Raw genomic sequence first — 55,568 nt, 5'->3', positions numbered from 1 at the left:
TGTGGTCTTGCCAGTGCCGGAAAGGCCAAAGAACACAGCGGTCTTGCCGTCTGGACCAACGTTTGCCGAGCAATGCATCGGCATCACGCCCTTGACCGGCAGCAAGTAGTTGAGGATGCCGAATACCGACTTCTTCATTTCACCGGCATATGCCGTGCCGCCGATCAGGATCAGCTTTTCGGTGAAGTTCACCGCCACCACGGTTTCGCTGCGGCAGCCATGGCGCGCAGGATCCGCGCGGAAGCTGGGCAGATCGATGATCGTGTATTCAGGGGCAATCGTTGCCAATTCAGCATCAGTCGGGCGGACCAGCAACGTGCGCACAAACAGGTTGTGCCATGCAAATTCATTGATCACGCGCACATTCACGCGGTGTTCGGGCTGGCTGCCGCCAAACAGGTCGGCAACATAAAGCCGGTCTTTTTCGCCCAGTGCCTTGATGAAATCAGCTTTGAGTGCGGCAAAGTGCTCTGGCGTCATCGAAACGTTGGTCTTGCCCCACCATACGGTGTTTTCCGTTTCTGCGTCGCGGACAATGAACTTGTCCTTCGCGCTGCGGCCCGTGTGCTTGCCGGTTTCGACCACCAGCGGCCCATCCACTGAAAGCAGGCCTTCGCCGTTGCGCACGGCATGTTCAACCAACGACGCTGTGCCGAGATTGGCGAACAGTTCGGCCGGTTCAGGAAAGCCTTGGCTGGCGAGGGATACATTCAGGCTGTTAGCGGACACTTGTGGCCTCCCGGTGGCGGCGCGGACGCGAGGGAGCCCCGCTCTACGCACAATTGCGAATACGAATGCGCTGATTCTCGTTCGGCGCATAGTGTCTGCGCCTTGCTGCGTCAAATGCCAGACTTCAACGAAGTTTTTTGCGCAGCAGATTGCGCGTTGTGCAACTAACATTGCAATCGCATGTCGGCATAAAGTTGCGCCCCGTCCGTGGTGCCGGTATTCACCCTGTCATGGGCAGTCATCCACCTGAGCGCAGCGAACCTTCGGCTGACCCAAGAACCATCGCGCTGGTCGATGATGACCGCAATATCCTGACCACGGTTTCCATCGCTTTGCAGACCGAGGGCTTCGTGACCCGGCTTTACAACGATGGTGACACCGCGTTGAAGGCCATGCTGGACAACCCTCCAGACCTTGCCGTTTGCGATATCAAAATGCCGCGTATGGACGGCATCGAACTGTTGCGCCGCCTGCGCGAAAAAAGTGACCTGCCGCTGATCTTCCTCACCAGCAAAGACGATGAAGCCGATGAAGCGCTTGGCCTGTCGATGGGGGCTGATGATTACATCGCCAAGCCGTTCAGCCAGCGGCTGCTGGTGGCGCGGATCAAGGCGATCTTGCGCCGGAGTGACATTGTGAGGCGTGAGGCGGAAGAAAAAGAACCCAGCGGCGAACCATTGCCCGATCCCATCCGGAGGGGGCGCCTCGTTATGGACCCCGCGCGGCACGCCGTAACGTGGAGCGATGTGGCGGTTTCGCTCACCGTCACCGAATTCATGATCCTTGAAGCATTGGCCATGCGCCCCGGTGTGGTCAAAACGCGCAACCAATTGATGGACGCAGCCTATCACGACGATGTCTTCGTCGATGACCGGACCATCGATAGTCATATCAAACGTCTGCGCCGCAAATTCCGCGTGGCAGATCCTGAATTTGGCGCCATCGAAACGCTTTATGGCGCAGGATACAGCTTTGCCGAAGAATGACGACGCGACGCCAGTGCGCCGTCGGCCACGCCTTGGGCGGCGTTGGCGCATTCGCGGCGTATCGCTCACCACGCGCATCCTGTTCTTCAATGTCATCGCGCTGGCCTTGTTGGCGGGCGGTTTCTTCTATCTCGACAGCTACCGCACGCAGCTTGTCGAAGAGCGTTTCAAACTGGCCCGTGCCGAAGCTGACATTGCCGCCGATGCATTGGACGGCAGCCCGATGGCGCAGCGCCGCAAGCTGCTGGCCCGTATTGGCACCGAACAAACCTTGCGCTTGCGGCTTTATGACAATCAGGGCCATCTGCTGGCCGACAGTTTTACTTTGGCCCCGCCATCCTTCGCGCTGATCGATCCTGAAACCGAACCGTGGTATCAACAAGCGGCACGCCTGCTTGATCGCGGTGTAGACTTCATCGTCAACGCACCATCGGTTGAACGCTATAGCGATACCGCCGAGCAGCCTGCCGGAAGCTGGCCTGAAATTGCCGCCGCGCGCAAATCGGGCAAGACAGAAGTGTTCCTGCGTTACGCACCAGACCGCACGCCCGTAATCACCGCCGCCGCACCTGTGGGCAACAATGGCGAAGTGCTGCTCAGTTTGCGCAATGCCTTGGACGTTACCCAATCGGTGCGCGATGCGCGCCAGACGCTGGTAATCATCATCGGCTTTGCGCTGCTGCTTTCGATCCAGCTTTCGCTGTTCCTTGCCCGCACCATCGTCCAGCCTTTGCGCGCGCTTGTCCGTGCCGCGGTGCGCGTGCGGTTGGGCCGTGAACGCGAAGTTGTGGTGCCCCGCCTGCCTGATCGCGGCGATGAAATCGGCCTGCTCGCGCGCGCCGTATCCGATATGACCACCGCGCTGCGCCAACGCATTGACGCGGTGGAAATGTTCGCCGCCGACGTTGCGCACGAACTCAAGAACCCGCTCGCCTCGCTGTCCAGCGCGCTGGAAACGATGGAGCGCGTCGAAGACCCGGCGCTTCGCCGCCAACTGGCGGCCATTGCGGCGCATGACGTGCAGCGGATCGACCGGCTGATCACCGAAATTGCCGACGCCAGCCGCATTGACGCCGAACTCAGTCGAGCCACTTTCATGCCGCTTGATCTGGCCGCGCTGGCCTCGCAAATCGTTGGCGCGCGCGATGTCCGCACCAACGCATCAACGCCCATTCGCTTCAAACATGCAGGCGGGGACACTCTGATCCCTGGTGATGCCGCGCGGCTTGAACGCGTGCTTGAGAACCTCCTCGACAACGCCGTGTCCTTTACGCCAACAGGCGGCGTGGTTGAAGTTGTCGCTTGGGGTGACGAAGAAATGGCGCATTTGTCCGTATCGGACGAAGGCCCCGGCATTCCCGCGCCTGAACGCCAGAAAGTTTTCGAACGGTTCCATTCGGTCCGCCCCACCGAAGAAGCGTTTGGCGCGCACAGCGGCCTTGGCCTTGCCATAGCCCGCACCATTGCCGAAGCACACGATGGTACGCTGGCTGTGGATGACAGGCCCGACGGCAAACCCGGCGCCTATCTGGTGCTCAGCCTGCCCTTGCTGGCCGAAGAGGAGGCAGAATGACCATCGCGCGGCAAGCAACCTGTGTTGCCATCTGTGGACGAGGGGTGCTGATTGAAGGTGCACCCGGTTCTGGCAAGTCCAGCTTGGCGCTTGCCCTGATAGATCGCGGCGCGGTGCTGGTGGGCGATGATGGCATTATGATCAACAACAGCGATGGGCGTTTGATCGCAAGCCCCCATCCCAACATCATCGGCAAACTGGAAGTGCGCAATGTCGGATTGGTGGATATGCCAGTGTCCCCGCCTGTTGCCGCAGGGCTGGTGATCCATCTCGATCCGGACGCCCCACGCTTTATTGATAAGGCAGAGGCAGTCACTATCGCAGGCGTCGCGCTACCATTGGTCCGGCTCTTTCCTGATAGTCCGGTCCTCGCTTTGCGTGCTGAAATTGCCCTACAGACTTTTGGGCTGATGATTTCCTGATACGGGACAACTCCGCTTCCGGACTTTTCATTGCCTGCGCAAAAGCGCAAAGCATTGGATGATGGCCAAAGAGTCGAACCCGCAACGTATCTTACTCGTCACTGGTCTGCTGGGTGCAGGCAAGACGACAGCCTTGCGCACCCTGGAAGACTTGGGCTGGGAGGCAATCGACAACTTCCCGATCCGCCTGCTTGACCGTTTGCTGGAAACCGGACCCGGTTCGGCGCGCGTCGAATCAGGCGCGCCCATGGCGATTGGTTTTGACACGCGGACGCGCGGTTTCGATCCGGCGCGTACCATCGGGATCGTCAAAAAGCTGGCGCAGCGGAAAGATTTGCAGGTCACGACCCTGTTTCTTGATTGCGCGGGAAGCGAATTGGAGCGGCGCTATAACGAAACCCGCCGTCGCCATCCGATGAGCGAGGATAAGCCTGCTGCAGCCGGTATCTCGGCAGAGCGTGAATTGCTTGAACCTTTGCGCCGCTGGGCCGACGTGGTGATCAGCACCACCGCTTTTACCACGAATGACTTGCAACAGGCGATTCGCGCCCAATTTTCAGCTGAAACGCCTGCACCCACCACTTTGACGATCAGCAGCTTCGGTTTTTCACGCGGCACGCCGCCGCTTGCTGATCTAGTGTTTGATATGCGCTTTCTGGCCAATCCGCACTGGGTGGATGACTTGCGCCCGCAGACCGGGCGCGATGCCCCCGTCGGCGCATTTATCCAGCAAGATCCCGCCTTTGCCGAAGCCTTCGCCCGCATTCATGATCTGCTTTTACTACTGCTGCCACGCTACCAGGAACAGGGCAAAGCCTATGTCCACGTTGCCTTTGGCTGCACCGGTGGGCGGCATCGTTCGGTATTCATGGCTGAACAGATAGCTTCTGGCTTGCGCACTGCGGGATTTTCACCCACATTGCTGCATCGCAACCTGTCGTCACGGGCGGCTGACATGCTGGAAGGCGTGCAGGCCCCGAACGGCAAGGGATAATGATAACGATGATGGGCGGGGCAGTACTGGAAGTCATGCATTTCGATTCCCAGTCGTCTTGTGTCCCCCGCATCCATGCCAAGCTTGCGTTCATGCACGGTTTGGCAAGATGTTTGGCCGCACTTCGGAGCCTGCCCTGTTCATGATTGGTCTGATCCTCGTTACCCACGGCGCACTTGCCGAAGAATTTATCCATGCGATGGAGCATGTCGTTGGCCGACAAACGGACGTGATCGGCGTCTGCATCGGCCCCAACGATGATATGGAAAAACGCCGCAAGGAAATCGCTGATGCCATCAAACGCGTCGATAGCGGCGAAGGTGTGATCATCCTGACCGATCTGTTCGGTGGCACTCCATCCAACCTGGCCATTTCATTAATGCAAGCCGGCAAAGTCGAAGTCATTGCCGGGATCAATCTGCCCATGCTGATCCGTCTGGCCAAGGCGCGCAATTGCATGGGCGTAAAAGAAGCGACATCGGCAGCGCGCGACGCTGGCCGGAATTACATAACGATCGCTTCCGAATTTCTAGGGCAGGATGCGTGAGATGTCAGATCAGGGGTACGTCACCCGCGAAACGGTGACGATAGTAAACCAGCGCGGCCTTCATGCCCGTGCCAGTGCCAAATTCGTCAACGCTGTGGCCAAGCTGCCCGAAGGCATTGACGTGATAGTTGCCAAGGACGGTACTGACGCCAATGGCGCGTCCATTCTCGGGTTGATGATGCTGGGTGCGGCCAAAGGTGACACGGTTGATGTATCCGTTTCCGGCCCGGAAGGCGATGCCGACGCGATCCTGATGAAGCTGACCGGATTGATTAAGGACGGCTTCGGCGAAGATTGATCTACTTGCCGCCCGACGTTTGCTGACGCATGGGGGCGCAATGACGCGCAAGATCATCACCGGCTATTCCAACCCCACGGTCAAATTCGTGCGATCTTTGCGCGAAAAGAAGTACCGGCGGCTGGAACGCAAATTCCTCGCCGAAGGGCTTCGCCTGCTAACTGACGCCCGCGAAGGTGGCCGCATCCCTGAAATTTTGCTGATGGCGCAAGGACGTGAGGGGCATCCTCTGCTTGATGAACTTGAAGCATTGGTCGATGCTGCGGGCGGCGAAGTGATTGAACTGCCGGTCGATATTCTGGCCAAAGTGACCGGCAAGGAAAACCCCCAAGCCGTCGCCGGAGTTTTCGCCGAATGGGATACGTCGATCCAACGGATTGACCGCAAGGCCGCGCCAATCTGGCTGGTGGCGCATGCCATGCGTGATCCGGGCAACCTTGGTACGATGCTGCGGACAGCCGATGCGGTGGGTGCTGGCGGGTTGATCCTGATCGACGATTGCGTGGATCCGTTCTCGGTTGAAGCGGTGCGCGCCAGCATGGGCGCGATCTTCACCCAGCAACTGGCGCAAGCGCGCTGGGAAGATTTCGCAGCGTGGTTGCGGGCAGGGCTGGGGCAACTTGTCGCCGCCAGCTTGCGCGAAGCCGTGCCCTATCGCGGCGCACCATATACCGCGCCTTGTTTCGTCATGGTCGGAAACGAATCGCGTGGCCTGCCAGAAGACTACGAAATGGCCTGTGATTTGCGTGTGACCATGCCGATGAAGGGCCGCGCCGACAGTCTTAACGCTGCGGTTGCTGGCGCTGTCCTGGCTTATGAAGTTCTTGCCACGCTTGATGAGTGATCGCTGACAGGCCGGTTAATCAAATGGTCAGCCGTTCTGTGCATTATCAACGCCATGCGCAACGCTCTCGCCATGATCGTCGTTTCGGCTACTCTGCTTGGCAGTTGCGCCACGGCGCCGTCTGCCACCAGCGCGCTGTCTGATACGCGCTGGAAGATCATGCGGATTGATGGCGCTGCGCCGGTGATGCCTGACAAGGCCTCCATGCGTTTTGACCAAAACCGGCTTGGCGCCAATGTCGGTTGCAACGGCATTGGCGGCGAATATCGCATCGAAGGCAACCGGTTGATTGCTGGCCCGCTGATGGCCACGCGGATGTTCTGCGAAGGCCCCGTCTGGCAACAGGAAGAAGCGGTCAACGCCCTGCTTTCTGCTGCGCCCGAACTGTTGCGCAGTGGTAAAACGCTGCGGCTCACCTCGGGCGGCCACACCGTGGAAATGGAATTGAGCGAAAGCTGATCAATCACCTGCAATGAATGCAGTGATTTGCCAGCCATCATCCTTGGGTTCGGCAATTAACCGATAGTCCAGCAGGCTGCGCAATTTGGCTGTTTCGACCCAGCCCTTGTCACCATTATCCAGTGTAACGCGGGTGGTCTTGGCATCCGGCTTATACGCCATCGGATCAATCTTGACGATAAACCAGCCAACATTGCCAAGTTCCTTGCCCCTTGGCCCATCCCGAAGCGGCACATTCGCGTCCGTGACGACCATGGCGGTGTAACTGTCTGCGTCCTCGGGTACGTTCCAGAATACCCACGGCATTGCCGCCAATCCGCCTTCAACCGCACAGCCAAGTGGCAAGAGCGCGTCAAGTTCGCCCCATAACTGGCGGTCAGGGTCGGCCAGCCGCTTTTGCAGTTCGCCCACACCGCTGCCACCGCCATAGTCCAGTGTCACATCAGGGGATGCAAGTGCGGCAAGCGCGGCTCCATCACGCGCGCGTACCGCTGAAACAAGCGACTTGCGAAACGCAGGCCAGCCCGGCGCCGTGGCGCAATCGTCTTGTGGGGCATAAGCTATGCCAGCAATGCCCTGGGGTTCTACGCTGGCCGAAGGCGAAGGACTTTCAACGGGTTCGGGCAAAGGTAAGGCGCTGGGTTCAACGACAGGCGCTGCACTGGATGACGCTGTGGAAACGGGCGTCGCCTCACGCTCACACCCGGCCAGCGTCAACCAGAATGCCGCGATCAGCGCTGATCCTGCCCGTCTGTTCATTCCGTAACCGCATCTCCTTCAAAGGCTGCAGGCTCTGCATCGGCATAGCGTGGCGCGGCTTCAACCAGCGGCACCTCTTCTACCTCACGTTTGCCGATTTCGATATGCTTGTCTTTCAAGCGTCGACCCGCTGACAAGACGTTGCGTTCAAAGCTGCCGACAAATTTGTTGTAATTCGTCACCGCGCTATCAAGACCATTGCCGACGCGCTTCAAATGTTCGGCGGCCACGGCAAGGCGGTCATACAATTCACCGCCCATGCGCCCGATTTCACGTGCCTCGCGCGCCAAGCCGTCCTGCCGCCACACTTGCGCCACAGTGCGGGCAATCGCGACCAGATTGGTCGGGCTGGCCAGCAGCACCCGCCGTTCAAACGCATAGTCCCACAAGGCGGGATCACGTTCGAGCGCGGCGGCTATGAAATGCTCACCCGGAACGAACATCAATACATAATCCGGCGCTTCTTCAAACTGGCTTTGATAGGATTTCGCTCCCAGCGTCTGGATGTGGTTGCGCATCGATTGGACATGGGCGTTAAGCGCGATCTTGCGGGCGTCGTCATCAGTCGCCTCGAACGCATCCTGATAGGCGTTGAGCGACACTTTGGCATCGATCACCAGCAGCTTGTTTCCGGGCACGCGCACGATTGCATCGGGCCGCAACCGTCCTTCATCGGTCTCGATCGATTGTTCAGTGACAAAATCGGTATGCTCGGCAAGGCCGCACTGTTCCAGCACGTTGCGCAATTGCAATTCGCCCCAGCGCCCGCGCGTTTTGGGGCCATTGCGCAAGGAATTGCCCAATTGCGCCGCCGCCGCGCGCACAGCTTCCTGCCCGTCGCGCATTGATTGGATCAGGCCGGTGAGGTTGCCGAACGCATCGACGCGTTCCTTCTCCAACTTGCCGACTTGCTCTTCATAGCTTTTTAGCCGCTGATCGACCGGCGATAACAGGGCCTTGAGCCGTTCCCCGCTCGACTTTTCGCTCTCTTCAAAGCGGGCCTGCGCGCGCGCAAGGAAGGTTTCCTGCGCTTTTTCCAGCACTTTGTTGCCCGCGTTTTCAAATTCCTTGCGCAGCGCCTCTTGCGCCTCGATCAGCATGCGCTTTTGTTCGGCAAAGTTTTCGGCATCAGCCTTCAACCGCTCAATCGCGGTGCTCAAAGCTTCGCGATCCGCCCGCACTTGCACCAGTTCAGCGCGCACCATTTGCGCATCGGCGGCCTGCTGCCGCGCAGTAGCAAGCGCCGGGGCCAATTCATCGCGATCACGGCGCACATCAGCCAGTTCAGCCGACAGCGCATCCATCGCCCGCAACCGCTCGCTCATCGCGGCAATATCCACGGTCATCGCCTTGACCGTGCCTTCCAGCGCCTTGGCCTCAACATCGCGCGAATCCGCCCGCGCCCGCCATTCGGCGACAGGCCGTGACCCAAGGAACCAGCCAAATGCGATTCCAGCCAGCAAAGCAATGATAACGAAAAGAATTAGACCAGTATCCACGCTTGTTCCTAAAAAGAACGAAGCATGAACCTAACGGCTATTCATGTTCGTGGCAACCAGCCTTCGCGGGTTATCCTCAAGCCACCTTGCGCAGTTTTTCCAGTTTGCGCAGTGCCATCTGGCGTTTGAGGCGCGAGAGGTGGTCGATGAACAGAATGCCTTCAAGGTGGTCCATTTCGTGCTGCAAACACGTGGCCATCAACCCGTCCATGTCCTGTTCGTGGTGGTTGCCATCAAGGTCCTGCCAGCGCGCGCGGATGCGTGAGGGGCGTTCCACATCGGCGTAAATTTCAGGCACCGAAAGGCACCCTTCCTGATAGAGCGTCTGCTCTTCGGAAGGATCAAGAATCTCCGGATTGATAAAGACTTGCGGTTCGCGCTTGGTGGGCTGGTGATGATGGGCATGGCCATCGTGCGCACAAGCCACCGGCTCTGCATCCGGATCATCGGGCTGAAGATCGATCACCAGTACGCGCAGCGGCACACCGACCTGGATTGCGGCAAGGCCGATGCCGGGCGCATCGTACATCGTCTCGAACATATCGGACACGAGCGTGCGAAGTTCGTCATCGAACTTTTCAACGGGAACCGAAACCTGCTTCAAACGCGGATCGGGAACTTCAAGGATTTCGAGAATGGCCATAAGCGCCAGATAAGGAAGATGACGCCGACTCGCAAGAGTGTGACTTGGTGGCAGTTAGCCCACCGGCCTTCTTGCCCGCAGCGCCTGTGCCAAAGTGCCTTCGTCCAAGTAATCCAGTTCACCGCCCACCGGCAGCCCGTGCGCCAGTTGCGTCACACGAACGGGGCTGCCCTCCAGCCGTTCTGCAATGTAGTGCGCAGTGGTCTGGCCTTCGAGCGTGGCATTCATCGCCAGCACCACTTCATCAACGCCGCCCTGGCCTATGCGGTCCAGCAACATACCGATGGTCAGGTCTTCGGGGCGCACGCCTTCCAGCGCGGATAGCCGCCCTCCCAACACATGGTATTTGCCGGTAAACAGCCGTGCGCGATCAAGCGCCCACAAATCGGCCACTTCCTCGACCACACAGATCGATCGCGCATCGCGGCGGGGGTCGGCGCAAATGCCGCAAGGGTTGGTGGTATCGACATTGCCGCACGTGTCGCATTCCACCAGCAGTTCCTGCACCTGCCGCAGGGCGTTCAGCAATTGCTCCAGCGCGGTTTCGCGCCGCTTGATCAGCCATAGCACCGCACGCCGTGCCGAACGCGGCCCAAGCCCCGGTAGCCGCGCCAACGCGCCTGAAAGTGCCTCGATCTCTTGCGATGCCATGCAGGGGGGGATAGGGACTGCGGCGGTTGCAGGAAAGTGTCTTTTCGTCATTGCGAGCGTAGCGAAGCAATCCAGTGGGCTGCGCGTGTGGCTCTGGATTGCTTCGCTACGCTCGCAATGACGATAACGGGGAACATACGCAGGTGCGCATCATCTTCATGGGAACCCCCGATTTCGCGGTGCCGACGCTGAACGCGCTGGTTGCTGCAGGGCATCAGGTTGTCGCCGCCTATAGCCAGCCGCCACGCCCCGCAGGCCGGGGCAAAAAGCTGCAGCCGTCGCCGGTGCAGTTTGCGGCAGAGGGGCACGGCATTGAAGTGCGCACCCCGGTTTCGCTGAAAGGTGCGGACGAACAGGCCGCATTGGCGGCGCTGGTGGCCGATATCGCGGTGGTGGCGGCTTATGGCCTGATCCTGCCGCAAGCCGTGCTGGATACGCCGAAGCTGGGCTGCCTCAACGTCCACGGCTCAATCCTGCCGCGCTGGCGCGGGGCGGCTCCGGTGCAGCGCGCAATTCTGGCGGGTGATGAGCAGACGGGCGTTACTATCATGCAAATGGAGCGCGGGCTTGATACCGGGCCGATGCTGGCGAAAATCGCAACGCCGGTTGCGTGCAAGACGGCGGGCGAATTGACCAGCGAACTGGCCGAAGCAGGCGCGGGCCTGATGGTGCAAGTGCTGGCCGATCTTGCGGCCTATCCGCCAGTCGTCCAGCCCGAGGAGGGCGTGACGTATGCCCACAAGATCGATAAGGCCGAAAGCCGCATCGATTTTACGCGTGCGGCGGTGGAGGTGGAGCGCCAGATCCGCGCGTTCGCCCCCGCACCGGGAGCCTTCTTCGAACTGGAGGGTGAGCGCTATCGCGTGCTGGCGGCAGATGTTGTCGAGGGTGTCGGCGCTGCGAGTGTGACGTTGGATGACGCGCTGACGATTGCCTGTGGTTCTGGCGCGATCCGTCCGACAATGATCCAGCGCGCAGGCAGGCCTGCAATGGATGCTGCTTCATTGTTGCGCGGGCGGGGGATTGGTGTGGGGACCATGCTGGGGTGATGACCCGCTTCGCCCTCACGCTCGAATGGAATGGCGCTGCTTACCAAGGCTTCCAGCGCCAATCGCATGGGCCATCGATACAGCAAGCGCTGGAAGAAGCGGCCTCTGGCGTCACCGGCGAGGATGTGCGCGTCCACGCATCCGGGCGTACCGATACGGGCGTTCATGCGCTTGGCATGCGCGCGCATTTCGATCTTTCGCGCAGCTTTGATCCGTTCCGTATGGCTGGCGCGCTCAATGCGCATCTCGGCATAGCCAAGCATGCCATTGCGGTGCTGGATTGCGTGGAAGTGCCAGAGGATTGGCATGCGCGGTTTTCCTGCATCGGTCGCGCTTATGAATACCGCATCATCAACCGCCGCGCGCAATTGACGCTGGATGCAGGCAAGGCATGGCGCATCACCCGCCCGCTGGACGCCGATGCGATGCACGATGCCGCGCAATGCCTGATCGGGCTGCATGATTTCACCACGTTCCGTTCGGTCCATTGCCAATCGGCCAGCCCTGTCAAAACGCTGGACCGGCTTGATGTGCGGCGCGAGGGTGAGCGCGTGATCATCGAGGCCGCCGCGCGCAGTTTCCTGCATCATCAGGTGCGTTCGATGGTCGGCTGTCTGGCGATGGTCGGGCAGGGGCAGTGGACGCGCGATGATCTGATCGATGCCTTGGAGGCAAAAGACCGTTGCAAATTGGGACTTAACGCCCCACCTGATGGACTGTATTTCGTTAAAGCAATCTATCCCGGAGAGTAAGATGACCCAGCTTCACGGCCAGCAAATCGTATCAAGGCTTGATGCAGATGGCACTCTTACCGTGGAGCTTGCCGATCACGATGTGCCTGCGCCTACAGGCACCCAAGTGGTGGTGCAGGTGGAAGCCGCGCCGATCAACCCTTCAGACCTTGGCTTGCTGTTCGGCCCGGCAGACATCGAAAACGCCACGTTCACTCGCGGTAAGATCGTGGCAAAGATGCCTGATCCGGCAGTGCGGGCGATGGCTGCGCGCCACGGTATGGCAATGCCTGTTGGCAATGAAGGCGCAGGCACGGTTGTTGCCGCCGGTGAAGCGCCAGAAGCGCAGGCGCTGCTGGGCAAGCTGGTCACCTGCTTCCCCGGCGCGATGTATGCGACTTATGCGGTGGCCGATGCGCGCATGTGCCTGCCGCTGGGCGATGGCATTACGGCAGAGCAAGGCGCTTCGGCATTCGTCAACCCGTTGACCGCATTGAGCTTTACCGAAACCATGCGCCATTATGGCCATAAGGCGCTGGTGCATACGGCGGCGGCATCGAATCTGGGCCAGATGCTGGTCAAGATTTGTCAGGCCGATGGCATTCCCTTGGTCAATGTCGTGCGCAGTGAAGCGCAAGTGGTGATCCTTAAGGGCATTGGCGCGGAACACGTGGTCGATAGTTCGAAGGACAGCTTCATCGAAGACCTGACAGCGGCGGTGCAGGCCACGCAAGCCACGATGGTGTTTGATGCGATTGGTGGTGGCAAGCTGGTCAGCCAGATCCTGACGGTGATCGAACAAGTCGCCAATTCCGGCGCTGCTTATAGCCGCTATGGCTCGAACAGCCCGAAACACGCGTTCATTTACGGCGCGCTTGACCTGTCGCCCACGATCCTCAATCGCAATTACGGCTTCGTCTGGGATGTGTCAGGCTGGCTGCTTACCCCGTGGATGGCCAAATTGGGGCCACAAATCGTTGAGAAAATGCGCAACCGCGTCGTGGCCGAACTGACCACCACCTTCGCCAGCAATTACAAAGCGCGCGTCAGTCTGGAACAGGCGTTGAGCCGCGTGGCCGCGACAGATTACAACAAGCGCCGCACCGGCGAAAAGTATCTGATCGTTCCGGGCGCGTAATGATTAAAAGCCCTCTCCCCTTCAGGGGAGAGGGTGGGGAGAGGGGGTGCCAAAAGCATCCCCAAACCAAAAGGCCCCTGGCAAACGCCAAGGGCCTTTTTCAATTCCGGCACAGCGCCAAGGAATTACCCCCGGTGCGCAACGCTTTCAGGCAGTTCCTTGCCGAACACGCGCTGGTAGTATTCTGCCACCAGTACCCGCTCGGTCTCGTCGCATTTGTTCAGGAATGACAGGCGGAAGGCAAAGCCGACGTCATTGAAAATCTTGCTGTTCTGCGCCCAGCTAATCACCGTGCGCGGGCTCATCACGGTTGAAATGTCGCCGTTGATGAAGCCTTGGCGCGAGAAGTTGGCCACGCGCACCATGTCGGTCACGATCTTGCGGTCCAGTTCGGGCATCTTCTTGGTGACGATTTCGACCTCGGTCGCCTCGGTCAGATAGTTCAACGCAACAACCAGATTCCAGCGGTCCATCTGGCCCTGGTTGATCGCCTGCGTACCGTGATAGAGCCCCGACGTATCGCCAAGGCCGACGGTGTTGGCAGTGGCAAACAAGCGGAAGTACGGGTTCGGGCGGATCACGCGGTTCTGGTCGAGCAGTGTGAGTTTGCCCTCGGTTTCCAGAACGCGCTGGATCACGAACATCACGTCCGGACGGCCCGCGTCGTATTCGTCAAACACCAGCGCGGTCGGCGTTTGCAGCGCCCAAGGCAACAGGCCTTCGCGGAATTCGGTCACTTGCAGGCCATCGCGCAGCACGATGGCATCACGCCCGACCAGGTCGATACGGCTGATGTGCGCATCAAGGTTGATGCGGATGCACGGCCAGTTCAACCGCGCCGCAACCTGTTCGATGTGAGTCGATTTGCCAGTGCCATGGAAGCCCTGCACCATCACGCGGCGGTTGTAGGCAAAGCCTGCAAGGATCGCTAATGTCGTGTCCGGATCAAACACATATGTGGCGTCAGTATCGGGCACGCGTTCATCCGCGCGAGAAAACGCGGGAACTTTCATGTCGATATCGATGCCGAAAGTTTCGCGGACATCAATTTGCGTGTCGGGCGCGCCAAGCAGGGTCGTCGCGTGGTTGTGGGGTATGTCGCTCATCGCTCAACCGCCTATACGGGCACGCGCGGCGCTGCAATAAGGTTTCAAGAAACCTGACCGTTCGAATGGGAGAAAATCGATGAAGCTTTATGGTGCATTGCTTTCACCATACGTGCGCAAGGTTGCGGTAATCTGCGAAGAAAAGGGCATTTCATGGGATTTGGCGCGCGGCGGCCCCGGCAGCACCGATCCCGAATTCCTCGCTGCCAGCCCTTTAGGGAAGATCCCCGCAATTGATGATGATGGCTTCACGTTGGCTGATTCGTCGGCCATCGCGTTTTACCTTGAAGCCAAGTACCCCGATCCGTGCCTGCTGCCTGCCGATCCGCAAGCGCGCGGCAAGACGGTGTTCTGGGATGAATTTGCCGATACCGTGCTGGGCACATCGGGCCTCAAGATCCTGTTCAATCGTCTGGTAGGGCCAAAACTGCTGAAAGTTGGCGGGGATGAGGCAATTGCACTCCAGGGTGAGGCAGAACTTCCGCGCTGGCTCGATTGGCTCGAAACACAAGTCCCTGCGCAAGGCTGGCTGTTGGGCGATGCGTTCACCTTGGCCGATATCGCGGTTGCCTCCACCATGCGCACGCTGGCCTATGTCGGCCACGGTGTTGATGCGGCGCAGCGCCCCCAGATCGCAGCCTGGTACGGCCGGGTCGTTGCACGTCCGGCATGGGCAGCGGTCGCCGAACGCGAAGACGTTGTCGCGAAGCGCATCATGGCCATGTAAAGTCGCTCCTGTCTCTGCACTGAAGGGTCCATCAAAGCAGGCAGCTGTTCGTCGGTAGGAATGGATGCTGAAACGAGTTCAGCATGACGGGTTTTGGACTATACCTTGCCGAAAGGAATGACTGCATGGTAAAATCAGCTATCGCCAAGAGAGGGTGCTCTAGCGGTCCGGCAGGGCGCTGCTAATATGCGTATTCTCTAAGGGGGATATACTATGAGCATGCTTGATTCGATTATCGGCCAAGTCACGGGTAACGTTGATTTAAAGGATCTCGCCGCAAAAGTCGGGCTTGATCCTGCGATGGCGGCAACCGCTATCGGCGCATTGACTGCCGGTCATCAGGCAGAGGGCGATACCATCACAACGGCTGCTGCCACGTCAGTTCTTGATGCTTCAAAACTTCAAGAAATCGTCGGCCAGCTTGGCGGCGAAGGCGGCCTCGGCAATCTGGCAGCCATGCTTGGCCAGGGTGATCCGATGAAGACCATCACCGGCATGCTCGACAAGGACGGCGACGGCAATCCCATCAATGACATCGCCGGTATGGCCAAGGGCCTGTTCGGCGGCTAACGCAACCGCATGTTAGACGCTGCGCTCTCTCTGCTTATGCTTGCTGCCATCGCGCTTGTCGGTGGGGCAGTGTTCCTTTTCCGGCGGGGAGAGCGCCAGCGTCCGGTGCTTATGCTGACACTGGCAGGGGTGATGATCATGAATCTGGTCATCTGGACCCTGCCCGACAAAACCGGCGATACGCTGGTCGGTGCGGCCCAATCAGGGCCACCCCAATAATTCAACCCAGTTCGATGCACCCGCCATCGACGCACAAATCCACGCCGTTGATGAAACTGGCCTCCTTGCTTGCCAAAAACAGCACGGCCCGCGCCACTTCTTCTGCCGTACCCATCCGGCCAATCGGCACAACCGATGATAGCATCTCGCGCATTCCGGCGATTTCTTCGGCGCTGGCATCGCGCTTGAAAATTTCGGTATTGGTGGGGCCGGGGCTGACCATGTTCACGCGGATGCCGCGCGGCAGCAATTCTTTACCCACGATCCGCGCCATGGCCCGCAAGCCCGCTTTGGCTGCGGCATAGACAACGTTGCCCGGCACCGCTGCCATCGATCCGATCGATCCGGTGATCACAATCGCCCCGCCATCGCGCATCAGCGGCAGGGCTTTCTGGATCGCAAAGAATGCGCCGCGCAAATTGATGCTGTGAAGCTCGTCCCAGAATAAAGGGGTCACTTCTGGAACCAGCGCAAAACCGCCGACGCCTGCGTTGACGAACAGGACGTCAATCCCGCCCAGCGCATCGGCAATTTCGGCCAGTGCGGCGTCAGTCTGGTCCAGATCGCCGATATCTGACCGGATGCACAGCGCGTCCAGTTCTTCGGCGACTGCGCGCAGGCTTTCGGCATTGCGGCCAGTGATCGCCAGTTTGGCACCCTCGTGGGCAAACATCCGTGCGGCGGCAAGGCCGATCCCGGCGTTGCCGCCAAGGATCGCCACGCATTTATCGGTGAAACGCATCGCCGGTCAGAACATCGTGTTCGTATTGGCGGCGGCTTCCGGCACGGGCGAAAGTACGTCCCAATGCTCCATCACCCGGCAGCCTTCCACGCGGAAGATATCGACGACAGCAAAACCGCGCTTGGCCGCAGCGTCACCGGTTTCATTCCAGCCGTGGCTGTGCACGGCAACCATGTTCCCATCGGCAATGATGCGGTGGATTTTGGTCTTCTGGCTGGGATTGTTCGCGACGAATGGCTCCAGAAAAGCAATCGCGGCATCCCGCCCCGTCGCGGCAAAAGGATTGTGCTGGATATAGCCGGGATCAACCCACTTCTCGAACGATGACCGGACTTTCTTCTGCATATAGAATTCGTCCATGAACTTGGTGACCACCTGCTTTGGAGTCATTTTGCAAGGCTTGGCCTGTGCGGCAGTCGTGGTGAGTGCGAGGGCAATAGCGAAAGAAACAAGGCGCATTGTCATCTCTCCTGTCAAAACATGCTGTTGGGGTTTACCGGATTGTCCGGCACCGGCTGGATCACGTCCCAGTGTTCCACGATCATGCCGCCCTCCACCCGGAAAATGTCGACTAAGGCCAGCCCTGGATCCCCCGGCCAGCGCACTACATGGGTATGTGTGATCACATGATCATCGTCCACAAAGCTGCGATACATGGTTTGCTGCGCATCGGGTGATTCGATGCGAACGCGGTCGAGAAAGCCTTTCAGCGCCTGCACAGATGGTTCTGCCAACGATGAATGCTGGACATATGCCGACGAAATATATCGATCGACAGCGCTGCTATCCATCGCGATCAAAACCTTGTGATACATCTCCAGAACAAGGTCATGATTGGCCTGTTCCGCAGCCGTGCGGGCCATTGTCGCTCTCCCCTTTATTTATAACATTTGGTAAGGTATGCCGTGAACGAAGAAGGCCGTCAAAGCCTCAATTTGAACCATGGGAGATTCGATGATCCGCGCTGAGCTGTATGCCGTGCTTGACCGCTTTCTGGCGGCATTGAACGCGCGCGATCCCCATGCGCTCGATTGGGCACCGGGCGCATATCACAGTGAAAACAACGTGATGCTCGAAATCGGCGATGGCGTGTGGGGCACGATTGACCGGCTGGGCGAATACCAATTGCGCTTTGCCGATGAGCAAACGGGGCAAGTCGGTTATTTCGGCACGATTATCGAACCCATCGAGGAATCGGCGTTCACGCTGCGTCTGGCGGTAAATCCCGCAGGCCAGATTGCCGAATGCGAAATGCTGATCGTCCGCCAGTCCGACAGCGGCATCAAGTTTGAAAACTGCCGTTATTGGGACAAGCCCATCCTGCACCGTGAAGTGGAAGCACCGGTCAGTCGCGCCGACATGATCCGCCTTTCTGACGGCTATTTCGATACGCTGCAACGCAATGAAGGCACCATCCACACCGTGTTCCACCCTGATTGCAACCGCGTGGAAAACGGCGTCCAGACCACCCGCAATCCTGATTTTGCCAAGATCGTGCCGGTTTCAGCTCTGGGCTGCGAAGCGCAGTTTCGCATGGGCAATTACCGCTATGATGATGATCTGCGCGCGCGCCGATTTCCCTTGGTCGATGAACAGCGCGGCCTTGTCCTTGCATTCGGTTTTATCGATCATTCGGGCCGCTTGCGTGAATTCCAGCTTACCGATGGCCGCACCGTCAAAAGCCCGGTTCTGCGCCCGCACAGCTTCTATATCTCGGAACTGTTCAAGATTGATCACGGCATGATCGAACAGATCGAAGCCAATTTCATCACCGTACCCTATCGCATGCCCAGCCCATGGGATTCCCTGTGATGCGCCACCTTTTTGCCAGCCTTTTGCTTGGCCTTGCCGCCTTTTCGCTCGGCGGTGCTACCGCGCTACAGCAAGGCGCAGGCTCGCAATGGACCAGCCCCGGCGGCGATGCGGGCAAAACCCATCACTCGCGCCTTACGCAGATCACGGCAGAAAACGCGGGCCAACTCGGCCTTGCATGGGCGGCTGATCTTGGCACCACACGCGGGCAAGAGGCTACACCGGTGGTCATTGATGGCGTGCTTTACACATCGGGCACCACAGGCCGCGCTTATGCTTTCGATGCCGCTACCGGCAAGGAACTGTGGCGCTTCGAACCCGAAGTCGACATGCAGGTGAACCGCACGGTCTGTTGCGATATGGTCAATCGCGGCCTCGCGGTGGCACGCGGCAAAGTCTATGTCGCGGCCCTCGATGGCTGGATGTACGCGCTTGACGCTAAAACCGGCGGTGTCGTGTGGAAGGCCGATTTTATCGAAGATCGCCGCCGTGGGGATAACTCCACCGGAGCGCCCGAAATTGCAGGTGATGTCGTCGTCGTCGGCATGTCCGGCGCGGAATACGATGTGCGTGGTTATGTCACCGCGCTCGATCTTGAAACCGGCAAGCTGCGCTGGCGCTGGCATGTGGTCCCGCACGATCCCAAGCTCGGCCCGCAGGAAACCCCCGAACTCGAAGCTGCGCTGAAAACGTGGGACCCGAACAGCCGCTGGGATATAGGCGGCGGCGGTTCCCCTTGGGATGCGATTAACTTCGATCCCGAAACCGGTCTTGTCCTCGTCGGCACCGGCAACGGCGGGCCATATGCCACATCCAAACGCTCACCCAGCGGCGGCGATAACCTCTACCTCGCCAGCCTTGTCGCGCTTGATCCCAAGACGGGGCGGATGAAGTGGCACTATCAGGAAACGCCGGGCGATAACTGGGACTTCACGGCCACTCAGCCAATGATCTTCACGCGCATGGATATTGACGGGCAAAATCGCCCCGTCGTCCTCCACGCACCCAAGAACGGCTATCTCTATATTCTGGACCGGTGCGATGGAAAGCTGCTGCGCGCCAATCCCATCGTCCGTACCAACTGGGCCAAGGGCATTGATCCCGCAACCGGCCGCCCGATCCTTGACCCGGAAGCTGCGGATTACACCACTGGACCCAAGATCGTATTCCCCGCCACCACCGGCGCGCGCAACTGGCACCCTGCCAGTTATGATCCCGCCACCGGCCTCTATATCGGCGCGGTGCTCGATATGGGCAATCTCATCTTCATGACGCCGGGCGCCAAGCCCTTCAAGGCGCGCGGGCTTAACAACGATGCCGCGCTGATCTTCACCCCCGATGTGAAAGAGGCGCTGGCTGCATTCCCGCCCGAATTCGGCGATGCGGTGCGCAAATTGCCCGCTTATCAGGAAGCCTTGCGCCAACCTGCCACGGCGCAAGTGCGCGCCATTGATCCGCTCACCGGCAAGACCGTATGGGCGGCTGATACCGCTGGCTGGCAGGACCGGGGCGGGGTGCTCACCACCGCCAGCGGCCTGACGATCTATGGCGGTGTCACCGGCAAGCTGTTCGTGCGCGAAACCGCCACCGGCAAGCTGCTCAAAGAAATCGACACCGGCACCGCAATCATGGCCGCGCCAATGACCTACGCGGTGAACGGCGTTCAATACATCGCAGTCATGGCGGGCTGGGGCGGGGGCGGCTATCCCTTCGTGCCGCGCTATTCGGCGGCCTATAGGCGCGAAAACACCAACCGCCTGCTGGTATTCAGGATCGGTGGCGCTCCCGTGCCCAAGCCCGATCTGCGCGCCCCCCTTGAGGTTGCACCCGAACCGCCTGCCCAGGCCGCAGGCGTTACCGCCCAAACTATCGTGCGCGGGCAGAGCCTGTTCTTCAGCAATTGCGCCATCTGCCACGCCAACCAGCCGCGCTCTATCACCCCCGATTTGCGCCGGATGCAGCCCGCCACGCATGATGCCTTCCGCCAGATCGTGCGCGCAGGCCTGCTCGTGCCCAATGGCATGCCACGCTGGGACGATCTCCTGTCAGTGGATGATACCGATGCGATCCACGCCTATCTCATTGATCTGCAAGCCACCACCCGCAAGGATGAACTGGCCAAACAGAAGGCCGGCAAGCCGCTTGACGGCCCCAGCCTGACGATCTTGTCGAATTATTGATGCCGCTCAACCCATCCCCACCCACCCTCGTCATTGCGAGGGGCGATGCCGCCGAAGCAATCCAGAGCCAGCGCAAACCGCTCTAGATTGCTTCACCCGGCTAACGCCGGGCTCGCAATGACGAAGGCGCGGTTAGATAGGCCCGATTAAGGAACACCTCATGGATTTCTCCACGCTCGACAATCCCCGCCTCGAATTTGCCTTCGCTTGCCGCTTGCGCTTCACGCGCGTGCAGATGGTACCTGATCTGCCCTCGGGCGGAATGCGCAGTGCGGTTTATGTGGATGAGGGCGAATTCGAAGGCCCGCGGCTGAAGGGCAAAGCAGTCCCCAATTCCGGCGGCGATTACGCTTTCTTCCGCCCCGATGACACCGCCTCGTTCGATGCGCGCTACATGCTCGAAGTCGATGACGGCACGCTGATCTACATGCAGAACAAGGGCTTCCTGTGGGGCCGTGAAGCCGGCACGATGGACCGGCTGCGGGCGTGGGCCTTTGCTGGAGGCGAACCTGTCCCTCACGCCGAATACTATCTGCGCGCCCAGCCCAGCTTCGAAGTGAGCAAAGGCAAGCACGATTGGCTCACCCGTCATGTGTTTGTAGGCATTGGCGAACGCAAACCTGACGGCAATTACGTGAAGTACTATGCGCTGACGTGATCAAAATACACTTCGTCATTGCGAGCGAAGCGAAGCAATCCAGAGCGTCCGCACAACTCTCTGGATTGCTTCGTCAGCTTCGCCTCCGCCCAATGACGATGCCTTTCAATGCGCTTGACGAAACCCGACCTGCCACGCATAACAGTAACAATTGATATAAAAACAAACGGGAGAATCTGACCGGTGAAGCTCCATCTGCCCCCGCGCGTCAGTCCAAAGCAGTTCCAGTCCGCTATGACAGCCTTTGCCGGTGTCGTCGGCAAATCTTGGGTTATGGATACCGACGCTGATCGTGACGCTTATGCGGACACATACGCTCCCGGATCGACCGAGGAATGGCCCGCATCCGCTGCCGTTGCGCCTGCCAGTGTTGATGAAGTGCGCGCTGTTGTGCGCCTTGCCAATGAGCACAAGGTCCCGCTTTGGCCGGTCGCGCGCGGCAAGAACCTTGGTTACGGCACCGCTGCTCCGCGCATGGAAGGCACCGTGGTGATGGACCTCGGGCGCATGAACAAGATACTCGAACTTGATCACAAGCTGGCCTATTGCGTGGTTGAACCCGGCGTTGGCTTCTTTGATCTACATGACCAGATCCAGCGCGAAAAGGCACCGTTGTGGCTGTCTGTCCCTGGCAATGCTTGGGGGTCTGTGTTGGGCAACGCGCTCGAACACGGCATTGGTTATACATCTTATGGCCTGCACGCGCGCAACTTGTGCGGGGTCGAAGCTGTGCTGCCCGATGGCGATCTGCTGCGCACCGGGATGGGGGCGATGAACAACAATCCCGCCTTCCACCTTTTCCCGATGAGCTATGGCCCCACTTGGGATCTGGCATTTTCGCAATCGAACTTGGGGATCGTAACAAAAGCAGGCGTCTGGCTTCAGCCCGCGCCCGAAACATCGCTGGAAATCGTTTGGGATATTCCCAATGCCGACGATATCGGCTGGGTGATAGATACAATCACGCCGCTCAAGATTTCAGGCCTCATTGATCAAAACGTGTTCATCCCGTCATGGCTCGGCAAAATGGTACTCAAAGGCCAGCGTCAGGATTTTTGGGATAAACCCTCGGCCATTCCTGAATGGCGCGTCGAAGAACTGCTGAAGCAATACAAGCTTGGCTACTGGCAGGTTGCGCTGCGCCTCTACGGCGAAGAGCCGGTGGTGAAAGCGCGCGCCGAAGTGGTCAAGGCCGCGATGAAGCGCAATCTCGCCGCAGCGCCGCAGGAACATTGGTGGCGACAGGGTGAACCGATCGGGCAATACGAAATCACCATGGGCGTGCCCTCGGCGGTGCCGCTGCAAATGTCCGACTGGGTTGGCGGACGCGGCGCGCATATGGGCTTTTCGCCCGTCGTCCCTGCCACCGGCAAACACGTGCTTGACCAGATGCATCGCAGCCGCAAAATCATCGCCGATTTCGATGTCGATTTCTACGCCAGCTTCACCATTGGCGGCCGCTTTGCCAACAACGTGAACATGCTGATGTATGATCGCGACAACGCAACCGAAGTGGCCAAGATGCGCAAGCTGTTCGACGCGCTGATCGTTGAAACCGCCAAGGCAGGCTATGCCGAATACCGCACGCATCTCGGCTGGATGGACCCGGTCATGGAGACGTTCGATTTCAATAATCACGCGCTGCGTCGCTTTGATGAAAAGGTCAAATCCGCGCTAGATCCCAATGGCGTGATCGCACCGGGCAAGCAGGGCGTATGGCCTGCCAACTACGCCAACATGCGCGGATCGGCCTACAAGGGAGGGCAATGACATGAAGCGCGTGATCCTTGTCGCTGGCGCTCTTGCTTTGAGTGCAGCTGCCTTTGCCCAAGCCCCTTCAGGCCCACCACCCATGCCACCTTACATGATGCGTGCAGCAGCGCCCGCAGGGGACCGCCTGGCCCCGGGACGCGATGGCCAATCGCTGTTCGAAGCACAGTGTGGTTATTGCCACCTGGCTGGCGGCATGGGCACGAATTTGTTGACCAAACAGCAGATGATGGCGGGCAATCCGCCACAAAAGGGTTTGCTGACAAACCGTGAAGACCTCACCGGCGATTACATCAAAACCGTGGTCCGCATGGGCAAGGGTGCGATGCCGCAACAGACCAAAGTCGACATTACCGATGCCGAACTTGACGCTGTTGCAAAGTATCTTGGAAAGGCCGGTTGATGCAGGTTTCACGGCGCGCGCTTCTTAAAGGCGGGGCATTGGCTACTTCGGCCATCGCCATGCCCGCCGTCGCAGCGGAAATGCAGGCCCGGCCGTTGGTCATATTTGACAGTCGCATCCCTGAATCTGTGGCGTTTTCTGCCACGCAAACGGGCCTTCGTACGCTCGATCTTGCCCATGGTACCGAAGCCATATGGCGCGCACTGGGCGCGCCAACACGCGTCACAGGCCTTACGCGCTGGAGCGATTGGACCGCCCTGCGCGGCGCTTTGGAAGAGCAAGGCTTGCGCGCGGCGCAGGAAGTGCGGACGAACGCACCGATCTCTGGTCGCGATCATTTGTTCCGTTGGACTATGACAAGTCGCTGAACACATTTGCGTAAACTTACGTCCTGCGTCGTTTCACGCGGTGAAATGCGGCAAATCCCGCAATGCGCAGACACGTGCATTGCCGCTACCCCAAAGGGTATGAATTAATCGGCCTCGCGGGCTTGACCCGCGCTCTCGCTGAATTAGTATGTGTTACTAACAATTCTGGCATGACTGGAATCGCGAGAGAGGCAAGCGGTCTTATGGACGAAGTGACGCTCTATCATTGGGAGCCGAACGCCAATTCGGGCAAGCCAATGTTGGCATTGATGGAAAAAGGCGTGCCTTTCGTCAGCCAATATCTTGATATGTTGCAGTTCGATCAACACAAGAGCGAATACCTTGCCATCAACCCGCAAGGCACGATCCCGGCGATGACCCATAACGCCAAGGACGGGATGCGTGTGCTGGTCGAAAGCACGGCAATCATGGAATATGTGAACGACCAGTTCGCCGGCCCAAACCTGATGCCAGCAGACCCGCAGGACAGCTGGCGGGTGCGTTGGTGGATGAAGTTCATGGACCAGTGGCTTGGCCCAAGCTTTTCGATGATCGGGTGGAGCGTGTTCGTAGGTCCGATGGTGCGCCAGCGCGACCCCGCTGAATTGTCCGCCGCGATTGACCGCATTCCTTTGCCCGAACGCCGCATTGCGTGGCGAAAGGCGATCAATGGCGATTTTTCCGACGTCGAGATGGCCGAAAGCCGCCGCCGCGTGGGATTGGGCATCGCCAAGCTGGAAGAGGAATTGGGCAAGCGGCCCTATGTCGGGTCAAACCAGTATTCCCTGGCCGATATCAACATCTTCAACAGCACCTATTCGCTGCCGCTGTCACAGCCGGACCTTGCGGGCAAAGACAAGACGCCAAACATCATGCGTTGGTTGAAGCGGGTCTATTCGCGTGATGCGGTGAAGAAAACGTGGGCTATGGGCAAAACAGACCTCGCTCATCGTTATGGCCTGATCATGGCGGAGATCGACGAATGAGCGCGGTGCTGTATCACGGTCAGCCCAACGGCGCCTCGTTAACGGTTCTCGCCGCTTTGGAAGAAGCGGGCCTTTCCGTTGAATGCCGCCCCGTCGATTTGCTCGCAGGAGAACGCCACGCATTGACCGGTGTGACCGAGGCGATTGCGCTTGATCTTGGGGTTGAGGGTGAAGGGCCGGTGCTGCTGGTTGACGGCGAAGCGATGACCGAATCTGTTTTTCTTGCGCAGTATTTCGATGAAGCCGCTGGTGGCGCTGGGCTGCAACCGGCTGACGCTTATGCGCGCTGGGAAATGATGATGTGGTGCCGCCAGATAACCGAGCGCCTTTCACCTGCTGCGGCATTGTTGGGCAATCTGGCAACATCACAGGCTGTTGTCGCGGCAATTCCCGATGACGATTTTAATGCTCTGGCTACACGCATCGTGTCGGACGATTTGCGTCATCGCTGGCAGGCATTGCATGATGGCGCCAGTGATTGCGCGCAGATTGCCGATAGCGAAACCAAGATCACCACCGCTATTGATCGCTGCGAAAAGCAGTTGGGCGACGGTCGCGATTGGCTGATGGGGTCATTTTCCATCGCGGATCTGGTGACATTTTCCTGGCTGGCGGGGATGCGTTTGCTTCGTCCGCAGGCATTTCAGGATGCGGCGCTGACGACTGCATGGCTTGACCGCGTCGCTGCCCGTCCATCTGTTCTCGCCGCGCTTGCGCGAGCGACCGTTGCCGAACCACTCCGCGCTTGGGCGCCGGGGCCAGAAATTAACCGTTGGGGATAACCAATGCGCGCTATCGATTATTTTGACCGTGGTCATGACCGTAATCCGCAACGTTTGGCCATCGTGGATACTGAGACGGGGCTGAAGCTTACGTATGCAGAAACCCGCGCCCAATCGATCCAGATTGCAGCGGCGTTGCAAAAGGGCGGGTTCGAAAATCAGGACCTGCTCGGCCTCTATGGCCCGAACGATGGCATGCTGCTCGTCGTCCTGCTGGCGATGTGGCGGGCCAACGGCAAATGGGTGCCGGTCAACACCCGCAACGCGATTGATGCCAACGCCGCCTATATCAATTATGTGCGCCTGAAATGGATGGTCTATCATTCGTCCAAGGCTGATGAGGTTGCGCAGCTCAAAGCCTTGTGTCCAACGCTGCAACACTTCGTCTGTCTCGATAAACGGATGGGTGATGACCCCAGCCTTGCAGAGTTCGTTGAAGGCGTATCCGAGGCTGACTTTGTCGAGCCCGAAGTCGACGCATTTGGCAACCTGATGGACATGGTCGGTATCTTCCCCACCGGCGGCACCACCGGCCCGTCAAAGGGGGCAAATGTCACCAACCTTGGCTGGGGCACGATGATCGAAACCGCTGCCGATGGCATGGGCGGACGCACCGATGATCCCGTTGCGCTCGTCTCGGCACCTATCACCCACGCCGCCGGTCCCATCGCGCTTTCCACGATGAGCCTTGGTGCAACGCAAGTGATCCTGCCGGGCTTTGATGCCGAAGCGGTCTTGCGCACCATCGCGGAATACAAAGTCACACACATGTACCTGCCGCCAACGGCCATGTACCAATTGCTCGCCTCGCCACAAATCGGCGATCACGATTACTCGTCGCTCAAGATTTTTATCCTCGTCGGATCGCCGTGCAGCCCCGAAAAGCTGCGGCAGGCGGTATCGATCTTCGGTCCCGCCATGTGCCAATCCTACGGTCAGGTGGAGTGCCCGATGATCGTCGCGTGGTTCCCGCCAGAGGATGTCGCGCGTTTTGCCGCCAGCGCCCCTGAAAAACTGGCGTCCTGCGGCAAACCCACGCGGTCGATCAAGGTCGCGCTGCTTGATGATGATGGCAATCAGGTGCCACTTGGCGAAGCTGGTGAAATCTGCGTGCGCGGCGCGCTGGTCACGCATTCCTACTTTGAAAAGCCTGAAGAAACCGCTGAAATCCGCAAGTTCGGCTGGCACCACACAGGCGACGTCGGCAAGTATGATGAAGACGGCTATCTCTATATCGTTGACCGCAAGAAGGACATGGTCGTCTCGGGCGGGTTCAATGTATTCACTTCTGAAGTCGAAGCGGCAGTGACTGAACTTGCCGCAGTCAAAGAGGCCTGCGTGTTCGGCATCCCGCATGAAAAGTGGGGCGAACAAGTTCACGCAGTTGTTGTGGCCGACGGCATCACCGGTGCAGAAATCATCGCTTATACCAAGGACCGGTTGGGCGGGGTAAAGGCACCCAAGTCGGTTGAGTTTGTCGATTCAATCCCGCGCACAGCAGCGGGCAAAATGGACAAAAAGGCGCTCCGCACCAAATACTGGGGCGACTCTCAGCGCATGGTAAACTAAACGGAATGGGTCGAACCGGGATCACCGGACGTCTGTGAGAGGATTGAGGATGCTTCGGAATCGCAAGTTGAATCTGGCGCTGGCAGGGACGCTGGTCATGGCGTTGCCATTGGCCGCATGCACCGTGAAAGATGCCGCCGTGGCAGGCGTATCAGGCGATGTCACAGCGCAAAGCCTGATGACCGCCGATGGCGCAAACTGGTTGTCCTATGGCCGCACCTATGACGAACAGCGCTACAGCCCGCTGAACCAGATCACACAAGCCAATGTCAGTGATTTGGGCCTTGCGTGGTATGCCGATATGGACACCGCGCGCGGGCAGGAAGCCACGCCGTTGGTGATCGATGGCAAGATCTATTTCAGCACCGCCTGGTCCAAGGCCAAGGCTTACGATGCGGTTTCGGGCAAGTTGCTGTGGGAATATGATCCCAAGGTTCCCGGCGAAACAGCGGTCAAGGCGTGTTGCGACGTCGTCAATCGCGGCATGGCGGCGTGGGGTGACAAGCTCTACATGGGCACGCTTGACGGGCGGCTGGTCGCGCTGGATCGCGCCACCGGCAAGGAAGTGTGGTCGGTCGTCACCGTTGACCAGACCAAGCCCTATACCATCACCGGCGCACCGCGCGCGATCAACGGCATGATCATGATCGGCAATGGCGGCGCGGAAATGGGCGTGCGCGGCTATGTCACCGCTTATGATGCGCAAACCGGCAAACAACTCTGGCGCTTCTACACCGTGCCCGACAAGCCCGGCAACAATGACGAGGAATACCTCAAGAAGGCAGAAGCCACCTGGAAGGGCGAATGGTGGAAGCAAGGCGGCGGCGGCACCGTCTGGGATGCCATGGCCTACGATCCCGAACTGGACCTGCTTTATATCGGCGTCGGCAATGGCAGCCCGTGGAATCAGGCTTATCGTTCACCCGGTGGCGGCGATAACCTCTATCTGTCATCCATCGTGGCCATCCGCGCCAAAACCGGGGAATATGTCTGGCATTACCAGCAGACGCCCGGCGAAACGTGGGATTTCACCGCAACACAGCACATTATCCTTGCCGACATGGAAATCGATGGAAAGCCGCGCAAGGTTCTGATGCAAGCGCCCAAGAACGGCTTCTTCTATGTGCTTGACCGAACCAACGGCCAGTTCATTTCCGGCAATGCCTATGCGCCGGTAAACTGGGCCAAGGGGCTTGATCCGGTAACCGGGCGACCCATCGAAAACCCCGAAGCACGCTACGACATTACCGGCAAGCCGTTCATCGGAACGCCGGGCGCTGGCGGTGCGCATAGCTGGCATCCGATGGCTTATGACCCCACCAATGGGTTGGTCTATATTCCAGCGCAATTTGCGGCCTATCCTTATTTCCCGTCGAAGGATTGGAAGGCGCAACCCGTCGGTTTCAACACCGGAATCGATGGTGCAGCAGGATCAATGCCTGCCAACCGCGAGGCACGCGAAGGCGCAAGGGCCGCAACGACAGGCGCCATTGTTGCGTGGGACCCTGTGGCAAAGAAAGAGCGCTGGCGTGTAAGCTTCCCCGGCCCATGGAATGGCGGGATGCTGGCAACCGCAGGGGGGCTTCTGTTCCAAGGCAATGCCAAAGGCATGTTCGCGGCCTATTCATCAAAAGACGGCAAAGAACTGTGGTCATTCCCCGCCCAAACCGGCGTCGTGGCAGCGCCCGTGACCTTCAAGGTTGGCAATGACCAATACGTGGCAGTTTTGGCTGGCTGGGGTGGCGTTTGGCCACTGGCGACGGGCGTTCTCGCCGACAAGTCTGGCCCCGTGCGCAACATCAGCCGCCTGCTGGTGTTCAAGATTGGCGGCAAAGCCAAATTGCCTGATGCACCGCCGTTCGAAGTACGCCCGCTTAACCCTCCAGCTTTGGTTGGTACGCCGCAAACAGTGGCAATGGGCAACAATCTCTATGGCCAATATTGCACCGTTTGCCACGGCGATGCGGCAATTGGCGGTCTGTTGCCGGATCTGCGGCACAGTGCATTGAACGCTGATCCTGACGCCTGGCAATCAGTCGTCCATGACGGTATCCTGAAGGACAACGGCATGATCGGCTGGGGCAAATACATGACCAAGGACCAGATCGAAGCCATCCGCCACTATGTCATCAAGCGCGCCCATGAAGACAAGGCGCTCGAAGCCAAGGGCGGCTGATTGCGCAAGGAAGCCTGATTCCTGTGCGGAATCAGGCTTCCTTATCGGCTGACAATTTGTATGCTGTGCATACAATTTATGTTATGAATCATTACAAGATTCAACCGGAGAGGAGTCGGCAATGAACGACATGACCACGATTTCGCGCACGCAACGTGAATATTCGGAAGCAGCAAAGGCTTTCCTCGCGCGCAAACCACAGCTTCTCATCAACAACGAATGGGTTGATAGCAGCCACGGCGCTGTGATCGAAGTGGAAGACCCGTCAAACGGCAAAGTCGTCGGCCATGTGGTCGATGCATCAGACAAGGATGTGGATCGCGCCGTCGCCGCAGCCCGCGCAGCCTTTGATGATGGGCGCTGGTCCAATCTGCCGCCGATGGTGCGTGATCGCACGATGAACCGCTTTGCCGATCTGCTCGAAGCCAACGCCGATCTGTTTGCCGAACTCGAAGCGATCGATAACGGTAAGCCCAAGGGCATGGCAGGCGCCATCGATATCCCCGGCGCGATCAGCCAGCTTCGTTTCATGGCAGGCTGGGCCAGCAAGGTTTCGGGCGAAACCACGCAGCCCTACACGATGCCCAACGGCACCGTGTTCAGCTATACCGTGAAAGAACCGGTTGGCGTCTGCGCCCAGATCGTGCCGTGGAATTTCCCGCTGCTGATGGCCTCGCTCAAGATTGCGCCAGCCCTTGCCGCCGGTTGCACGCTCGTGCTCAAACCTGCCGAACAAACCTCGCTTACCGCGCTCAAACTGGCTGACCTTGTGGTTGAAGCAGGCTTCCCCGCAGGCGTTGTCAATATCATCACCGGCAACGGCCACACCGCCGGTGATCGCATGGTCAAGCACCCCGACGTTGATAAGGTGGCCTTCACCGGATCGACCGAAATCGGCAAGCTTATCAACCGCAATGCCACCGCCACGATGAAGCGCGTTACGCTTGAACTGGGCGGCAAAAGCCCGGTGGTGGTCATGCCCGATGTCGATGTGGCGCAAACCGCTCCCGGCGTTGCAGGCGCTATCTTCTTCAACGCAGGCCAGGTCTGCGTTGCCGGATCGCGCCTTTATGCGCACCGTTCGGTCTATGATCAGGTACTTGAAGGGATGACGCAGACCGCGCCGTTCTGGGCGCCGCGCGCCTCGCTTGATCCCGAAGCCCACATGGGGCCACTGGTCAGCAAGGAACAGCATGACCGCGTCATGGGATACATTGACGCGGGCAAGCGAGATGGTGCCAGCGTGGTAATGGGCGGCGACGCCCCCGGCAGCGATGGCGGCTACTACGTCAACCCCACCATCCTTGCCAACGTGAACCCGCAAATGTCGGTCGTGCGCGAAGAAATCTTCGGTCCGGTCGTCGTGGCGCAACGCTTTGATGATCTTGATGAAGTGGCGCGGATGGCCAATGATACGTGCTTTGGTCTTGGCGCAGGCATCTGGACCCGCGATGTGGCTGTCATGCACAAATTGGCCGCGCGCATCAAGTCGGGCACAGTCTGGGGCAATTGCCACGCCATGATCGATACCGCCCTGCCATTTGGTGGCTACAAGGAATCGGGCATGGGCCGCGAACAGGGCAAGGCCGGTGTCGAGGCCTATCTCGAAACCAAGACAGTTATAATCCAGATGTAAAAACATCACTCTTCGTCATTGCGAGGAGGCGAAGCCGACGAAGCAATCCAGAGCCTCACAGCATCGCTCTGGATTGCCGCACCACCTCGGGTGGCTCGCAATGACGCAGTATTAGGAGAATACCCGTGCCCATCGACCTTACCAAGATCAAGGCAATCGACGTACACGTCCATGCCGAAGTATCATGTCACGATCCCGAAGATCCGGTGATGGGCAAGTTCTTCGATGCCGCCAGCGCCTATTTCAAGGCCCCGCGCGAACGGCCTAAGATGCCGGAAATCATTGATATCTATCGCGAACAGCAGATCGCCTTCTGCATGTTCACGGTTGATTGCGAAAGCGGCATCGGGGCCAAGCGCGTCTCGAACTACGAAATCGCCGAACTCGCCAACAAGAACGATGATATCTGCATTCCGTTTGCCTCGATTGATCCGCACAAGGGCAAGATGGGCGCGCGCGAAGCACGTGATCTGATCGAGAACCACGGCGTCAAAGGCTTCAAGTTCCATCACATCATGCAAAATATCGAACCGGGCAGCCAGATCGGCTATCCGATTTACGAAGTGATCAACGAATACAAACTGCCCGCCATCTTCCACACCGGCCATTCCGGCATGGGTACGGGCATGCGCGGCGGTGGCGGTGTCCGTCTGAAATATGGCCAGCCGATGCTGGTGGATGATGTCGCGGTGGATTTCCCCGACATGAAAATCATCCTTGCCCATCCGTCATGGCCATGGGTGGATGAAAGCCTGTCGATGGCACTGCACAAGGACAACGTTTTCATCGACTTGTCCGGCTGGTCACCAAAGTACTTCCAGCCGCAGATCATCCAGTACGCCAATACGCAGTTGCGCAAAAAGATGCTGTTCGGTTCCGACTTTCCGCTGATCCATCCGCAAAAGTGGCTCGATGCCGCGCGGCAAGTGGGTTTCAAGGATGAAATCCTGCCGGGCATCATGAAAGACAACGCTGCCCGCGTCCTTGGACTTGTCTGAACACGTGATCCCCGATCCGGTCGATATCCGTGCGTGGCAGCGCCTTGATGCTACTACCACCACGTCAGGCCGGATCGAGGACAAGGATGTGGCGCGCTTGGCGGCGCTGGGTGTTGCCCATGTCATCAACCTCGCGCTGGAAACCCATCCCGAAGCGCTTGAGGGTGAGGGTGAAAAGCTGCGCCAGCATGGTATCGCTTATACCCATATTCCGGTGCCGTTCGACGCGCCCACCGATGCACACTTTGCCGCATTCCGTGATGCCGTCGAAAGCGCCCAAGGCCCTGTCCATGTCCATTGCATCATGAACTGGCGCGTTTCGGCGTTCTTCTATCGCCTGAACCGCGACCATCGCGGCATGGCAGAAGCTGAAGCCCGCGCCCTCATGGAGCGCCAATGGTCACCCGATGGCGTTGACCGGCCTGAAGCAGACACTTGGGCCGATTTCATTGCACGGAAAATCCCATGACCGATCTGTCCGGCAAACACATCGTGATCACCGGCGCATCAACGGGCATTGGCCGCGCAAGCGCCACACGTTTCGTTGCAGCAGGTGCGACAGTTACCCTGATTGCGCGGCGGGCTGCACTATTGGAGCAAGCCGCGTCCGAGCTGGGCGGTGCCACTGCATGGGCCGTTGCCGACGTGGCCAACAAGGAACAACTTTTTGCAGCGCTTGATAATGCCGCAGCCTCCAATGGCCCGATTGACGGGCTGTTTTTGAATGCAGGCATCGGCGGCATGTTTGCGCCGATTGAGGACTATACCGACGAGGCCTTCGATGCGGTCATGGGCGTCAATGTCAAAGGCGTTTTTTGGGCAATCCAGCATGTTCTGCCGGCCATGAAGCAACGCCGCACCGGTTCAATCCTGATTACAGGCAGTTTGGCGAGCGAGCGCGGCATGCCGATGAACGCCGCTTATGTGGCCAGTAAACACGCAGCGCTTGGCCTGGCACGGGCGGTCGCCAATGAGGTGGCGGAGTTTGGCGTGCGCTGCAACTGTGTGCTGCCGGGCCTGATTGACACGCCCATGCTTGATGGTCTTCCACCAGAAGCAGCAGTGCAAATGGCCAAGGCCGTGCCGCAAGGGCGCACGGGCCAGCCCGAAGAACTTGCCGAAGTTGCCGCATTCCTGCTGTCCGATGCCGCCAGCCATGTGACCGCACAAGGTTGGGCGGTCGATGGTGGCATGCTCGGCACGATGCGGATCTGACATATCAATGCGCCAAAGCGCGCGAAGGGGAGGGCGTCATGGCCTTGAAGTATTATCATGCCGAACCGTTGGCGAATTCGCTCAAATCGATGGTCCCGCTCAAGGAAAAGGGCCTCGAATACGAAAGCGTCTATGTTGATCTGCACAAGTTTGAACAGCATTCGGACTGGTTCACCGCCATCAATCCCGAAGGCCAGGTTCCGGTGCTCGATCATGACGGCGCGATCATCACCCACACCACGGTCATCAACGAATACCTTGAAGACGCATTTCCCGATGCCCAGCCTGCCGATGCGCCGCTGCGCCCGCGCGACCCGCTGGGCGCGGCGCGGATGCGCTATTGGAACAAGTTCATTGACGAGCACGTGATGAACCATGTCTCGATGCATGGCTGGCACCGCATGGTCGGCGTGATCGCGCGAAATATCGCAAACGGGGAATTCGAGAAGCTGCTTGAAAGTATCCCGCTGCCCGATCAACGCAAGAAATGGGCGACTGCACGCTCCGGCTTTTCCGAGGCGGATCTTGCCAATGCCACCGCCAAAATCGAATATGCAGTAGACAAGATCGAAGCGCAATTGGGCCAGACAATATGGATTGCGGGCGACACTTACACACTGGCTGACATCAATTTTTATTCGCATTGTGGGGCTATGGTGGAGCGTATGTTTCCCGAAATGGAAATTGCGCGCCGTGCGCCCCGCTTGTGCGAATGGCGTGATCGGGTGATGGCACGGCCAGCCGTGGCTGAAGCGCTAAAGGGCGAAGACCGGACATTGCCGGGCCTGCGGGTCTGGTCAGGAGAAGTGCGCTAATGGCAGGTTTCGTTCTTATCCACGGGTCATGGCATGGTGGCTGGTGTTTTGATCCGGTGGCACAATTGCTGCGGGATCGCGGCCACACGGTCGTGGCACCAACGCTTCCCGGCATGGGAGGGACGGCGGATGAAATGGCCGCGGTCACGCTTGATGGATGGGGCGATTTTGCTGCGCAGCATTGCCGCGATCTGAAGCAGCAATTGAACGGCGCGCCTGTCGTTCTCGCAGGCCATTCGCGCGGCGGTCTGGTGATTTCAACCGCCGCCGAAGCTGATCCGCAAGCGATGGACGCGCTTGTCTATATCTGCGCCATGATGTTGCCTTCGGGCATGAGCCGCGCGCAATTCAAGGAACTGGAAGGCCCGAACCCCGCGTTCGATGGCATCATCAGCAAAGTCCACGGCGGCATCGCCACTGTTATCGACACAACCAACGCTGCCGAGGTTTTTGCGCAAATTTCCCCGCCCGAACTGGTTGCCGCAGTCCTCCCGCGCCTCTTGGCCGAACCCCACGCACCCCGCTCGCAAAAGCTGCATTTGACGCCCGAACGCTGGGGCCGTCTTCCGCGTACGTATGTCGAATGCACCCTCGATCGCACCATCCCCATCGACAGCCAGCGCCAGATGCAACGCTATTCCCCCGGCGCAAAGGTCGCTACTTTGGAAGCCGATCACAGCCCGTATCTGTCAAAGCCGGTTGAACTGGCCGATGCGCTAGAGGCTGCAATCCCGGCCTGAATCCAACCCCGTTCGTGTCGAGCGAAGTCGAGACACCTCAACACCGCGTTCGCCTGCGCTCGACACGAACGGATTAGGGGAGGGTTAATCCCCGAAGAAATTCAGCTCCAGCAACACGTTATTCGGATCAGCCGTGAATATCTGGCGAAGGCCAATCGCCTCGACCGTGTTGGTCTGGCAATCAAGGCCCAGCGCACCAATCCGCGCCATCATATCATCATACCCGCTGCAATTCAGCGCAACATGGTGGATTGCGCCAGTCAGTGAACCCGGCTCAACCGCGCGGTCATAAGTGCGCGGGCAATCCACTGCGTTGATGTGGATGATCGCGCGGCCTGCGCCATCAAACATCCACTGTGCGTTTTGCGGGGTCAGCGGCGGCGGCCCATCGCGGCGTTCCAGCCCCAACAACGCCTGATAGAACTGCGCGGTTTCATCAAGCTTGTCCGTGATGATGTTTACATGGTCCAAGGCATTGACGGTCATGGCATTTCTCCCGAACCGCAAGCGGCGGCATAAGCATAATGCCCCTGCCGCCGCCTGTCCTCAACTCTTGAAAACAACCGTCTTGGTGCCATTCACCAGCGCGCGGTCTTCCAGATGCAGCCGCACGGCTTCGGCCAGAACGCGGCGCTCCACATCGCGGCCCTTGCGCACCAGATCTTCGGGGCTGTCGGCATGCGTCACTGCTTCCACATCCTGATGGATGATCGGGCCTTCATCAAGGTCCGTCGTTACGTAGTGCCCCGTCGCGCCGATCATCTTCACCCCGCGCGCGTGTGCCTGATGATAGGGCTTTGCCCCCTTGAAGCTGGGCAAAAACGAATGGTGGATGTTGATGCAACGGCCCGAAAGGAACGTCGTCAGATCATCCGACAAGATTTGCATGTACCGCGCCAGCACGACCAGTTCTGCGCCGGTTTCGGTCACGATGCGCTTCACCTCGGCCTCTTGTTGCGGCTTGGTGTCCTTGGTGATTGGCAGGTGATAATAGGGAATGTCGCCAATTAGCGAGATGTTCAGCGCTTCCTTGGGGTGGTTGCCCAGAATCGCCACAATATCCATCGGCAATTCGCCAATGCGCGTGCGATAGAGCAAGTCGCCCAAGCAGTGATCAAACTTGCTGACCATCAGGATAACCTTGCGGTTCACCGATGTGTCGCGAATGTTCCACCGCATGGCGTATTGTTCGGCAATAGGGGCAAACGAAGTGCGAAATGCTGCAACGTCCAAATCGCCCGGATTGAACACCACGCGCATGAAGAACTGGCCGCTTTGCGGATCGTCAAATTGCTGCGCCTCGCTAATGTTGCCGCCAGCCTCAAAGAGGTTGCTGGTGACGCGCGCAACGATGCCCGGCTTGTCCTCGCACGATAGCGTCAAAATCAACGAAGCGCTCATGAACTTTCTCCCATTTGGTGCGCCTCATAGGGCGCAACATTTGCCATTGCGAATCTCACGTGAACTTGTATGTGTTGCATACAAATTATTCAACCAGCCATTTTTCGTCGGGAGAATTAGTGATGGCCGCAAAAAACCTTGAAGAGGTAATCAATCAGAATGGCAACGTGGTGGACATGCTGCGCAACTCGCAGCTTGGCGCTTACGTCTATCCGGTCGTAGCACCGGAATTTTCAAACTGGCGCAGCGAACAGTGGGCATGGCAGCACAGCGCCGTCCTGTTCGACCAGTCGCACCACATGGTGAACCTTTATATTCGTGGCAAGGATGCGGCCAAGCTGCTGTCCGACACGATGATCAACAGCTCGAAGGGCTGGTCGGTCAACAAGGCCAAGCAGTACGTTCCCACCACGCCCTATGGCCACGTCATCGGCGATGGCATCATCTTCTGGGAAGAAGAAGAAAGCTTCACTTACGTCGGCCGCGCGCCTGCTTCCAACTGGCTGCGCTACCACGCTGCAACCGGCGGCTACGATTGCGAAATCGAACTGGATGACCGTTCGCCCATGCGTCCGATGGGCAAGCCCGTCACGCGCAAGGAATGGCGCTTCCAGATCCAGGGGCCAAACGCCTGGGCCGTGATCGAAAAGCTGCACGGGGGCCCGCTGGAACAGCTCAAGTTCTTCAACATGTCCACGATGAACATCGCTGGCAAGACCGTGCGCACGCTGCGCCACGGCATGTCGGGCGCACCGGGCCTTGAAATCTGGGGTCCATATGCTGAACAGGAAGAAATCCGCGCCGCCATTCTGGAAGCGGGCAAGGAATTCGGCCTGATCGCTTGCGGCAGCCGCGCCTATCCTTCGAACACGCTGGAATCGGGCTGGATTCCATCGCCACTGCCCGCCATCTACACCGGCGAAAAGCTCAAGGGCTTTCGCGAATGGCTGGCGGCTGATAGCTATGAAGCCACCGGCTCCATCGGCGGCTCGTTCGTATCTGAAAACATCGAAGACTATTACCTCAACCCATGGGAACTGGGCTACGGCAACTTCGTGAAGTTCGACCACGATTTCCATGGCCGTGAAGCCTTGGAAGCCCTGAACCCTGCCGAACAGCGCAAGAAGGTGACGCTCGCTTGGCATCCTGAAGACATGGCCAAGATCATGGCTTCGATGTTCAACCCCGATGGCGAAGCGTACAAGTTCTTCGACGTTCCGCTCGCGAACTATGCCTCGTCGAACTACGACCGCGTCGTCGATGCAGGTGGCAAGACCGTTGGCCTCTCGATGTTCACCGGCTTTTCCTACAACGAAAAGCAGGCACTTTCGCTGGCCACGATCGATCCGGAAATCCCGTTCGGCACTGAACTCCACGTTGTGTGGGGCGAAGAAAACGGTGGAACCCGCAAGACCACGGTAGAGCCGCACAAGCAGCTCAACGTTCGCGTGATCGTCTCGCCGGTTCCTTACAGCCGCGTCGCCCGTGAAGCATACGCCGAAGGCTGGCGCACCGCCCGCTAAGCGGCACTTCCCCCCTCCCCATCAGGGGAGGGGCCGGGGGTGGGGGCTCTCCGGCAGCACAGCGTTTCAACCAAAGCCCCCAACCTAACCCCTCTGCTTAACACGAGGGGCTCTCTGGAGAGAGGATCCCGACCATGGCCACACCGGTAATTCACCCGAATTGGGACAAGGAGCCCGCCGGGATCACAGACGGTTTCTCGCTTGAGATGACCGCGAAGGACGAAGCATCCCTGCGCGATGCCGCTCCGCTCATTCCCGCTGAGACGCCCGTTGCGGTCACGTTCCTTCCCGGAGAAGACGTTGCCGCCCGCGTCGCCGCCACGGTTGCCGTGCGCGAACTCGGCTTCGAACCAATGCCCCATTTCTCCGCCCGCCGCATCACGTCCGAAGATGATTTCGAAGGCTACCTGCGCGCCGTGGTCGAAAAGGCCGGCGTCGAACGCTGCTTCATCGTCGCAGGTGATCCGCCCGAACCGGTCGGTCCCTATTTCGACACCTCCGCCCTGATTGCCACCGGCGCGTTCGAACGCGCCGGCATCAAGGCCATCGGCATCGGTGGCCATCCTGAAGGCCATCCCAACATGACCACGGCGGAATGCTGGGCCGTGCTCGAAAAGAAAGTGGCAGACATCACCGCGCGCGGCATGGCCCCGTTGATCGTCACCCAGTTCGGCTTTGATCCCGACGCTTTCCTTGCATGGCTGAAAGAATTGCGCGCACGCGGCATTGATGCGCCGGTGCGCATCGGTGTACCCGGACCTGCCGGAATCAAACGCCTGCTGTCTTTCGCCGCCCGCTGCGGCGTTGGCGCGTCCACATCGGTCCTCAAAAAGTACGGCATCTCGGTCACGAACCTGCTCGGCAGCGCCGGGCCAGACAAGCTGGTTGATGCCTTCGCCAAGGGCCTCGGCCCCGAACATGGCCGTGTGCGCTTGCATTTCTACCCGTTCGGCGGTCTTACCAAAACGCTGGAATGGCTGCACGCTTATAACAAGAAGCACGGCATCGGCGCATGACGGATTACGTTCTCGTCCACGGTGCATGGTGTGGCAGTTGGGTTTGGGCGCGGCATGAAGCTGAACTGGCAGCAGCCGGGCATCGCGTCGTAAACGCCAACCTCACCGGTCTTGGCAACCGCGTGGGCGAATTTCATCCGGGCATAACGCTCACCACGATAATCGATGATGTCTGCGCACAAATTGCAGCAGCAGGCCTCGATCACTTCGTACTGGCGGGCCATTCGTGGGGCGGCATGGTCATCACCGGCCTTGCTGCAAGGCTGGGCGCGCGCATTGATGCCATCGTCTATGTCGATGCCTTCGTGCCGCAAGATGGCCAGTCGCTGTGGGATCTGACCGGCGATTTTGAACACAATCATTATGTCGATAGCCAGAAGTTCCACCCCGGTGCGGTCGCCCCGCTGCCCGGTTTGGCATCCCCGATGCTGACGCCGCATCCGCTGTTGACCTTGTTGGAAGCCGTGCGCCTGACCGGCGAAGAGGTCAAAATCCCCCGCAGCATCTATGTCTTCGCCAACGATTGGCAGCCCACGCCCTTCGCCCAATTCAGCCGTGCCCTGAAGAACGATCCCGCGTGGGAATATCACGAAGCCAAATGCGGCCACTTCATCATGGCCGATCAGCCCGAACAACTCATGGAAATCCTGCTAAGCTGCGCTTGATTACACGGCCCGACCTGCGTCAGGTTAACCCGTCAACGTCAACGTCATCCCAACCCGCTATCGTTAGCCCAACCCACCCATCGTCATCCCCGCGCAGGCGGGGATCCAGCGCACAACGCCACCCCCGATTCCCGCCATCGCGCGAGTGACGAAGCAAAATGGTGCAGATACTGACCCGTCCTTCAAAACCCGCTCATCTCAAGCTGGTCGAAGGATGACGCGCAACCCTACCCCTGCGCCGCCAAGCTTTGCATGCGCTTCAAATACCGCGCCAGCACATCAATTTCCAGGTTCACCTTGTGGCCCGGCGACAGCATACCAATCGTCGTTACGTGCGCGGTGTGCGGAATGATGTTCAACATGAAATGGCACGCCCCGTCAGGCTGGTCTGCTACGTCATTCACCGTCAACGATACGCCGTTCAAGGTTATTGAACCCTTGGCCGCAATATAGGGCGCGAGTTCCTTTGGCGCGGCAATCACAAAGCGCAACGATCCGCCTTCGGGCATGATGCTGACAACTTCACCCACCGCATCGACATGGCCGGTCACAATATGTCCGCCCAACTCGTCGCCCAGCTTCAACGCCGGTTCAAGGTTCAGCGGCGCACCCACTACCCACTGCTGCGGGGCCGTGCAGTTGATCGTCTCGCCCGAAACGTCCACCGCAAACCAGCCCTCACCAGCAATGCCACCTTTATCCACTACGGTCAGGCACACACCCGAACAGGCGATGGATGCGCCGATGGCAATTTTGTCAGGGTCCATCGCGCACGAGATCGTGATGTGGCGATCACCCTTGTCCTCAATAGCGAGGATGTTGCCAACTTCGGTGACGATCCCGGTGAACATTGCAAATCTCCTTTAGCGGATGCGTTCGTAGACGTCGCAAACGTCGCTGCCAAGCGTCCGCCGGTCCATCATGCACCAACGCCCATGTGCATTGGCCAACCCGTCCAAACCGATATCGCCGATGCACGGCAGACCAGCGCCCACGATGATCGGTGCGCGATAGATCAGCAATCGGTCCACCATATCCGCCGCGATGAAACTGGCCGCCGTCTGCGCGCCACCCTCCACGAACAAATATTGCGCCTGCCCGAACGCACCGGGCGCAGTAATGTCGGTCACCGCATTCCAGCCATCGGGTACAGGTCGCTGCGTCAAAACCATGCGTTGCGGGCTGCGCCCTTCAAGCCCCGCCAATCGCACGTCAAGCTGCGGACTATCAGCGCGCAAAGTGCCACCGCCCACCAGTATCGCATCGGCCCGCGCCCGTTCAACATGGCAATGCGCGCGCGCCTCCGGTCCCGTAATCCACCGGCTCGATCCATCGGCCAGCGCAATCTTGCCATCCACAGACATCGCCAGTTTCAGCGTGATGTGGGGACGTCCCATATTGGTCAGAATAAGGTATCCCGCCAGCGATGCCCGCGCCGCAGGGCAGGGCAGCACTTCTGCCAAAACCCCCGCCGCCCGCAGTGCCGCAATCCCGCTGCCCGCCGTACGCGGATCAGGGTCTTCCACGCCGATCACCACGCGGGCAAGGCCGCTGCCCAAGACCAGCGATGTGCAAGAGGGGCCGCGCGCGCTGTCATGGGCACATGGCTCCAGCGTAACATACAGCGTGCCCCCGCGCGCAGCATCGCCCGCCATCGCCAGTGCTTCGGCCTCGGCATGTGGCCTTCCGCCCGCCCGCGTCCATCCGCGCCCGATCACGATGCCATCTTTGACAATCACCGCGCCCACCGCCGGGTTCGGACGGCTGAGCGGTCGCCCGCGCGCCGCCACTGCCGCAGCCGCCTCGAGCCAGCGCAGATCGTCGGCGCGGGTCATGGCGCTTTGGCCAGCCCCGCCTTCTTTGCTTCATCGAATACCGGATTGTCTATCAAATGCTTGTCGAGGATCGCCTCGCGCTCCGCCTCAAGCTTTGCCTTCTCTGCGGCGCGCTCGGCCTTGCCCTCGGCATAGGCCTTGGCCGTATCGACGCCGGTCGCATCGCCAACCGCTCTATACATCTGGCGCATCCTTTCCTGCCGCGCCTCTTCCTCGGCTTCCTCGGCCCGCACTTTGGCGGTGGCGGCAAAGTTTTCTGCAAGGATTTCAGCGTCCGTGCGGCCCTCGATCAGGCTTGGGAAATAGATCACCTTGGGCGGATCCGGCAGACCGCGCCCGCCCTCGCTCCCCAGCGCGACAAAAATGGTGCCGGTGATGATCGTGGCCAGCACAAGCGCGATCACGCGATAGTCGCTTGGCGTGCCCAGCACTTGCCAAAAGTCGATAACCGCGCGGCGCGGCGACACATTGCGGAAAAACGATTTCATGGGAGCCTAAATAGGACGTGTGCGCCGCTTATGCCAGCCATCAACCGAACGGCGCATAAAGCGAACGTCCATGCCGCTTCAGCCAACGGTTGGCCGCACCCACATCGCCTTCGAACAGCGTATCGAGATGCGCGTGGAAAGCAGGGCTGTGATCGAAATGCGCCATGTGCGCCACTTCATGCGCTACGACGGAGCGGCGCACGAAATCCGGAGCCATGATCAACCGCCAGTTGATCCGGATCGATCCATCCGACGCGCAACTGCCCCAGCGCCGTTGCGCCCGTGAAAGGGACAAACGCGGCACATCATGCCCCGTTTTTGCACAATAGTGCGCCAAATCGACACCAAAGTGCCACATCGCCTCGCTCTCAAGCCAGCGCTGCAAACGGCGGCTCAAAGACTCCTGCGGACCGCCGATAATCACCTGCCCATCGTCGATCACAGGCTTGCGCCGAGCCGCCTCGGCCCATTGAATTACCAGCGTTTCCCCTCTGAAATTCAACGATGCACCGGGAGCAATGTGCCGTGCTTCGGGAAGGTTTGCCAACTGCCCCGCCAGCCAGTCTGCCCGGTCCCGCGCAAAGGCTTCGGCATCACCCACGCGGCACCACGCCGGAATGGAAACGCGCGCCTCGCTGCCATCGGGCGCAAGCCGTAATGTCATCCGCCGGGCATGGCCTAACTTCTTGATAACAAGCGGCAATTCTCGCTCACCCACCACGATTACGCGGGGCGCAACTTTGCGCGGTGCCGGTGTCTCCTTGGCCCGCGTATCTGCGCGGCGCAGCCAATCAAGCACCGGTTTTGCCTTTGTTATCAAAGTAATCCGCCGGAACAACATGCTCCTCTAGCGGCCCCGAAACCGTCTCGCTAATCGCCTTGCCGCGCACGGATTGCCCCGCCGCATGCACCGCCTCGCGGTCGCCGCAAATCAGGTAATGCCAATCGGGCAGGGGATCACCATCCGCGCGCAGACGATAGGCGCAAGTATCTGGCAGCCATGGCAAATCCCGCGCCAGCTTGGGCGTCAGCCGCAGGCAATCGGGCACATAGACGCGGCGATGCTTGTAATCGCTGCAACGCCCGGTTTTCAAATCCAGCAGGCGGCAAGAAACGTTGGTGTGATAAACCTCGCCGGTAAGATCATCTTCCAACTTGTGCAGGCAGCACTTGCCGCACCCGTCGCACAGGGCTTCCCACTGTTCGCGGTTGAGAGTCTCGATCGGACGTTTCCAGAACTCGTCTGCGCTCATCGCGTTGTTAATGCACCCATTTTGCAAGTTCAGCCGCCACGGCCTTTGCATCCTTCTCGGCAGGCAACAAGGCAATCGGCTCACCCTTCGGCCCCATCAGATAGGCAGCACGGCTGTGGTCCATAAGGTAATCCCTGGGTGCTCCTCCATCACGTTTGCCAAAAAACACCGCCCACTGCTTGGCCACGGTCGCAATCTGTTCGGGTGATCCGGTGAGTCCGATCACCGAGGGCCCGAAGTTTGCGGCATATTTCCCCACAACTTCAGGTGTATCGCGCGCAGGATCAATCGTGATGAAGATCGGCTGTACCTTTGCCGCAGCTTCGGCATGATCCTTGGCAAAAAGCTTCAGCCCTTGCGCGATGTTCTGCAAATCCAGCGGGCAAACGTCTGGGCAAAACGTGTAGCCGAAATAGACGATGCGATATTTTCCGTTGAAATCAGCATAACGGACAGGCTTGCCGTCCTTGCCCGTCAACGTGAAATCGCCACCAATGGCCGCGCCTTCCAGCGGCGGGCTCTCGCTCGGCGCACCCCCGCCACATGCAGAAAGCGCGAAAGTGCAGGTTGCCGCAAGGGCTGTGAAAAGGGATCGGAGTTTGTGGGCCATAGCGTGGCGGTTCATGCTCTGCTAACCGTGTGCTTGCAAGAGGCTAGTCCGTCTTGTCCAACAGGGCATGGGCTTGCAACAGGAGGAATTGATGCTGTCGATCATGCGCAGGCCACTGGCCATTCTGGCGGTCTTGCTTGCCGCTGCGATATCTATCCCTGCGCAGGCCCAGTTTTCCGACAGTTACAAGTTCCTTGAAGCCGTCCGCAAGAAGGAAGGCGATAAGGTGACCGAGGCTTTGAACGAGCCCGGTACCCAGATTATCAACACCAAAGATTACACCACCGGACAATCTGCGCTGCACATCGTGGTAGCGCGTCGTGATCTCGTGTGGATTCAATTCCTTATCGCCAAGGGCGCGAACGTGAACGTGCGTGATAACAAGGGCATGTCGCCTCTGGTCCAGGCTTGCGAGCTTGGCTTTATCGAAGGCGTTGATGAACTGATCAAATCTGGCGCGCGGGTGGAAGATGCCAACAACACCGGTGAAACCCCGCTGATCAGCGCCGTTCACCGCCGCGATCTGGCGCTGGTTCGCCTGTTGATCAAAGCGGGTGCGAATCCTGACAGGCCTGACAATTCAGGCCGGTCCGCGCGCGATTATGCAGAACTTGAAGGCAAAAACAGCGCCGTGTTCGGCGAAATCGAACGCGCTTCGAAAGAGGCAAAGGGCGCTGGACCTAAGAAGACCTACGGCCCCTCCTTCTGATTTTGGCACATTGATATGACTGATGATCAAAGCCTTGATGCGCTTCGCCTCCGTCTCGCTCCTGCCATCGCCGAAGCGGCGGTGTTTGATGGCTGGACCGATGCCGCCGTTGCGGCTGCTGCTGCGGCAGAAGGGGTTGATCCCGCCCTCGCCAGGTTTGCCTTTGATGGCGGTGCTATGGCGATGATCACCGCATGGATTGCGCGGATCGATGCCGATATGGCTGAACAACTGCCGCAAGTGCAGCTTTCCAACCTGCCGATCCGTGAACGTATCCGCCGTCTTGTGCAATTCCGGCTTGATGCGCAGCTTGGCAAGGAAGAAGCGCTGCGCCGCGCCATGGCGATCATGGCCATGCCGCAAAACGTGGCCGTGGCAGCACGCCTTGGCTGGTCCAGCGCCGACAAGATGTGGCGGCTGGCAGGCGATACCGCCACTGATTACAACCACTATACCAAGCGCCTGACTTTGGGCGCTATTTATGCTGCCACGCTCTCGGTTTTTGCCAGCGATAGCAGCGATGACCACGCCGATGCCCGGGCTTTCCTTGATCGCCGGATTGATGGCGTGATGAAGTTTGAAAAAGCGAAGGCCAAGTGGACCAAGCGGAGCGATGAAGAGACGTTCTCGTTCACGCGGCTGCTCGGGCGGTTGCGCTACCCTGCTGCGTGAAAAAGGGTTTCGCGCAGGGACGCCGAGGATGCGGAGGGCGCAAAGGGGTAGCGCTTGCGGCAGGACCGCCTTTCGACCGTCACTTGGGGTAAGTACGACGGCTGCCGAAGTGTAGGGGCTTATCAGCCCAAAGCAACATCCCCGCGCTCTCTACTTCCTCTGCGTCTCTGCGCGAAACACTCTTCATTTTTGATCTAGCGCAATTCTATTGCGAATGACTTGCAAAGTCCCCCGCGCTATGGCAGCGCAAGGGCGTGACACTTGATCAACTCCCCCTTGGCACGCCCGCGCGAATCGCGTCTGTTGACTGGTCTGCGCTGGTTGCTGAAGAAGCGCAGCGATTGCAGGCACTTGGCCTTGATGCAGGTGCGCGGGTGACGCTTGCCTATCGCGGGGTGTTCGCAGGGCGTGATCCATTGGCGGTGGAAATTGGCCGCATGACGGTTGCGCTGCGTCGCGTGCATGCCCGCGCCATGATTGTTGAGCCTATTATCGAATCGGCCCGCGCATGAGCCGTATGCCAATTGTCGCAGCCCTTGTTGGCAACCCCAATGCAGGCAAAAGCGCGCTTTTCAATGCGTTGACTGGCGCGCGCCAGAAGATTGCCAATTACCCTGGCGTCACCGTTGAGCGCAAAGCTGGCCGGTTGATTTTGCCAACGGGCGAACCGGTGGAACTGGTTGATCTGCCCGGATCCTATGGTTTGGGTTCCACCAGCCCGGATGAAGAAGTGACCCGCAAGGTCATCATGGGGGAACAGACCGGCCAGGCCCAGCCCGATGTGATCGTGCTGGTGCTCGATAGCTCGAACCTCGAACAGCATCTGGTTTTTGCGCAGGAAGTGATCGAACTTGGCCGCCCTACCGTGGTGGCACTCAACATGGTCGATCTGGCAGAGCGCGATGGTTTGGTGATTGATCCGGCCGCGCTGGAAACCGCGTTGGGTGTGCCGGTTTTCGCCACAGTCGCCGTGCGCCGTCGGGGGCTGGCTGAACTTACCGCTGCGATTGGCGAGGCACGCGACCGCGCACAGGCCCACGAAGCCAATCCGCGCCCGCACGTCACTCTGCCCGAACGGCGCATGCTGGCACACGAAATTGCCAATGCAGCGATCATTTCGGAAACGGCCAAGCACCGCATCCATGCCAGGCTGGATAAGGCGCTGTTGCACCCGTGGGCCGGGCCGCCGATCCTGTTTGCGCTGCTGTTTGTGGTGTTTCAGGCGGTGTTTACATGGGCTACGCCCTTTGCCGATGGCTTGGAAGCGGTTGTTGGAGGCCTTGGCGATGCGGTGAAGGCCACGCTTCCCGACAGTCTGTTTCGTGATCTGATCACCGACGGGATCATCGCGGGCGTCGGATCGGTCGTGGTGTTCCTTCCGCAAATCGTGATCCTGTTCTTCTTCATCCTGACGATGGAGGCCACGGGTTATATGGCGCGCGCGGCCTTCCTGATGGACCGTATGATGGCCGGCGTTGGCCTATCGGGCCGCAGCTTCATCCCGCTGCTATCCAGCTTTGCCTGCGCCATTCCCGGCATCATGGCCACGCGTTCCATCACCGATCCCAAAGACCGGCTGACCACGATCCTGATCGCGCCGATGATGACCTGTTCGGCGCGGCTTCCGGTCTATGCGGTGATCATCGCCGCGTTCATTCCCAATAATAAGGTCGGCCCCGGCATCGGCCTGCAAGGATTGGTGCTGTTCGCGCTTTATGTCGCCGGGATTGTCGGCGCGATGCTGGTCGCGCTGGTCCTGCGCCGCTCGGTAACCAAGGGCGCGGCATCGGGCTTCATCATGGAACTGCCCAAGTATCAGCTGCCCACGGTCAAGGACCTGGCCATCGGCCTGTGGCAGCGCGCGTGGATTTTCCTGCGCCGTGCAGGGACGATGATCTTTACCGTCACCATCGCGCTGTGGATTTTGCTCAACTTCCCGCGCGCCGAACCGGGGCAGGACCAGATCAACGCCTCGGTCGCCGGAACGCTCGCCAACGGTCTTGCCGTCGTACTCGAACCCATCGGTTTCAACCGCGACATGAGCCTTGCGATCATCCCTGCCATGGCCGCGCGTGAAGTGGCGGTCAGCTCGCTAGCCACCACATATGCGGTTAGTGCCAGCGATGATGAGGACGCGCAGGCCATGGCGCTGGGCGATCAATTGAAGTCGCGTTGGACCTTGTCGATGGCGCTGTCGTTCCTCGCGTGGTTCGTATTTGCGCCGCAGTGCCTTTCGACTATCGCGGTTGCGCGGCGGGAAACCAATGGCTGGAAGTGGCCCGCGTTCATGCTCGCGTACCTGTTCGCGCTGGCTTACCTCGCGTCGTTCGCCACATTCTGGACCGCGACCGCTTTGGGGCTGGGGTAGCGCGCTCTGCCCTGTGGGAAATACGGTCGCCTGACTCGCGCCACCCCGCACCGATGCGCTAGGCAAGCGGTCAAATTCAAAGGGACATGATTCGATGGCAGGCAGCGTCAACAAGGTCATCATCGTTGGCAATTTGGGCCAGGACCCAGAGGTCAAGAGCTTCCAGAACGGCGGGCGCATTTGCAATCTGCGCATCGCCACCAGCGAAAGCTGGAAGGACAAGGCCACCGGTGAAAAGAAAGAGCGCACCGAATGGCACACGGTCGTGCTCCAGTCCGATGGGCTTGTCGGCGTGGCGGAACGCTATCTGAAAAAGGGCAGCAAGGTCTATATCGAAGGCAGCCTGCGCACGCGCAAGTGGCAGGACCAGAGCGGCAATGACCGTTACAATACGGAAATCACGGTCGGCATGGGCGGCGGCGTGCTGACCATGCTTGATGGGGCGCCCGGTGCAGGCGGCGGTGGCGGTGGTGGCCGTTCAGGCGGCTACAACGAAGGCGGATCTTCGGGCGGTGGTTCGCGCGGCGGCAGTGGTGGCGGCTGGAATCAAGGCGGCGGCGGCGGGTCATCAGGCGGCTTTGGCGGCAGCGGCGCGCCCGCAGGCGGCGGCTTCGGCGATGATCTGGACGATGACATCCCGTTCTGATGAAAACTTCCCCCTCCCGTTTACGGGAGGGGCTGGGGGAGGGCCTGTCAATTCAGCCGCTCAAGTTCCCCGCGTATCCCCGTACAAATGGATATGCAGGCGGTCGGTGAAGCGCCAACCGCGCTCAAGCGCCTCTTCGGCCAACCAGCGTGACCGTTCGCGCAACACGCCGCTGGCCGTTCCCTCTGGCATGACGAAAAGATGATCCGCTGCAATGCCATAACGGTGTTGCAGGCTGTCGATCTCGGCCAGGTCTGCCGGTGTTGATACCACGAATTTGAACCAGGCGCGCGGGTCCGTCGCCCACGCTCCCAGCCGCTCCGGGATCAGTGCAAGATCAGCCGCATTGCCTGAATGCGCCAGCTTGGGGCTGACGTTGTACTGGTCAATCAGGCCATCAAGCGAAGGGTGCGGCGCAACCGTCCCGTTGGTTTCCACCTCGATGTGCAGCGTTGGGCGCGCGTCTTTCAACAGTACAACCAGTTTCGCCAAAGCCGCGCCTTGTAACAGCGGTTCGCCCCCGGTGATGACCAACCGGTCTTCTGAATGGGCAAGGATCAGCGCGGCAATGTCGGCCTCGTCCAGCGAAAGTTGATTGTCCTCTCGCTCGAACGCCACTTCATCGCGGTGTGGGCGGTTATCGCCGCTGAAACGCCACGTATAGGCCGTATCGCACCATCTGCACGCCAGATTGCAGCGCGACAGCCGCACAAAGATCGATGGTCGGCCCATCGATGGCCCTTCGCCTTGGAGCGACGAAAAAATCTCCGGCTCACCGGGGTTTACGGTGGCAAGTGTTAGCACAGCAAGGCCCGTTCGTGTCGAGCGTAGTCAAGACACAGGGCGCTAGGTGTCTCGACTACGCTCGACACGAACAGGACCTTTCCCATTACCCCAACCGCTTTAACGCTGCGGCCAGACGCTCGGCCTCGGCGGCGTGCATGGCATGATCCGCGCGGGCCTTTTCAACCGCTTCGGGCTTGGCTTTTTCCACGAAAGAGGCGTTCGAAAGCCGCCCTTCGAGGGACTTGGCTTCCTTCTGTGAAACCGCCAGCGCCTTTTCCAGACGTGCCTTTTCGGCCGCGATGTCGATCACGCCTTCAAGCGGGACGATCAGGTTCGCGTCGCCTGCACCGATCTGCATGGCCGCGCCCGCAGGTGCGACTTCAAAGCGGATGGCCGTCAAGCGGGCGAGGCGCTCGATCACAGCGGGGTTAGCGTCGATGATAGCCCGTGTGGCGGGCGAAGGGTCAGGCAAGTACGCCTCCAGCCGCGCGCCCGGCGCAATGCCCAGTTCGTTCTTGGCGGTGCGCAGGGCTGAAACCAGCGCGATCAGCCATTCCACCTCGCGCTTGGCCGCTGCATCAACCGCTGCGTCTGGCGCGGGCCATGCGGCTACGATCAATTCGCCCTCACGATCCCCCAGCGCATGCCACAATTCTTCGGTGACGAACGGCATGAACGGGTGGAGCATGACGAGGATCTGGTCGAGTACCCAACCGGCGACTGCCTTGGTTTCGTCGTCGAAATTGCCTTTCACCAGTTCGATGTACCAATCGCAGAACTGGTCCCAGACGAAGTGGTAGACGGTGTTGGCCGCCGCATCGAAGCGCAGATCGGCCATCGCCTGATCGAGCGTAGCCAGCGTTTCCACCACCTCGCCGATGATCCACTTGTTCACCGCGCTGGTGGCAGCAGGCGCGGCAACCGATGTGCTGCCGGTGATGCCATTGCTCTGGCAGAACCGCGCGGCGTTCCACAGCTTCGTTGCGAAGTTGCGATAGCCCTCGACGCGGCGCTCATCCATCTTCACGTCGCGGCCCTGGCTTTCCATCGCGCACATAAAAAAGCGCAGCGCATCAGCGCCGTATTTGTCGATCAGCAGCAGCGGATCAACCACGTTGCCTTTGGACTTCGACATCTTCGCGCCATCGGCTGCGCGGACAAGACCGTGCAGGTAAAGCTTCTTCCACGGCACTTCCTTCATGAAGTGCAGGCCCTGCATGGCCATGCGCGCATCCCAGAAGAACAGGATGTCAAAGCCCGAAACGAGCAGGTCGTTGGGGTAGTGCTTCTTGAGCAGCGGCGCGTCAGCGTCTGGCCAGCCAAGCGTGGCGAAGGGCCAAAGGGCGGAGGAAAACCATGTGTCGAGGACGTCTTCCTCTCTATAGAGGTGAATTTTATCACGATGCAGTAGGTCGTCGGAAATTCCACTGGTTAGAGCAGAGTCCCACTCTAGATAAGCTTCCATCGTGTCGTGGATGAATAGGTCGGCCTCGGGTTGGTCGTAGTATTCCCGGACCTTTTTAAGCAGGTGGCTTTCGTCCTCAGCGACGAAGGCAACTTCTTCAAGTGACAATTCGAGTTCAGATTTTCCGACATCATTCGGTCCATCCGGTTTGATTTTTTGCCCATACCAAGCGGGGATTCGATGGCCCCACCACAATTGCCGTGAGACGCACCAAGGCTGAATGTTTTCCATCCAGTTGAAGAAGGTCTTTTCCCACGTCTTGGGCACTATCTCGATGGCGCCCGAACGCACCGCTTCCATCGGCGCTTTTGAGAGTTCAGCGGCATCGACGTACCACTGGTCGGTCAGCCACGGTTCAATCACCACGCCGCCACGGTCGCCAAACGGCGTCTGGATGGTACGGGGCTCGCAGTCGGCCGCGATTTCGTTGCCTTCTTTGTCCTTGGTCACGTGCGGGATCAGGAAGCCTGCTTCCTTCATCCGTTCGACGACAAGCTTGCGCGCATCGAACCGATCCAGCCCTAGGAACTCGGGGGGGACCAGCCCATCCTCGGTCTGCACGACCTTCGCTTCGGCATCGAACATGTTGAGCATGTCGGCGGCCTTGATTCCGGCGCGTTTGCCCACTTCAAAGTCGTTAAAGTCATGCCCCGGCGTGATCTTCACCGCGCCGCTGCCCAGTTCCGGATCGGCATGTTCATCGGCCACAATGCGGAAGCGGCGGCCTGTCAAAGGCTGGAGGATTTCCTTGCCGATGACAGACTTGTAGCGCGCATCATCGGGATGCACGGCAACGCACATGTCGGCCAGCATCGTTTCAGGCCGCGTCGTGGCAACCTCGATATAGTCCAGCCCATCATCGCGAATCACGCCGTCAGCCAGCGGGTATTTGAAGTGCCAGAAGCCGCCCTGCGTCTCGCGGGTTTCCACTTCAAGGTCCGAAATCGCGGTTTTCAGCTTGGGGTCCCAATTGACCAGACGCTTGTCGCGATAGATCAGGCCCTGCTTGTGCAGTTCCACGAACACCTTGACCACAGCCTTGGTGAAGTGCGGGTCCATCGTGAACTGCTCGCGGCTCCAGTCCATCGAGCAGCCCAGACGGCGCAACTGGCCGGTGATCGTCCCGCCGGACTCCGCCTTCCACTCCCAGACTTTGTCGATGAACTGATCGCGCGTGTAGTTTGAGCGCTTGTCGCCCTTGGTCTCCATCTGGCGTTCGACCACCATTTGCGTGGCAATCCCGGCGTGGTCCATGCCAACCACCCACAGGGCATCCTTGCCGCGCAACCGCTCATATCGGATCATCACGTCTTGCAGCGTGTTATCCAGCGCGTGGCCGATGTGGAGGCTGCCGGTCACGTTCGGCGGCGGGTTTACGATGGTATAGGGTGCCGCGTCAGGCCGCTCGGGGCGGAACAGGTTGTTCTGCTCCCAGTGGGCATACCACTTGGCCTCAAGGCCTGCTGGCTCAAAAGTCTTGGCGAGTTCTGCGGGATTTTGTGCGCTCATGGGGCCGCGCCTTGCCATTGCACAGGCCGCGCTGCAAGCATGCAAGCGGCCATAATCCGGAACCTTTGCCGAAGTTCCCGCGTTACGGCGTATGTGTTGCACTTGTCGCCCCGCCAGAATTACCGCATGAAGCGCACAACATGCGGGCACTGACCGACTTTCAACTTACGCCCGGGTCCGGGGACCAAGGGGCTGTGCTCGCTTTTAGCGGGCCTATGACTGTGTCGTCGCTCGGGCCGACTGACCGAAACTTGCGCGATTTCGATGATTCCTTGACGAAGATCGATGTTTCTGCTGTCACGGTGATGGATACGGTCGGCGCGTGGACGGTCTGGCGCTTGTCCCGCGATACCGGCGCCGAGATCATAGGCTGCAAAGCCGGGCCGCAAAAACTGATCGACGCCATCAGCAAAGCCGATTCCAACGCGCATTCGATCCGCGCACCGCGTTTGCCCTTGTTCCAGCGCGTTCCCGAACATGTCGGCGATGTGATGATCGGGCTGGGCCGGGGTTTCCTTCAGGTCATCGGCTTTCTGGGCCAGATCATATTATCGGTCGGCACTTTGGCGCGGCACCCGTCGCGGTTCCGGATCAAGGCGCTGGTCCACCAGATGGAATTGGTCGGCGTCAATTCGCTGGCGATCATCGGTTTGATGAGCTTCCTTGTCGGCATCGTCATTGCGCAGCAAGGCGCGGTCCAGTTGCGGCAATTCGGGGCCGAGATTTATACGGTCAACCTTGTCGGCCGCCTGACCTTGCGTGAATTGGGTGTGCTAATGACGGCGATCATGGTCGCGGGGCGTTCAGGCTCGGCCTTTGCCGCACAGCTTGGTACGATGAAATTGACCGAAGAGGTCGATGCCATGCGCACCATTGGCGTCTCGCCCATGGAAGCGCTGGTCGTGCCGCGCATTCTGGCAACGATGATCATGATGCCGTTGCTCGGCTTTTATTCAGCGTTCCTTGGCATTGTGGGTGGCGCGTTCTTGTCCACGGCCACGCTGGGCATTCCGTTCTTCACATTCCTTGCGCGCATTCAGGAAGTCGTGCCCCTGCACGATGTGTGGGTGGGCCTTACCAAAGCGCCGGTGTTCGGCCTGATTGTAGCTTTGGCCGGGTGTTATCAGGGCATGCAGGTGAAGAACAATGCCGAGGAAGTCGGCGCCCGCACGACGGCTGCGGTAGTCATGGCGATCTTTACGGTGATCGTGCTTGATGCATTTTTCGCCATCTTCTTTACCGAAATCGGGTGGGGCTGATGGCGCAAGCTGAAACCATTACTCCGGTCGCAGCGGACTTGCCCGAAATGGCCGCAGCGTTTGAGGGCGAATTCCCCATCCGTGTGCGCGGTATCCGCAATGTGTTTGGCGAACACGTCATTCACGATGGTCTTGATCTGGACGTCCGCAAGGGTGAGATCATTGGGGTGGTCGGGGGATCGGGTACGGGTAAATCGGTGCTGATGCGCACGATCATCGGCCTGCAAACACCCGAATCGGGTGATGTGGAGGTGCTTGGCCAATCCATCACCGATGCGCGTGACGATGCCGATATCGATATCCGCAGCCGTTGGGGCGTGCTGTTCCAAGGCGGGGCGCTATTCTCTACGCTGACCGTAGCCGAAAATGTCGAAGTGCCGTTGCGCGAATTCTATCCTGAAATCAGCAACGAATTGCGTCATGAAATTGCGCGATACAAAGTGCTACTTTCAGGCCTGCCAGCCGAGGCAACGAGCAAGTATCCGTCCGAACTTTCAGGCGGCATGCGCAAACGCGCCGGACTGGCGCGGGCCTTGTCGCTTGATCCCGAACTGCTGTTTCTGGATGAACCGACGGCGGGGCTTGATCCTATTGGCGCGGCGGCGTTCGACCAGTTGATCATGCAATTGCAGCAGACGCTGGGCCTTACCGTGTTCCTGATCACGCATGATCTTGATACTTTGTACGAGATTTGCGACCGGGTGGCAGTGATTGCCGACCGTAAAGTGATTGCGGTGGGCACCATTCCTGAATTGCTGGCGCTCGATCATCCGTGGATTCAGGAATACTTCAACGGCCCGCGCGGGCGGGCAGCACAAGATTCGCAGGCGCGGCATGATGCTGTGCGCGCCGATGTGGAGGGACAGAACGCTCCACCGCAAAATTCGCCAGCAACGGGCGAGGCATAAGGACAGGCCATGGAAACGCGGGCAAACCACATCTGGGTCGGTCTGGTCACTCTGGCATTGCTGGGCGCAGCCGCCATGCTGACCATCTGGATCGCGCGCCTCAATCAGGGCGAGTTGAACGAGTACGACATTTTCTTCAAGCAATCAGTCGATGGCCTTGCCAAAGGGTCTGAGGTGTCATTTTCGGGTGTGCCGTTTGGCCAGGTGAAAGACATCGAATTGTGGGAGCGCGATCCCGAATTCGTGCGCGTGCGCATTGCGGTTGATCGCAAAGTTCCGATCCTGCAGGGCACCACCGCCAGCTTGCAAGGCAGCTTCACCGGCGTTTCCACCATCCAGCTTTCGGGCGCACACAAGGGCGCCCCGCCAATCGAGTGCCCCGAACAGAACACGCGCGCGACATGCCCTGAAGGCGTTCCCGTGATCCCGACCAAGCGTTCCGGCCTTGGCGAGATTCTGTCAAACGCGCCGCTGCTGCTGGAGCGTCTGGCCACGCTGACTGAACGGTTGACGATGGTGCTTTCGGACAAGAACCAGAAGTCGTTCGAGAACATCCTGACCAACACGGACCGGTTGAGCGGCAATCTGGCAGAGGCCTCGCCTGACATCAAACGGACACTGGCCGAATTGCAAGCCACTCTGCGGCAAGCCAATTATTCGTTGGCAAGCTTTGAAAAGCTGACGAATTCTGCCGATGCGATGATCAATGATGAAGGCAACGGCATTGCCAAGCAATTGCGCCAGACGCTGAAATCCGCAGAAGGCGCGGCCAACGAGCTGCAAGCGACATTGGGCGAAGCGCGCCCCGCCGCCCGCCAATTGAACGAGCGCACCTTGCCTGCTGCAGAAGCTGCCATTCGTGATCTGCAAGCGACCACCAAGTCGCTGCGCGAGGTGACGGACCGTATCAATAATGATGGCATTGGCGGAATTGTCGGTGGCCCCAAACTGCCTGATTACAAGAACTAAGGAGGCGAGACGCATGTACGCCAAAACCCTGATTATGTTGGGCCTGTCTGCCGCGCTGGCAGGCTGCGTCAGCTTCGGTGCCAAAACGCCCGACACTTTGCTTTCGCTGCGCCCGACCAACGGACCTGCCGCCGGTGCCACCGCGAGCGGGACTGCGGAAACGGCTTTGATTGTGCTGGAACCGTCAGTCGATGCGCGGCTTGGCGTCACCCGCGTGCCCGTGCAGATTGACGATGCCAACGTGGCCTATCTGAAAGAGGCGATGTGGGTTGAACGTCCCTCGCGGCTTTTCCAGCGACTGCTGGCCGAAACGATCCGCGCCAAGGGCGCGCGTCTTGTGATCGAAAATGATCCGGGTTTCAGCGGCCCGCAGCTTTCTGGGCGCTTGCTGGACATGGGTTATGATGTGCGCACCGGCTCAGTCGTGGTGCGCTATGATGCGGTGAAACAAGCTGGCGGCAATATCGAAACCCGCCGCTTTGAAAGCGTGGTGCCGGTTACAGCGGCCGACGCAAAGTATGTCGGCCCGGCCTTGAACGAGGCTGCCAATGTGGTGGCGCAAGCTGTTGCGGATTGGGTGGGCTGAAAATTGCTCTAGGCTCAGGACTCATTGCGGCAGCCAGAAGATGACGATTGCGGCGATGCAGATAGCGGACATGAATGTGTGGGCGCAGCGGTCGTAGCGTGTGTGG

Annotated in this window: 61 protein-coding genes and 1 pseudogene (1 of these 62 running past the window's edge); 42 read left to right on the top strand and 20 right to left on the bottom strand. The window is 59.5% G+C overall.

Going from position 1 to position 55,568, the window contains the following annotated elements:
- Positions 1-729, bottom strand: the beginning of a protein-coding gene (locus B7Y89_RS08745; RefSeq protein ID WP_292937667.1) for a phosphoenolpyruvate carboxykinase. The gene continues 876 nt to the left of window position 1, outside the view; only the first 729 of its 1,605 coding nucleotides appear in the window; its start codon is at positions 727-729; its stop codon lies beyond the left edge, outside the window.
- A gap of 230 nt (positions 730-959) precedes the next feature.
- Here B7Y89_RS08745 and B7Y89_RS08740 point away from each other — a divergent pair, with 230 nt between their 5' ends.
- The 8 genes from B7Y89_RS08740 to B7Y89_RS08705 all read left to right on the top strand — a co-directional run bounded on the left by B7Y89_RS08740 (position 960) and on the right by B7Y89_RS08705 (position 6,852).
- Entirely contained in the window at positions 960-1,715 is a 756-nt protein-coding gene (locus tag B7Y89_RS08740; protein WP_292937666.1) for a response regulator transcription factor, read from the top strand.
- On the top strand, positions 1,684-3,288 hold the full coding sequence (locus tag B7Y89_RS08735; protein ID WP_292937665.1) for a stimulus-sensing domain-containing protein: 1,605 nt from the start codon (positions 1,684-1,686) through the stop codon (positions 3,286-3,288). The genes B7Y89_RS08740 and B7Y89_RS08735 overlap by 32 nt, the downstream gene beginning before the upstream one ends.
- Positions 3,285-3,710, top strand: coding sequence for an HPr kinase/phosphatase C-terminal domain-containing protein (locus tag B7Y89_RS08730; protein WP_292937663.1), 426 nt, complete (start codon positions 3,285-3,287; stop codon positions 3,708-3,710). The genes B7Y89_RS08735 and B7Y89_RS08730 overlap by 4 nt, the downstream gene beginning before the upstream one ends.
- 61 nt (positions 3,711-3,771) lie before the next feature.
- Positions 3,772-4,704 carry an RNase adapter RapZ gene (gene rapZ / locus B7Y89_RS08725; protein ID WP_292937786.1) on the top strand — a complete coding sequence of 311 codons (933 nt, stop codon included), beginning with the start codon at positions 3,772-3,774 and terminating at the stop codon, positions 4,702-4,704.
- Positions 4,705-4,846: 142 nt separating this feature from the next.
- Complete coding sequence (locus B7Y89_RS08720) at positions 4,847-5,251, top strand: PTS sugar transporter subunit IIA (protein WP_292937662.1); 405 nt, start codon at positions 4,847-4,849, stop codon at positions 5,249-5,251.
- 1 nt (position 5,252) lies between these two features.
- A complete protein-coding gene (locus tag B7Y89_RS08715) occupies positions 5,253-5,549 on the top strand; it encodes an HPr family phosphocarrier protein (protein ID WP_292937661.1) in 297 nt (98 codons plus the stop codon).
- A 40-nt stretch (positions 5,550-5,589) separates the two neighbouring features.
- Complete coding sequence (locus tag B7Y89_RS08710; protein ID WP_292937659.1) at positions 5,590-6,393, top strand: RNA methyltransferase; 804 nt, start codon at positions 5,590-5,592, stop codon at positions 6,391-6,393.
- 54 nt (positions 6,394-6,447) lie between these two features.
- Positions 6,448-6,852 carry an META domain-containing protein gene (locus B7Y89_RS08705; protein ID WP_292937657.1) on the top strand — a complete coding sequence of 135 codons (405 nt, stop codon included), beginning with the start codon at positions 6,448-6,450 and terminating at the stop codon, positions 6,850-6,852.
- Here the strand turns inward: B7Y89_RS08705 and B7Y89_RS08700 are convergent, their stop codons facing one another.
- From B7Y89_RS08700 to recR, 4 genes are all read right to left on the bottom strand, one after another.
- Positions 6,853-7,611 carry a hypothetical protein gene (locus tag B7Y89_RS08700; RefSeq protein WP_292937656.1) on the bottom strand — a complete coding sequence of 253 codons (759 nt, stop codon included), beginning with the start codon at positions 7,609-7,611 and terminating at the stop codon, positions 6,853-6,855.
- Entirely contained in the window at positions 7,608-9,110 is a 1,503-nt protein-coding gene (rmuC, locus tag B7Y89_RS08695; protein ID WP_292937655.1) for a DNA recombination protein RmuC, read from the bottom strand. Before rmuC ends, B7Y89_RS08700 begins: the two co-directional genes overlap by 4 nt.
- A 76-nt stretch (positions 9,111-9,186) precedes the next feature.
- A complete protein-coding gene (gene def, locus B7Y89_RS08690; RefSeq protein WP_292937654.1) occupies positions 9,187-9,753 on the bottom strand; it encodes a peptide deformylase in 567 nt (188 codons plus the stop codon).
- 54 nt (positions 9,754-9,807) lie between these two features.
- Positions 9,808-10,404 carry a recombination mediator RecR gene (gene recR, locus B7Y89_RS08685; protein WP_292937653.1) on the bottom strand — a complete coding sequence of 199 codons (597 nt, stop codon included), beginning with the start codon at positions 10,402-10,404 and terminating at the stop codon, positions 9,808-9,810.
- A 143-nt stretch (positions 10,405-10,547) separates the two neighbouring features.
- Here recR and fmt point away from each other — a divergent pair, with 143 nt between their 5' ends.
- The 3 genes from fmt to B7Y89_RS08670 are packed head-to-tail and all read left to right on the top strand — an operon-like array spanning position 10,548 to position 13,322.
- The gene (gene fmt / locus B7Y89_RS08680; RefSeq protein WP_292937651.1) at positions 10,548-11,453 is read left to right on the top strand and encodes a methionyl-tRNA formyltransferase; all 906 of its coding nucleotides are present in this window, start codon (positions 10,548-10,550) and stop codon (positions 11,451-11,453) included.
- Positions 11,453-12,205, top strand: a complete 753-nt coding sequence (gene truA, locus B7Y89_RS08675; protein ID WP_292937649.1) for a tRNA pseudouridine(38-40) synthase TruA — start codon at positions 11,453-11,455, stop codon at positions 12,203-12,205. Before fmt ends, truA begins: the two co-directional genes overlap by 1 nt.
- Position 12,206: 1 nt before the next feature.
- A complete protein-coding gene (locus B7Y89_RS08670; RefSeq protein ID WP_292937647.1) occupies positions 12,207-13,322 on the top strand; it encodes a zinc-binding dehydrogenase in 1,116 nt (371 codons plus the stop codon).
- Between the two features lie 125 nt (positions 13,323-13,447).
- Here the strand turns inward: B7Y89_RS08670 and cobS are convergent, their stop codons facing one another.
- Positions 13,448-14,428, bottom strand: a complete 981-nt coding sequence (cobS, locus tag B7Y89_RS08665; protein WP_292937645.1) for a cobaltochelatase subunit CobS — start codon at positions 14,426-14,428, stop codon at positions 13,448-13,450.
- Between the two features lie 79 nt (positions 14,429-14,507).
- Between cobS and B7Y89_RS08660 the strand changes: the two genes are divergently transcribed.
- The 3 genes from B7Y89_RS08660 (at position 14,508) to B7Y89_RS08650 (ending at position 15,944) form a co-directional block, all read left to right on the top strand.
- The gene (locus B7Y89_RS08660) at positions 14,508-15,155 is read left to right on the top strand and encodes a glutathione S-transferase family protein (protein ID WP_292937643.1); all 648 of its coding nucleotides are present in this window, start codon (positions 14,508-14,510) and stop codon (positions 15,153-15,155) included.
- A gap of 213 nt (positions 15,156-15,368) precedes the next feature.
- Complete coding sequence (locus tag B7Y89_RS08655; protein WP_292937642.1) at positions 15,369-15,725, top strand: hypothetical protein; 357 nt, start codon at positions 15,369-15,371, stop codon at positions 15,723-15,725.
- 9 nt (positions 15,726-15,734) lie between these two features.
- Positions 15,735-15,944, top strand: coding sequence for a hypothetical protein (locus B7Y89_RS08650; RefSeq protein WP_292937640.1), 210 nt, complete (start codon positions 15,735-15,737; stop codon positions 15,942-15,944).
- A gap of 1 nt (position 15,945) precedes the next feature.
- Here B7Y89_RS08650 and B7Y89_RS08645 read toward each other — a convergent pair whose 3' ends face one another.
- The 3 genes from B7Y89_RS08645 to B7Y89_RS08635 are packed head-to-tail and all read right to left on the bottom strand — an operon-like array spanning position 15,946 to position 17,549.
- On the bottom strand, positions 15,946-16,686 hold the full coding sequence (locus B7Y89_RS08645; RefSeq protein ID WP_292937638.1) for an SDR family oxidoreductase: 741 nt from the start codon (positions 16,684-16,686) through the stop codon (positions 15,946-15,948).
- A 6-nt stretch (positions 16,687-16,692) separates the two neighbouring features.
- Positions 16,693-17,145, bottom strand: coding sequence for a nuclear transport factor 2 family protein (locus tag B7Y89_RS08640; RefSeq protein ID WP_292937636.1), 453 nt, complete (start codon positions 17,143-17,145; stop codon positions 16,693-16,695).
- Positions 17,146-17,159: 14 nt separating this feature from the next.
- Positions 17,160-17,549: a nuclear transport factor 2 family protein gene (locus B7Y89_RS08635; protein ID WP_292937635.1), complete on the bottom strand. Its 390-nt coding sequence runs from the start codon at positions 17,547-17,549 to the stop codon at positions 17,160-17,162.
- A gap of 91 nt (positions 17,550-17,640) precedes the next feature.
- Between B7Y89_RS08635 and B7Y89_RS08630 the strand changes: the two genes are divergently transcribed.
- From B7Y89_RS08630 to B7Y89_RS08555, 16 genes are all read left to right on the top strand, one after another.
- Complete coding sequence (locus B7Y89_RS08630; protein WP_292937633.1) at positions 17,641-18,498, top strand: hypothetical protein; 858 nt, start codon at positions 17,641-17,643, stop codon at positions 18,496-18,498.
- Positions 18,498-20,678, top strand: a complete 2,181-nt coding sequence (locus tag B7Y89_RS08625) for a PQQ-dependent dehydrogenase, methanol/ethanol family (RefSeq protein ID WP_292937631.1) — start codon at positions 18,498-18,500, stop codon at positions 20,676-20,678. The genes B7Y89_RS08630 and B7Y89_RS08625 overlap by 1 nt, the downstream gene beginning before the upstream one ends.
- A 160-nt stretch (positions 20,679-20,838) precedes the next feature.
- Positions 20,839-21,336 (top strand): DUF3237 domain-containing protein, encoded by a 498-nt coding sequence (locus B7Y89_RS08620; RefSeq protein ID WP_292937629.1) that lies wholly within the window; start codon positions 20,839-20,841, stop codon positions 21,334-21,336.
- Between the two features lie 183 nt (positions 21,337-21,519).
- Positions 21,520-23,106: an FAD-dependent oxidoreductase gene (locus B7Y89_RS08615; RefSeq protein WP_292937627.1), complete on the top strand. Its 1,587-nt coding sequence runs from the start codon at positions 21,520-21,522 to the stop codon at positions 23,104-23,106.
- A 1-nt stretch (position 23,107) separates the two neighbouring features.
- Positions 23,108-23,509 (top strand): cytochrome c, encoded by a 402-nt coding sequence (locus B7Y89_RS08610; protein WP_292937626.1) that lies wholly within the window; start codon positions 23,108-23,110, stop codon positions 23,507-23,509.
- A gap of 38 nt (positions 23,510-23,547) precedes the next feature.
- Entirely contained in the window at positions 23,548-23,877 is a 330-nt protein-coding gene (locus B7Y89_RS08605) for a hypothetical protein (RefSeq protein ID WP_292937624.1), read from the top strand.
- Between the two features lie 170 nt (positions 23,878-24,047).
- Positions 24,048-24,863 carry a glutathione S-transferase family protein gene (locus B7Y89_RS08600; RefSeq protein ID WP_292937622.1) on the top strand — a complete coding sequence of 272 codons (816 nt, stop codon included), beginning with the start codon at positions 24,048-24,050 and terminating at the stop codon, positions 24,861-24,863.
- Complete coding sequence (locus tag B7Y89_RS08595) at positions 24,860-25,645, top strand: glutathione S-transferase family protein (protein WP_292937620.1); 786 nt, start codon at positions 24,860-24,862, stop codon at positions 25,643-25,645. The genes B7Y89_RS08600 and B7Y89_RS08595 overlap by 4 nt, the downstream gene beginning before the upstream one ends.
- A gap of 3 nt (positions 25,646-25,648) precedes the next feature.
- Positions 25,649-27,214, top strand: coding sequence for an AMP-binding protein (locus tag B7Y89_RS08590; RefSeq protein ID WP_292937618.1), 1,566 nt, complete (start codon positions 25,649-25,651; stop codon positions 27,212-27,214).
- Between the two features lie 49 nt (positions 27,215-27,263).
- Positions 27,264-29,390: a PQQ-dependent dehydrogenase, methanol/ethanol family gene (locus B7Y89_RS08585; RefSeq protein WP_292937616.1), complete on the top strand. Its 2,127-nt coding sequence runs from the start codon at positions 27,264-27,266 to the stop codon at positions 29,388-29,390.
- A 121-nt stretch (positions 29,391-29,511) separates the two neighbouring features.
- Entirely contained in the window at positions 29,512-31,026 is a 1,515-nt protein-coding gene (locus B7Y89_RS08580) for an aldehyde dehydrogenase family protein (protein ID WP_292937614.1), read from the top strand.
- Between the two features lie 125 nt (positions 31,027-31,151).
- Positions 31,152-32,024 (top strand): amidohydrolase family protein, encoded by an 873-nt coding sequence (locus tag B7Y89_RS08575; protein WP_292937612.1) that lies wholly within the window; start codon positions 31,152-31,154, stop codon positions 32,022-32,024.
- Positions 32,011-32,493, top strand: a complete 483-nt coding sequence (locus tag B7Y89_RS08570) for a protein tyrosine phosphatase family protein (RefSeq protein ID WP_292937610.1) — start codon at positions 32,011-32,013, stop codon at positions 32,491-32,493. The genes B7Y89_RS08575 and B7Y89_RS08570 overlap by 14 nt, the downstream gene beginning before the upstream one ends.
- A complete protein-coding gene (locus B7Y89_RS08565; protein ID WP_292937609.1) occupies positions 32,490-33,239 on the top strand; it encodes an SDR family NAD(P)-dependent oxidoreductase in 750 nt (249 codons plus the stop codon). Before B7Y89_RS08570 ends, B7Y89_RS08565 begins: the two co-directional genes overlap by 4 nt.
- 38 nt (positions 33,240-33,277) lie before the next feature.
- On the top strand, positions 33,278-34,054 hold the full coding sequence (locus B7Y89_RS08560) for a glutathione S-transferase family protein (RefSeq protein WP_292937608.1): 777 nt from the start codon (positions 33,278-33,280) through the stop codon (positions 34,052-34,054).
- Positions 34,054-34,794: an alpha/beta fold hydrolase gene (locus tag B7Y89_RS08555; protein WP_292937606.1), complete on the top strand. Its 741-nt coding sequence runs from the start codon at positions 34,054-34,056 to the stop codon at positions 34,792-34,794. The genes B7Y89_RS08560 and B7Y89_RS08555 overlap by 1 nt, the downstream gene beginning before the upstream one ends.
- Before the next feature lie 84 nt (positions 34,795-34,878).
- Here B7Y89_RS08555 and B7Y89_RS08550 read toward each other — a convergent pair whose 3' ends face one another.
- The gene (locus B7Y89_RS08550; RefSeq protein ID WP_292937604.1) at positions 34,879-35,280 is read right to left on the bottom strand and encodes a VOC family protein; all 402 of its coding nucleotides are present in this window, start codon (positions 35,278-35,280) and stop codon (positions 34,879-34,881) included.
- Between the two features lie 60 nt (positions 35,281-35,340).
- The gene (gene purU, locus B7Y89_RS08545) at positions 35,341-36,195 is read right to left on the bottom strand and encodes a formyltetrahydrofolate deformylase (protein ID WP_292937602.1); all 855 of its coding nucleotides are present in this window, start codon (positions 36,193-36,195) and stop codon (positions 35,341-35,343) included.
- 122 nt (positions 36,196-36,317) lie between these two features.
- Here purU and B7Y89_RS08540 point away from each other — a divergent pair, with 122 nt between their 5' ends.
- The 3 genes from B7Y89_RS08540 to B7Y89_RS08530 all read left to right on the top strand — a co-directional run bounded on the left by B7Y89_RS08540 (position 36,318) and on the right by B7Y89_RS08530 (position 39,399).
- Entirely contained in the window at positions 36,318-37,718 is a 1,401-nt protein-coding gene (locus B7Y89_RS08540; protein WP_292937600.1) for an aminomethyl transferase family protein, read from the top strand.
- Positions 37,719-37,852: 134 nt separating this feature from the next.
- Entirely contained in the window at positions 37,853-38,734 is an 882-nt protein-coding gene (locus B7Y89_RS08535) for a methylenetetrahydrofolate reductase (protein ID WP_292937599.1), read from the top strand.
- A complete protein-coding gene (locus tag B7Y89_RS08530; protein ID WP_292937597.1) occupies positions 38,731-39,399 on the top strand; it encodes an alpha/beta hydrolase in 669 nt (222 codons plus the stop codon). The genes B7Y89_RS08535 and B7Y89_RS08530 overlap by 4 nt, the downstream gene beginning before the upstream one ends.
- A gap of 227 nt (positions 39,400-39,626) precedes the next feature.
- Here the strand turns inward: B7Y89_RS08530 and B7Y89_RS08525 are convergent, their stop codons facing one another.
- The 6 genes from B7Y89_RS08525 to B7Y89_RS08500 are packed head-to-tail and all read right to left on the bottom strand — an operon-like array spanning position 39,627 to position 43,585.
- Positions 39,627-40,250 carry a riboflavin synthase gene (locus tag B7Y89_RS08525; protein WP_292937595.1) on the bottom strand — a complete coding sequence of 208 codons (624 nt, stop codon included), beginning with the start codon at positions 40,248-40,250 and terminating at the stop codon, positions 39,627-39,629.
- A 12-nt stretch (positions 40,251-40,262) separates the two neighbouring features.
- Positions 40,263-41,234, bottom strand: coding sequence for a bifunctional diaminohydroxyphosphoribosylaminopyrimidine deaminase/5-amino-6-(5-phosphoribosylamino)uracil reductase RibD (gene ribD / locus B7Y89_RS08520; protein WP_292937593.1), 972 nt, complete (start codon positions 41,232-41,234; stop codon positions 40,263-40,265).
- Complete coding sequence (locus B7Y89_RS08515) at positions 41,231-41,722, bottom strand: hypothetical protein (protein WP_292937591.1); 492 nt, start codon at positions 41,720-41,722, stop codon at positions 41,231-41,233. Before B7Y89_RS08515 ends, ribD begins: the two co-directional genes overlap by 4 nt.
- A gap of 40 nt (positions 41,723-41,762) precedes the next feature.
- Positions 41,763-42,521 (bottom strand): SprT family zinc-dependent metalloprotease, encoded by a 759-nt coding sequence (locus tag B7Y89_RS08510; protein ID WP_292937590.1) that lies wholly within the window; start codon positions 42,519-42,521, stop codon positions 41,763-41,765.
- The gene (locus tag B7Y89_RS08505; RefSeq protein WP_292937589.1) at positions 42,514-42,975 is read right to left on the bottom strand and encodes a YcgN family cysteine cluster protein; all 462 of its coding nucleotides are present in this window, start codon (positions 42,973-42,975) and stop codon (positions 42,514-42,516) included. Before B7Y89_RS08505 ends, B7Y89_RS08510 begins: the two co-directional genes overlap by 8 nt.
- 7 nt (positions 42,976-42,982) lie before the next feature.
- Positions 42,983-43,585 carry an SCO family protein gene (locus B7Y89_RS08500; protein WP_292937587.1) on the bottom strand — a complete coding sequence of 201 codons (603 nt, stop codon included), beginning with the start codon at positions 43,583-43,585 and terminating at the stop codon, positions 42,983-42,985.
- Between the two features lie 67 nt (positions 43,586-43,652).
- Here B7Y89_RS08500 and B7Y89_RS08495 point away from each other — a divergent pair, with 67 nt between their 5' ends.
- From B7Y89_RS08495 to ssb, 5 genes are all read left to right on the top strand, one after another.
- Complete coding sequence (locus B7Y89_RS08495; protein WP_292937585.1) at positions 43,653-44,294, top strand: ankyrin repeat domain-containing protein; 642 nt, start codon at positions 43,653-43,655, stop codon at positions 44,292-44,294.
- Between the two features lie 15 nt (positions 44,295-44,309).
- Positions 44,310-44,966 carry a COQ9 family protein gene (locus B7Y89_RS08490; RefSeq protein WP_292937583.1) on the top strand — a complete coding sequence of 219 codons (657 nt, stop codon included), beginning with the start codon at positions 44,310-44,312 and terminating at the stop codon, positions 44,964-44,966.
- Positions 44,967-45,220: 254 nt separating this feature from the next.
- Positions 45,221-45,478, top strand: coding sequence for a FeoA family protein (locus tag B7Y89_RS08485; RefSeq protein WP_292937581.1), 258 nt, complete (start codon positions 45,221-45,223; stop codon positions 45,476-45,478).
- Positions 45,475-47,334: a ferrous iron transporter B gene (locus B7Y89_RS08480; protein WP_292937579.1), complete on the top strand. Its 1,860-nt coding sequence runs from the start codon at positions 45,475-45,477 to the stop codon at positions 47,332-47,334. Before B7Y89_RS08485 ends, B7Y89_RS08480 begins: the two co-directional genes overlap by 4 nt.
- Positions 47,335-47,428: 94 nt before the next feature.
- The gene (gene ssb / locus B7Y89_RS08475) at positions 47,429-47,980 is read left to right on the top strand and encodes a single-stranded DNA-binding protein (protein WP_292937578.1); all 552 of its coding nucleotides are present in this window, start codon (positions 47,429-47,431) and stop codon (positions 47,978-47,980) included.
- Between the two features lie 60 nt (positions 47,981-48,040).
- Here ssb and B7Y89_RS08470 read toward each other — a convergent pair whose 3' ends face one another.
- Both B7Y89_RS08470 and B7Y89_RS08465 read right to left on the bottom strand, forming a co-directional pair.
- Positions 48,041-48,784, bottom strand: coding sequence for a 7-carboxy-7-deazaguanine synthase QueE (locus B7Y89_RS08470; protein ID WP_292937576.1), 744 nt, complete (start codon positions 48,782-48,784; stop codon positions 48,041-48,043).
- Positions 48,785-48,869: 85 nt separating this feature from the next.
- The gene (locus B7Y89_RS08465) at positions 48,870-51,740 is read right to left on the bottom strand and encodes a valine--tRNA ligase (protein ID WP_292937574.1); all 2,871 of its coding nucleotides are present in this window, start codon (positions 51,738-51,740) and stop codon (positions 48,870-48,872) included.
- Between the two features lie 140 nt (positions 51,741-51,880).
- On the opposite strand from B7Y89_RS08465, the gene B7Y89_RS08460 reads away from it, so the two are divergent.
- The 4 genes from B7Y89_RS08460 to B7Y89_RS08445 are packed head-to-tail and all read left to right on the top strand — an operon-like array spanning position 51,881 to position 55,462.
- Positions 51,881-52,999: an ABC transporter permease gene (locus tag B7Y89_RS08460; protein WP_292937572.1), complete on the top strand. Its 1,119-nt coding sequence runs from the start codon at positions 51,881-51,883 to the stop codon at positions 52,997-52,999.
- Positions 52,999-53,907: an ABC transporter ATP-binding protein gene (locus B7Y89_RS08455; RefSeq protein WP_292937570.1), complete on the top strand. Its 909-nt coding sequence runs from the start codon at positions 52,999-53,001 to the stop codon at positions 53,905-53,907. Before B7Y89_RS08460 ends, B7Y89_RS08455 begins: the two co-directional genes overlap by 1 nt.
- 9 nt (positions 53,908-53,916) lie before the next feature.
- Complete coding sequence (locus B7Y89_RS08450; RefSeq protein WP_292937568.1) at positions 53,917-54,876, top strand: MlaD family protein; 960 nt, start codon at positions 53,917-53,919, stop codon at positions 54,874-54,876.
- Positions 54,877-54,889: 13 nt separating this feature from the next.
- Positions 54,890-55,462, top strand: a complete 573-nt coding sequence (locus B7Y89_RS08445) for an ABC-type transport auxiliary lipoprotein family protein (RefSeq protein WP_292937566.1) — start codon at positions 54,890-54,892, stop codon at positions 55,460-55,462.
- A 21-nt stretch (positions 55,463-55,483) separates the two neighbouring features.
- Here B7Y89_RS08445 and B7Y89_RS08440 read toward each other — a convergent pair.
- Positions 55,484-55,568, bottom strand: a pseudogene (locus B7Y89_RS08440) (IS5/IS1182 family transposase); the annotation flags it as partial.

The sequence above is a fragment of the Novosphingobium sp. 32-60-15 genome (assembly GCF_002280675.1).
Taxonomy (GTDB): domain Bacteria; phylum Pseudomonadota; class Alphaproteobacteria; order Sphingomonadales; family Sphingomonadaceae; genus Novosphingobium.
The sequence above is the reverse complement of the archived record's forward strand: the minus strand, read 5'-3'. Positions and strand labels throughout refer to the sequence as shown.

Coding starts and splice junctions, on each gene's coding strand:
- B7Y89_RS08740 (WP_292937666.1), top strand. CDS start 960: ATGGGCAGTCATCCACCTGAGCGCAGCGAACCTTCGGCTGACCCAAGA.
- B7Y89_RS08735 (WP_292937665.1), top strand. CDS start 1,684: ATGGCGCAGGATACAGCTTTGCCGAAGAATGACGACGCGACGCCAGTG.
- B7Y89_RS08730 (WP_292937663.1), top strand. CDS start 3,285: ATGACCATCGCGCGGCAAGCAACCTGTGTTGCCATCTGTGGACGAGGG.
- rapZ (WP_292937786.1), top strand. CDS start 3,772: ATGGCCAAAGAGTCGAACCCGCAACGTATCTTACTCGTCACTGGTCTG.
- B7Y89_RS08720 (WP_292937662.1), top strand. CDS start 4,847: ATGATTGGTCTGATCCTCGTTACCCACGGCGCACTTGCCGAAGAATTT.
- B7Y89_RS08715 (WP_292937661.1), top strand. CDS start 5,253: ATGTCAGATCAGGGGTACGTCACCCGCGAAACGGTGACGATAGTAAAC.
- B7Y89_RS08710 (WP_292937659.1), top strand. CDS start 5,590: ATGACGCGCAAGATCATCACCGGCTATTCCAACCCCACGGTCAAATTC.
- B7Y89_RS08705 (WP_292937657.1), top strand. CDS start 6,448: ATGCGCAACGCTCTCGCCATGATCGTCGTTTCGGCTACTCTGCTTGGC.
- B7Y89_RS08700 (WP_292937656.1), bottom strand. CDS start 7,611: ATGAACAGACGGGCAGGATCAGCGCTGATCGCGGCATTCTGGTTGACG.
- def (WP_292937654.1), bottom strand. CDS start 9,753: ATGGCCATTCTCGAAATCCTTGAAGTTCCCGATCCGCGTTTGAAGCAG.
- recR (WP_292937653.1), bottom strand. CDS start 10,404: ATGGCATCGCAAGAGATCGAGGCACTTTCAGGCGCGTTGGCGCGGCTA.
- truA (WP_292937649.1), top strand. CDS start 11,453: ATGACCCGCTTCGCCCTCACGCTCGAATGGAATGGCGCTGCTTACCAA.
- B7Y89_RS08670 (WP_292937647.1), top strand. CDS start 12,207: ATGACCCAGCTTCACGGCCAGCAAATCGTATCAAGGCTTGATGCAGAT.
- cobS (WP_292937645.1), bottom strand. CDS start 14,428: ATGAGCGACATACCCCACAACCACGCGACGACCCTGCTTGGCGCGCCC.
- B7Y89_RS08660 (WP_292937643.1), top strand. CDS start 14,508: ATGAAGCTTTATGGTGCATTGCTTTCACCATACGTGCGCAAGGTTGCG.
- B7Y89_RS08655 (WP_292937642.1), top strand. CDS start 15,369: ATGAGCATGCTTGATTCGATTATCGGCCAAGTCACGGGTAACGTTGAT.
- B7Y89_RS08650 (WP_292937640.1), top strand. CDS start 15,735: ATGTTAGACGCTGCGCTCTCTCTGCTTATGCTTGCTGCCATCGCGCTT.
- B7Y89_RS08645 (WP_292937638.1), bottom strand. CDS start 16,686: ATGCGTTTCACCGATAAATGCGTGGCGATCCTTGGCGGCAACGCCGGG.
- B7Y89_RS08640 (WP_292937636.1), bottom strand. CDS start 17,145: ATGCGCCTTGTTTCTTTCGCTATTGCCCTCGCACTCACCACGACTGCC.
- B7Y89_RS08635 (WP_292937635.1), bottom strand. CDS start 17,549: ATGGCCCGCACGGCTGCGGAACAGGCCAATCATGACCTTGTTCTGGAG.
- B7Y89_RS08630 (WP_292937633.1), top strand. CDS start 17,641: ATGATCCGCGCTGAGCTGTATGCCGTGCTTGACCGCTTTCTGGCGGCA.
- B7Y89_RS08625 (WP_292937631.1), top strand. CDS start 18,498: ATGCGCCACCTTTTTGCCAGCCTTTTGCTTGGCCTTGCCGCCTTTTCG.
- B7Y89_RS08620 (WP_292937629.1), top strand. CDS start 20,839: ATGGATTTCTCCACGCTCGACAATCCCCGCCTCGAATTTGCCTTCGCT.
- B7Y89_RS08610 (WP_292937626.1), top strand. CDS start 23,108: ATGAAGCGCGTGATCCTTGTCGCTGGCGCTCTTGCTTTGAGTGCAGCT.
- B7Y89_RS08600 (WP_292937622.1), top strand. CDS start 24,048: ATGACTGGAATCGCGAGAGAGGCAAGCGGTCTTATGGACGAAGTGACG.
- B7Y89_RS08595 (WP_292937620.1), top strand. CDS start 24,860: ATGAGCGCGGTGCTGTATCACGGTCAGCCCAACGGCGCCTCGTTAACG.
- B7Y89_RS08590 (WP_292937618.1), top strand. CDS start 25,649: ATGCGCGCTATCGATTATTTTGACCGTGGTCATGACCGTAATCCGCAA.
- B7Y89_RS08585 (WP_292937616.1), top strand. CDS start 27,264: ATGCTTCGGAATCGCAAGTTGAATCTGGCGCTGGCAGGGACGCTGGTC.
- B7Y89_RS08580 (WP_292937614.1), top strand. CDS start 29,512: ATGAACGACATGACCACGATTTCGCGCACGCAACGTGAATATTCGGAA.
- B7Y89_RS08565 (WP_292937609.1), top strand. CDS start 32,490: ATGACCGATCTGTCCGGCAAACACATCGTGATCACCGGCGCATCAACG.
- B7Y89_RS08560 (WP_292937608.1), top strand. CDS start 33,278: ATGGCCTTGAAGTATTATCATGCCGAACCGTTGGCGAATTCGCTCAAA.
- B7Y89_RS08555 (WP_292937606.1), top strand. CDS start 34,054: ATGGCAGGTTTCGTTCTTATCCACGGGTCATGGCATGGTGGCTGGTGT.
- B7Y89_RS08550 (WP_292937604.1), bottom strand. CDS start 35,280: ATGACCGTCAATGCCTTGGACCATGTAAACATCATCACGGACAAGCTT.
- purU (WP_292937602.1), bottom strand. CDS start 36,195: ATGAGCGCTTCGTTGATTTTGACGCTATCGTGCGAGGACAAGCCGGGC.
- B7Y89_RS08540 (WP_292937600.1), top strand. CDS start 36,318: ATGGCCGCAAAAAACCTTGAAGAGGTAATCAATCAGAATGGCAACGTG.
- B7Y89_RS08535 (WP_292937599.1), top strand. CDS start 37,853: ATGGCCACACCGGTAATTCACCCGAATTGGGACAAGGAGCCCGCCGGG.
- B7Y89_RS08530 (WP_292937597.1), top strand. CDS start 38,731: ATGACGGATTACGTTCTCGTCCACGGTGCATGGTGTGGCAGTTGGGTT.
- B7Y89_RS08525 (WP_292937595.1), bottom strand. CDS start 40,250: ATGTTCACCGGGATCGTCACCGAAGTTGGCAACATCCTCGCTATTGAG.
- ribD (WP_292937593.1), bottom strand. CDS start 41,234: ATGACCCGCGCCGACGATCTGCGCTGGCTCGAGGCGGCTGCGGCAGTG.
- B7Y89_RS08515 (WP_292937591.1), bottom strand. CDS start 41,722: ATGAAATCGTTTTTCCGCAATGTGTCGCCGCGCCGCGCGGTTATCGAC.
- B7Y89_RS08505 (WP_292937589.1), bottom strand. CDS start 42,975: ATGAGCGCAGACGAGTTCTGGAAACGTCCGATCGAGACTCTCAACCGC.
- B7Y89_RS08500 (WP_292937587.1), bottom strand. CDS start 43,585: ATGGCCCACAAACTCCGATCCCTTTTCACAGCCCTTGCGGCAACCTGC.
- B7Y89_RS08495 (WP_292937585.1), top strand. CDS start 43,653: ATGGGCTTGCAACAGGAGGAATTGATGCTGTCGATCATGCGCAGGCCA.
- B7Y89_RS08490 (WP_292937583.1), top strand. CDS start 44,310: ATGACTGATGATCAAAGCCTTGATGCGCTTCGCCTCCGTCTCGCTCCT.
- B7Y89_RS08480 (WP_292937579.1), top strand. CDS start 45,475: ATGAGCCGTATGCCAATTGTCGCAGCCCTTGTTGGCAACCCCAATGCA.
- ssb (WP_292937578.1), top strand. CDS start 47,429: ATGGCAGGCAGCGTCAACAAGGTCATCATCGTTGGCAATTTGGGCCAG.
- B7Y89_RS08465 (WP_292937574.1), bottom strand. CDS start 51,740: ATGAGCGCACAAAATCCCGCAGAACTCGCCAAGACTTTTGAGCCAGCA.
- B7Y89_RS08460 (WP_292937572.1), top strand. CDS start 51,881: ATGCGGGCACTGACCGACTTTCAACTTACGCCCGGGTCCGGGGACCAA.
- B7Y89_RS08455 (WP_292937570.1), top strand. CDS start 52,999: ATGGCGCAAGCTGAAACCATTACTCCGGTCGCAGCGGACTTGCCCGAA.
- B7Y89_RS08450 (WP_292937568.1), top strand. CDS start 53,917: ATGGAAACGCGGGCAAACCACATCTGGGTCGGTCTGGTCACTCTGGCA.
- B7Y89_RS08445 (WP_292937566.1), top strand. CDS start 54,890: ATGTACGCCAAAACCCTGATTATGTTGGGCCTGTCTGCCGCGCTGGCA.